General features: G+C 61.2%; 59 protein-coding genes and 2 tRNA genes (1 of these 61 cut by a window edge). 33 read left to right on the top strand and 28 right to left on the bottom strand.

Annotated features, from left to right (window positions below; genetic code table 11):
• From WA237_RS17745 to WA237_RS17735, 3 genes are all read left to right on the top strand, one after another.
• A protein-coding gene (locus WA237_RS17745) for a hypothetical protein (RefSeq protein WP_336099250.1) crosses the window boundary here: on the top strand, positions 1 to 302 show its 3' end. The gene continues 442 nt to the left of window position 1, outside the view; 302 of the gene's 744 nt are visible here — the last part of the coding sequence; the start codon falls outside the window, past its left edge; its stop codon occupies positions 300 to 302.
• A gap of 117 nt (positions 303 to 419) precedes the next feature.
• The gene (gene msrA / locus WA237_RS17740) at positions 420 to 917 is read left to right on the top strand and encodes a peptide-methionine (S)-S-oxide reductase MsrA (protein ID WP_336099247.1); all 498 of its coding nucleotides are present in this window, start codon (positions 420 to 422) and stop codon (positions 915 to 917) included.
• A gap of 114 nt (positions 918 to 1031) precedes the next feature.
• Positions 1032 to 1961: a DMT family transporter gene (locus WA237_RS17735; protein ID WP_216016040.1), complete on the top strand. Its 930-nt coding sequence runs from the start codon at positions 1032 to 1034 to the stop codon at positions 1959 to 1961.
• Positions 1962 to 1967: 6 nt separating this feature from the next.
• Here the strand turns inward: WA237_RS17735 and WA237_RS17730 are convergent, their stop codons facing one another.
• The 5 genes from WA237_RS17730 to WA237_RS17710 form a co-directional block, all read right to left on the bottom strand.
• Positions 1968 to 3293, bottom strand: coding sequence for an NAD(P)/FAD-dependent oxidoreductase (locus tag WA237_RS17730; protein WP_336099244.1), 1326 nt, complete (start codon positions 3291 to 3293; stop codon positions 1968 to 1970).
• Positions 3290 to 4105, bottom strand: a complete 816-nt coding sequence (locus WA237_RS17725; protein WP_009813593.1) for an ABC transporter permease — start codon at positions 4103 to 4105, stop codon at positions 3290 to 3292. Before WA237_RS17725 ends, WA237_RS17730 begins: the two co-directional genes overlap by 4 nt.
• Entirely contained in the window at positions 4102 to 4989 is an 888-nt protein-coding gene (locus WA237_RS17720) for an ABC transporter permease subunit (RefSeq protein WP_336099295.1), read from the bottom strand. Before WA237_RS17720 ends, WA237_RS17725 begins: the two co-directional genes overlap by 4 nt.
• Before the next feature lie 168 nt (positions 4990 to 5157).
• Positions 5158 to 6282, bottom strand: a complete 1125-nt coding sequence (locus WA237_RS17715; RefSeq protein WP_216016044.1) for an ABC transporter ATP-binding protein — start codon at positions 6280 to 6282, stop codon at positions 5158 to 5160.
• 73 nt (positions 6283 to 6355) lie between these two features.
• The gene (locus WA237_RS17710; RefSeq protein ID WP_336099243.1) at positions 6356 to 7441 is read right to left on the bottom strand and encodes a polyamine ABC transporter substrate-binding protein; all 1086 of its coding nucleotides are present in this window, start codon (positions 7439 to 7441) and stop codon (positions 6356 to 6358) included.
• Positions 7442 to 7588: 147 nt separating this feature from the next.
• Here WA237_RS17710 and WA237_RS17705 point away from each other — a divergent pair, with 147 nt between their 5' ends.
• Positions 7589 to 8284 (top strand): GntR family transcriptional regulator, encoded by a 696-nt coding sequence (locus tag WA237_RS17705; RefSeq protein WP_009813597.1) that lies wholly within the window; start codon positions 7589 to 7591, stop codon positions 8282 to 8284.
• Between the two features lie 116 nt (positions 8285 to 8400).
• Positions 8401 to 9795, top strand: a complete 1395-nt coding sequence (locus WA237_RS17700; RefSeq protein WP_336099241.1) for an aspartate aminotransferase family protein — start codon at positions 8401 to 8403, stop codon at positions 9793 to 9795.
• Between the two features lie 196 nt (positions 9796 to 9991).
• Here the strand turns inward: WA237_RS17700 and WA237_RS17695 are convergent, their stop codons facing one another.
• Entirely contained in the window at positions 9992 to 11173 is a 1182-nt protein-coding gene (locus tag WA237_RS17695; RefSeq protein ID WP_009813599.1) for a M24 family metallopeptidase, read from the bottom strand.
• A 259-nt stretch (positions 11174 to 11432) separates the two neighbouring features.
• On the opposite strand from WA237_RS17695, the gene WA237_RS17690 reads away from it, so the two are divergent.
• From WA237_RS17690 to WA237_RS17670, 5 genes are all read left to right on the top strand, one after another.
• Positions 11433 to 12533: an ABC transporter ATP-binding protein gene (locus tag WA237_RS17690; protein ID WP_009813600.1), complete on the top strand. Its 1101-nt coding sequence runs from the start codon at positions 11433 to 11435 to the stop codon at positions 12531 to 12533.
• 111 nt (positions 12534 to 12644) lie between these two features.
• On the top strand, positions 12645 to 13736 hold the full coding sequence (locus tag WA237_RS17685) for an extracellular solute-binding protein (RefSeq protein ID WP_336099239.1): 1092 nt from the start codon (positions 12645 to 12647) through the stop codon (positions 13734 to 13736).
• Between the two features lie 100 nt (positions 13737 to 13836).
• Positions 13837 to 14124, top strand: a complete 288-nt coding sequence (locus WA237_RS17680) for a DUF1330 domain-containing protein (RefSeq protein ID WP_336099238.1) — start codon at positions 13837 to 13839, stop codon at positions 14122 to 14124.
• A gap of 1 nt (position 14125) precedes the next feature.
• Positions 14126 to 15841 carry an ABC transporter permease gene (locus WA237_RS17675; protein ID WP_336099237.1) on the top strand — a complete coding sequence of 572 codons (1716 nt, stop codon included), beginning with the start codon at positions 14126 to 14128 and terminating at the stop codon, positions 15839 to 15841.
• 5 nt (positions 15842 to 15846) lie between these two features.
• Entirely contained in the window at positions 15847 to 17052 is a 1206-nt protein-coding gene (locus WA237_RS17670) for an ABC transporter permease (protein WP_336099236.1), read from the top strand.
• 91 nt (positions 17053 to 17143) lie between these two features.
• On the opposite strand, the gene WA237_RS17665 is transcribed toward WA237_RS17670, so the two are convergent.
• Positions 17144 to 18694: an alkaline phosphatase D family protein gene (locus WA237_RS17665; RefSeq protein WP_336099234.1), complete on the bottom strand. Its 1551-nt coding sequence runs from the start codon at positions 18692 to 18694 to the stop codon at positions 17144 to 17146.
• Positions 18695 to 18898: 204 nt separating this feature from the next.
• Positions 18899 to 19765, bottom strand: a complete 867-nt coding sequence (locus tag WA237_RS17660; protein ID WP_009813606.1) for a branched-chain amino acid aminotransferase — start codon at positions 19763 to 19765, stop codon at positions 18899 to 18901.
• Between the two features lie 160 nt (positions 19766 to 19925).
• Between WA237_RS17660 and WA237_RS17655 the strand changes: the two genes are divergently transcribed.
• The 6 genes from WA237_RS17655 to WA237_RS17630 all read left to right on the top strand — a co-directional run bounded on the left by WA237_RS17655 (position 19926) and on the right by WA237_RS17630 (position 25719).
• Complete coding sequence (locus tag WA237_RS17655) at positions 19926 to 20423, top strand: MarR family winged helix-turn-helix transcriptional regulator (protein WP_216016053.1); 498 nt, start codon at positions 19926 to 19928, stop codon at positions 20421 to 20423.
• Positions 20420 to 21121: a response regulator gene (locus WA237_RS17650; RefSeq protein WP_216016054.1), complete on the top strand. Its 702-nt coding sequence runs from the start codon at positions 20420 to 20422 to the stop codon at positions 21119 to 21121. The genes WA237_RS17655 and WA237_RS17650 overlap by 4 nt, the downstream gene beginning before the upstream one ends.
• A gap of 264 nt (positions 21122 to 21385) precedes the next feature.
• Positions 21386 to 22792, top strand: a complete 1407-nt coding sequence (gene leuC, locus WA237_RS17645) for a 3-isopropylmalate dehydratase large subunit (protein ID WP_336099229.1) — start codon at positions 21386 to 21388, stop codon at positions 22790 to 22792.
• Entirely contained in the window at positions 22792 to 23397 is a 606-nt protein-coding gene (gene leuD / locus WA237_RS17640) for a 3-isopropylmalate dehydratase small subunit (protein WP_336099227.1), read from the top strand. The genes leuC and leuD overlap by 1 nt, the downstream gene beginning before the upstream one ends.
• 469 nt (positions 23398 to 23866) lie before the next feature.
• On the top strand, positions 23867 to 24667 hold the full coding sequence (locus WA237_RS17635; RefSeq protein WP_336099226.1) for a hypothetical protein: 801 nt from the start codon (positions 23867 to 23869) through the stop codon (positions 24665 to 24667).
• Between the two features lie 26 nt (positions 24668 to 24693).
• Entirely contained in the window at positions 24694 to 25719 is a 1026-nt protein-coding gene (locus WA237_RS17630) for an endonuclease/exonuclease/phosphatase family protein (RefSeq protein WP_336099224.1), read from the top strand.
• Between the two features lie 12 nt (positions 25720 to 25731).
• Here WA237_RS17630 and hemF read toward each other — a convergent pair whose 3' ends face one another.
• From hemF to clpS, 4 genes are read right to left on the bottom strand one after another with little or no spacing between them, the layout of a single operon-like run.
• Positions 25732 to 26622 carry an oxygen-dependent coproporphyrinogen oxidase gene (gene hemF, locus WA237_RS17625; RefSeq protein ID WP_336099223.1) on the bottom strand — a complete coding sequence of 297 codons (891 nt, stop codon included), beginning with the start codon at positions 26620 to 26622 and terminating at the stop codon, positions 25732 to 25734.
• Between the two features lie 6 nt (positions 26623 to 26628).
• Entirely contained in the window at positions 26629 to 27432 is an 804-nt protein-coding gene (locus WA237_RS17620) for an SDR family NAD(P)-dependent oxidoreductase (protein WP_009813614.1), read from the bottom strand.
• Between the two features lie 47 nt (positions 27433 to 27479).
• Complete coding sequence (locus WA237_RS17615) at positions 27480 to 28469, bottom strand: class I SAM-dependent methyltransferase (protein ID WP_336099221.1); 990 nt, start codon at positions 28467 to 28469, stop codon at positions 27480 to 27482.
• A 4-nt stretch (positions 28470 to 28473) separates the two neighbouring features.
• A complete protein-coding gene (clpS, locus tag WA237_RS17610; protein WP_009813616.1) occupies positions 28474 to 28818 on the bottom strand; it encodes an ATP-dependent Clp protease adapter ClpS in 345 nt (114 codons plus the stop codon).
• Positions 28819 to 28917: 99 nt separating this feature from the next.
• Here clpS and WA237_RS17605 point away from each other — a divergent pair, with 99 nt between their 5' ends.
• On the top strand, positions 28918 to 29622 hold the full coding sequence (locus WA237_RS17605; protein ID WP_336099219.1) for an HAD family hydrolase: 705 nt from the start codon (positions 28918 to 28920) through the stop codon (positions 29620 to 29622).
• On the opposite strand, the gene zapE is transcribed toward WA237_RS17605, so the two are convergent.
• Complete coding sequence (gene zapE / locus WA237_RS17600) at positions 29623 to 30681, bottom strand: cell division protein ZapE (protein ID WP_009813618.1); 1059 nt, start codon at positions 30679 to 30681, stop codon at positions 29623 to 29625.
• A 42-nt stretch (positions 30682 to 30723) separates the two neighbouring features.
• Positions 30724 to 31170 (bottom strand): Lrp/AsnC family transcriptional regulator, encoded by a 447-nt coding sequence (locus tag WA237_RS17595; RefSeq protein ID WP_040617952.1) that lies wholly within the window; start codon positions 31168 to 31170, stop codon positions 30724 to 30726.
• 104 nt (positions 31171 to 31274) lie between these two features.
• Between WA237_RS17595 and WA237_RS17590 the strand changes: the two genes are divergently transcribed.
• From WA237_RS17590 to WA237_RS17580, 3 genes are read left to right on the top strand one after another with little or no spacing between them, the layout of a single operon-like run.
• Complete coding sequence (locus tag WA237_RS17590) at positions 31275 to 31874, top strand: LysE family translocator (RefSeq protein ID WP_216016063.1); 600 nt, start codon at positions 31275 to 31277, stop codon at positions 31872 to 31874.
• A gap of 24 nt (positions 31875 to 31898) precedes the next feature.
• Positions 31899 to 32528 (top strand): hypothetical protein, encoded by a 630-nt coding sequence (locus WA237_RS17585; protein ID WP_336099217.1) that lies wholly within the window; start codon positions 31899 to 31901, stop codon positions 32526 to 32528.
• Positions 32529 to 32584: 56 nt separating this feature from the next.
• Complete coding sequence (locus WA237_RS17580) at positions 32585 to 33547, top strand: acetyl-CoA carboxylase carboxyltransferase subunit alpha (protein WP_336099215.1); 963 nt, start codon at positions 32585 to 32587, stop codon at positions 33545 to 33547.
• Between the two features lie 9 nt (positions 33548 to 33556).
• Here the strand turns inward: WA237_RS17580 and WA237_RS17575 are convergent, their stop codons facing one another.
• Positions 33557 to 34204 carry a GntR family transcriptional regulator gene (locus WA237_RS17575; protein ID WP_009813623.1) on the bottom strand — a complete coding sequence of 216 codons (648 nt, stop codon included), beginning with the start codon at positions 34202 to 34204 and terminating at the stop codon, positions 33557 to 33559.
• 16 nt (positions 34205 to 34220) lie between these two features.
• Positions 34221 to 34931 carry a M48 family metallopeptidase gene (locus WA237_RS17570; protein ID WP_336099213.1) on the bottom strand — a complete coding sequence of 237 codons (711 nt, stop codon included), beginning with the start codon at positions 34929 to 34931 and terminating at the stop codon, positions 34221 to 34223.
• A 112-nt stretch (positions 34932 to 35043) separates the two neighbouring features.
• Here WA237_RS17570 and WA237_RS17565 point away from each other — a divergent pair, with 112 nt between their 5' ends.
• Together WA237_RS17565 and WA237_RS17560 are read left to right on the top strand one after the other, a co-directional pair.
• Positions 35044 to 35379: a TIGR02300 family protein gene (locus WA237_RS17565; RefSeq protein WP_336099211.1), complete on the top strand. Its 336-nt coding sequence runs from the start codon at positions 35044 to 35046 to the stop codon at positions 35377 to 35379.
• A gap of 85 nt (positions 35380 to 35464) precedes the next feature.
• Positions 35465 to 35540: transfer RNA gene (locus WA237_RS17560), tRNA-Ala, on the top strand.
• Positions 35541 to 35655: 115 nt separating this feature from the next.
• On the opposite strand, the gene WA237_RS17555 is transcribed toward WA237_RS17560, so the two are convergent.
• The gene (locus tag WA237_RS17555; RefSeq protein WP_336099208.1) at positions 35656 to 36381 is read right to left on the bottom strand and encodes an NAD(P)H-dependent oxidoreductase; all 726 of its coding nucleotides are present in this window, start codon (positions 36379 to 36381) and stop codon (positions 35656 to 35658) included.
• Positions 36382 to 36475: 94 nt separating this feature from the next.
• On the opposite strand from WA237_RS17555, the gene WA237_RS17550 reads away from it, so the two are divergent.
• Both WA237_RS17550 and WA237_RS17545 read left to right on the top strand, forming a co-directional pair.
• Complete coding sequence (locus WA237_RS17550; protein WP_336099207.1) at positions 36476 to 37375, top strand: LysR family transcriptional regulator; 900 nt, start codon at positions 36476 to 36478, stop codon at positions 37373 to 37375.
• A gap of 220 nt (positions 37376 to 37595) precedes the next feature.
• Positions 37596 to 38639: a fatty acid desaturase gene (locus WA237_RS17545; protein WP_009813628.1), complete on the top strand. Its 1044-nt coding sequence runs from the start codon at positions 37596 to 37598 to the stop codon at positions 38637 to 38639.
• 4 nt (positions 38640 to 38643) lie between these two features.
• On the opposite strand, the gene WA237_RS17540 is transcribed toward WA237_RS17545, so the two are convergent.
• Entirely contained in the window at positions 38644 to 39276 is a 633-nt protein-coding gene (locus tag WA237_RS17540; protein ID WP_336099206.1) for a TetR/AcrR family transcriptional regulator, read from the bottom strand.
• A 123-nt stretch (positions 39277 to 39399) separates the two neighbouring features.
• Between WA237_RS17540 and WA237_RS17535 the strand changes: the two genes are divergently transcribed.
• The 4 genes from WA237_RS17535 to WA237_RS17520 are packed head-to-tail and all read left to right on the top strand — an operon-like array spanning position 39400 to position 43254.
• Positions 39400 to 40479, top strand: coding sequence for an ABC transporter ATP-binding protein (locus tag WA237_RS17535; protein ID WP_336099204.1), 1080 nt, complete (start codon positions 39400 to 39402; stop codon positions 40477 to 40479).
• 3 nt (positions 40480 to 40482) lie between these two features.
• Entirely contained in the window at positions 40483 to 41394 is a 912-nt protein-coding gene (locus WA237_RS17530) for an ABC transporter permease (RefSeq protein ID WP_336099202.1), read from the top strand.
• Positions 41387 to 42193, top strand: a complete 807-nt coding sequence (locus WA237_RS17525; protein ID WP_040618392.1) for an ABC transporter permease — start codon at positions 41387 to 41389, stop codon at positions 42191 to 42193. The genes WA237_RS17530 and WA237_RS17525 overlap by 8 nt, the downstream gene beginning before the upstream one ends.
• Before the next feature lie 29 nt (positions 42194 to 42222).
• Entirely contained in the window at positions 42223 to 43254 is a 1032-nt protein-coding gene (locus tag WA237_RS17520; protein WP_336099201.1) for an ABC transporter substrate-binding protein, read from the top strand.
• Positions 43255 to 43338: 84 nt separating this feature from the next.
• On the opposite strand, the gene WA237_RS17515 is transcribed toward WA237_RS17520, so the two are convergent.
• Positions 43339 to 43803, bottom strand: a complete 465-nt coding sequence (locus WA237_RS17515) for a DUF411 domain-containing protein (RefSeq protein WP_336099198.1) — start codon at positions 43801 to 43803, stop codon at positions 43339 to 43341.
• Positions 43804 to 43838: 35 nt separating this feature from the next.
• A complete protein-coding gene (locus tag WA237_RS17510) occupies positions 43839 to 44141 on the bottom strand; it encodes a hypothetical protein (RefSeq protein WP_336099196.1) in 303 nt (100 codons plus the stop codon).
• Between the two features lie 119 nt (positions 44142 to 44260).
• Here WA237_RS17510 and WA237_RS17505 point away from each other — a divergent pair.
• The 3 genes from WA237_RS17505 (at position 44261) to WA237_RS17495 (ending at position 46396) form a co-directional block, all read left to right on the top strand.
• Positions 44261 to 44336: transfer RNA gene (locus WA237_RS17505), tRNA-Thr, on the top strand.
• A gap of 759 nt (positions 44337 to 45095) precedes the next feature.
• Positions 45096 to 45626, top strand: a complete 531-nt coding sequence (locus tag WA237_RS17500) for a hypothetical protein (protein ID WP_336099194.1) — start codon at positions 45096 to 45098, stop codon at positions 45624 to 45626.
• A gap of 17 nt (positions 45627 to 45643) precedes the next feature.
• Positions 45644 to 46396: a hypothetical protein gene (locus WA237_RS17495; RefSeq protein ID WP_336099193.1), complete on the top strand. Its 753-nt coding sequence runs from the start codon at positions 45644 to 45646 to the stop codon at positions 46394 to 46396.
• Positions 46397 to 46662: 266 nt separating this feature from the next.
• Here WA237_RS17495 and WA237_RS17490 read toward each other — a convergent pair whose 3' ends face one another.
• From WA237_RS17490 to WA237_RS17475, 4 genes are all read right to left on the bottom strand, one after another.
• On the bottom strand, positions 46663 to 47151 hold the full coding sequence (locus WA237_RS17490) for a hypothetical protein (RefSeq protein ID WP_009813637.1): 489 nt from the start codon (positions 47149 to 47151) through the stop codon (positions 46663 to 46665).
• 77 nt (positions 47152 to 47228) lie between these two features.
• Positions 47229 to 47462, bottom strand: coding sequence for a hypothetical protein (locus tag WA237_RS17485; protein ID WP_009813638.1), 234 nt, complete (start codon positions 47460 to 47462; stop codon positions 47229 to 47231).
• A 2-nt stretch (positions 47463 to 47464) separates the two neighbouring features.
• Positions 47465 to 48202 carry a hypothetical protein gene (locus tag WA237_RS17480; protein ID WP_336099191.1) on the bottom strand — a complete coding sequence of 246 codons (738 nt, stop codon included), beginning with the start codon at positions 48200 to 48202 and terminating at the stop codon, positions 47465 to 47467.
• 27 nt (positions 48203 to 48229) lie between these two features.
• The gene (locus WA237_RS17475) at positions 48230 to 48847 is read right to left on the bottom strand and encodes a hypothetical protein (protein WP_336099190.1); all 618 of its coding nucleotides are present in this window, start codon (positions 48845 to 48847) and stop codon (positions 48230 to 48232) included.
• A gap of 96 nt (positions 48848 to 48943) precedes the next feature.
• Between WA237_RS17475 and WA237_RS17470 the strand changes: the two genes are divergently transcribed.
• The gene (locus tag WA237_RS17470; protein WP_009813641.1) at positions 48944 to 49177 is read left to right on the top strand and encodes a hypothetical protein; all 234 of its coding nucleotides are present in this window, start codon (positions 48944 to 48946) and stop codon (positions 49175 to 49177) included.
• 14 nt (positions 49178 to 49191) lie between these two features.
• Entirely contained in the window at positions 49192 to 49689 is a 498-nt protein-coding gene (locus WA237_RS17465; RefSeq protein ID WP_254655667.1) for a thermonuclease family protein, read from the top strand.
• A gap of 658 nt (positions 49690 to 50347) precedes the next feature.
• On the opposite strand, the gene WA237_RS17460 is transcribed toward WA237_RS17465, so the two are convergent.
• The 4 genes from WA237_RS17460 to istA all read right to left on the bottom strand — a co-directional run bounded on the left by WA237_RS17460 (position 50348) and on the right by istA (position 54825).
• Positions 50348 to 52144 (bottom strand): hypothetical protein, encoded by a 1797-nt coding sequence (locus WA237_RS17460; protein WP_336099188.1) that lies wholly within the window; start codon positions 52142 to 52144, stop codon positions 50348 to 50350.
• On the bottom strand, positions 52131 to 52427 hold the full coding sequence (locus WA237_RS17455; protein ID WP_336099186.1) for a hypothetical protein: 297 nt from the start codon (positions 52425 to 52427) through the stop codon (positions 52131 to 52133). Before WA237_RS17455 ends, WA237_RS17460 begins: the two co-directional genes overlap by 14 nt.
• 171 nt (positions 52428 to 52598) lie before the next feature.
• Positions 52599 to 53327 carry an IS21-like element ISPkr1 family helper ATPase IstB gene (istB, locus tag WA237_RS17450; protein WP_027244506.1) on the bottom strand — a complete coding sequence of 243 codons (729 nt, stop codon included), beginning with the start codon at positions 53325 to 53327 and terminating at the stop codon, positions 52599 to 52601.
• A complete protein-coding gene (gene istA / locus WA237_RS17445) occupies positions 53257 to 54825 on the bottom strand; it encodes an IS21 family transposase (protein WP_336099183.1) in 1569 nt (522 codons plus the stop codon). Before istA ends, istB begins: the two co-directional genes overlap by 71 nt.
• Between the last annotated feature and the right edge of the window lie 112 nt (positions 54826 to 54937).

Genomic DNA, 54937 nt, shown 5'->3' with positions numbered 1-54937 from the left:
TCGCCGGGCAAACCCGGTCTCCGGTCGGCTATTTCGCCTTTGAAGACGGCCCCACAGACTGCCCCAAGGCCTGGCCCACGCTGCGCTGGGATGTCCGCCCGCTGCAGCCCTACTGGGCCAATTATACCATCGAGCCCGAGCGCACGCGCCATCTCCTCACCACCTTGGCCGACGACAGCCGGGTCGGGAAAATCCTGCTCGAACCGCATCTCAAATCCGCGCTCGCCCTGACTTCCGAGAAAATCCGATTTCAGGGATGCCGTGCCGCGCGCCACGACGATCACATCCATCTGCAGCTCTGATCGCCCCGCCAGTCAGCGGCTCGAACCGGGCCTCCTGTGACAGGCCTGCGAAATTTTCCTTTGAAATGGCTCCTTTACGGTTTCTAATGACGCTGGGTCAGGGGAGGGGCCCAGGGGATGGAAGAACGGGCATTGCTCGCAGGAGGAAGCTTTTGGGGGCTTCAACATCTCCTGCGTGATCTCGACGGGGTGCTCTCGTCGCGCGCGGGCTATACCGGCGGCGATAGCGCGCGCCCGACCTATCGCGACCACGGCACTCATGCCGAGGCGGTCGAGATCCGGTTTGACCCGCGGGTGCTCGGCTATCGGGCGCTGCTCGAATATTTCTTTCGCATCCACGACCCGACCACCCCCGACCAACAGGGCCCGTTCATCGGGCTGAGCTACCGCTCGGCGATCTATTACATGAATGATCCCCAGAAATTCGAAGCGATCCGCACCATTGCCGATATCAACGGCTCGGGCGTCTGGCCCGCCAAGCTGGTGACCGAGGTGCTCCCGGCGGGCGAATTCTGGGAGGCCGAGCCAGAGCATCAGGACTATCTTCAGCGGGTGCCGGACGCGCTCTGCGCCCATCATCTGCGCCGCCATTGGGTCTTGCCGCGCAAACGCTGACGGGGCCGCGCGGGGCCGCTGTGGCGCAATGGGTATTTGCCACCAGAAAGAGCGCCCGGCGGCTCTTGACCTCTCCGGTCAAAGAGCGCAGCACTGGCGCCAGGAGGACCGCCCATGCACCCGGTCAAAGGCATCACCCTGAAACTCTGCGCCGTCATGATGTTCATAATCATGGCCTCGCTGATCAAGGCCACGGCGGATCATGTCCCGGCGGGCGAGGCGGTGTTCTTCCGGTCCTTCTTTGCGCTACCGATCATCCTCGGCTGGCTGGTGATGCGCGGCGATCTCTCGACCGGGCTCAAGGTGAACTCGCCCATGGGGCATTTCTGGCGCGGCTTTGTCGGCACCGCCGCCATGGGGCTGAGCTTTCTGGCGCTGGGGCTGTTGCCGCTGCCCGAGGCCACCGCGCTCGGCTATGCCGCGCCGCTACTGACGGTGATTTTCGCCGCCATGTTTCTCGATGAAAAGGTCGGCATGTTCCGCATCGGCGCGGTGCTTTTGGGGCTCGCCGGGGTGATCATCGTGCTGAGCCCGCGGCTCTCCACCTTTGCCGGGGAATCGGTCGAGACGATGCAGGCGGTCGGCGCGCTCTGTGCGCTGATGGGGGCGACCTGCGCCGCGCTGGCCCAGATCTATATCCGCAAGATGGTCGCCACCGAACAGACCTCGGCCATCGTGTTCTACTTCACCGTGACCTCGACGCTGCTGTCGCTGATCACGCTGCCCTTTGGCTGGGTCATGCCGGAGCCGCGCGAGCTGGTGCTGTTGATTTCGGCCGGGCTTTTGGGTGGTATGGGGCAGATTTTCCTGACCTCGTCCTACCGTTTCGCCCATGCCTCGGTGGTGGCGCCCTTTGACTATGCCTCGATGATCTTTGCGCTGGGGATCGGCTATCTCGTCTTTGACGAGGTGCCGACCGGAACCATGCTCGCCGGCGCGGCGCTGGTCATTCTGGCCGGGATCATCATCATCCTGCGCGAACGGCAGCTCGGGTTGAAAGAGGGGCGGGCGCGCGCCCGTTCGATCCGTACGCCGCAGGGCTAAGCCGCGTCAATCGCCGCGCAGCGCCGCCCAGCCATAGAGCGGCCACATGAGCTTGCGCCGATAGGGGCCGAGCGGCATCCGCTCGGGCGGGCGTTTCATGATCTCGGGATGCAGATGGCCGCTCCGCCCGAGGATCTGATCGGCCAGAAGCGCCCCGGCATAGCTCCCCATCGCGACGCCATTGCCGTGATAGCTGATCGAACAAAACGCGTTCGTCATCCCCGGAATCGGCCCGGTATAGGGCGTGCGATCGCGCGCGATGCTCAGCAGCCCGTTCCAGTAATGCGCCACCTCGACCCGGGCCCAAGCCGGGAACATCCGGTCGAAATGGCCCTTGATCACCCGGCCCATCCGCGCATCCCCGCCGGGCGAACAGCGCAGCCCCGCCCGCATCCCGAAGAGCATCCGCCCATTCGGCATGAGCCGGAAGTAATGCAGGAAAAACCGGTCGTCATAGCACATCTGCCGGCTGGTCCAGCCCTGCGCCGCGAGCTCGTCCTGCGACATCTCTCGTGTCACGATCACGTTTGACTGGGTCGGCAGATACCGCCCGCGCAGCCACTCCGGCAGATCGTCCGAGCTATAGCCATTGGTCGCCACCACGATCCGCCGCGCCCGGATCTGCGCGTCTTCGGTGGCGAGCACATAGCCCCCCGCCTCGGCATCGATCCGGCGCACCGCGCTCTGCCCGAAAATCCGCACCCCCGCGTCCCAGGCCGCCTGCGCCAGACCGGTCACATATTTCGCCGGGTTGAGCGCCATGCCGATGGGCGTGGTCATCGCGCCGTAAAACGGCCCCGTCATGCCATGGGCCGCCAGGTCGCCTTCGCCGATCACCTGCGGTGTCACATCGTAATCGGCCTCGATCTGCCGGGCGCGCGCCTCGAACCCCTGCGCCGCCGCCCGGGTATGCGCCATGAGGGTCTCGCCCTCGGAATGGGCATCGACCTCCATCCCATGCCGCGCAATCAGCCCCCGCGCCAGATCGACCGCCGCGATCTCGGCCCGGCAGAACTCGCGCCGCGCCGCCTCGCCATAGCTGCGCCGCAACGCCTCTGCCGGGGCGGCCGATCCGCCGAGACAGCAAAACCCGCCATTGCGCCCCGAGGCACCCCAGCCGGGGCTCTCCGCGTCGAGCACCACCACATCGACGCCTGCCTCCGCCAGATGCAGCGCCGCCGACAGCCCGGTGAACCCGGCCCCGATCACCGCCACATCGGCGCGGATCTCTCCCCGCGCTTGCGGCGGGTGCATCATCTCGACGGTCTGCGGCCAATAGCACCCCGCTCGGGGCGCGGCGCTATAGGCATGGGCAGGGTAGATGCGCGTCATGTGCGGTCGGCGGCCCGTTCTTCGGCGCTCTGCCGCAGCATTGAGCGTTTCGAGATGAGCGAGGCGCTGATCACCCCCACCGTCACGATGCCGATCATGATGGTCGACAGCGCGTTGATCTCGGGCGACACACCCAGACGCACCGCCGAAAAGATCTTGATCGGCAGCGTCGTGGCCGAGGGCCCCGCGGTAAAGGACGCGATCACCAGATCGTCGAGCGACAGCGTAAACGCCAGAAGCCAGCCAGAGATCACCGCCGGCGCGATGATCGGCAAGGTGACGAGCCGGAACGCCTCGAACGGCGTACAGCCAAGATCGAGCGCCGCCTCCTCCAAGGACCGGTCAAAGCTCACCAGCCGCGACGACACCACCACCGAGACATAGCACATGGCGAATGTCGTATGCGCCAGCACGATGGTCATCACGCCCCGGTCCATGCCGATACCGATAAAGAGCAGCAGCAGCGACAGACCGGTGATCACCTCGGGCATCACCAGCGGCGCATAGATCATCCCCGAAAACAGCGTCCGCCCCGCGAACCGCCCCGCCCGGACCAGAACATAGGCCGCCATCGTCCCGAGGATCGTCGCCAGGGTCGAGGACATCACCGCCACCTTGACCGTCACCCAGGCCGCATCGAGAAACGCCTCGTTGCGCATGAGCTCGCCATACCAGCGGGTCGAAAACCCGCCCCAGACGGTGACCAGCTTCGACGCGTTGAAGCTATAGACCACCAGAATGACCATCGGCAGATAGAGAAAGGCAAAGCCAAGCGTCAGCGCCGTGGTGTTGAACCAGGTTAGCTTTCTCATCCTTCCGCCTCCCGCTGTTTCTGCTCGTTGCGCTGGAAGAGGATGATCGGCACGATCAGCAACAGCAGCAGGATCACCGCCACCGCGCTCGCCACCGGCCAGTCCCGGTTGTTGAAGAACTCTTCCCAGAGAACCTTGCCGATCATCAGCGTCTTGGACCCGCCAAGCAGCGAGGGGATCACAAACTCACCGAGCGCCGGGATAAAGACGAGGAACGATCCCGCGATCACCCCCGCCTTGGACAGCGGAAAGGTCACCAGCCAGAAGGCCGAGAACCGCGAACAGCCAAGGTCTTCGGCCGCCTCCAGAAGCGATCCGTCAAGCCGCTCGAGCGAGCTGTAGATCGGCAGGATCATGAAGGGCAGATAGGTGTAGACGATGCCGATATAGACCGCGACATTGGTGTTCAGAATGGTCAGCGGCTCGCCAATGATCCCGACACTGATCAAGAGCTGGTTGAGATAGCCCTCGGTCGACAGGATGCCCATCCAGGAATAGACCCGGATCAGGAACGAGGTCCAGAACGGCAAGATCACCAAAAGCAAGAGCGTCGGCCGCCAATGCTCGGGCGCCTTGGCCATGCCATAGGCAATCGGATAGCCCACCAGCAGCGTCAAAAAGGTCGAGATGGCCGCGATCTGGAGCGACGAGAGATAGGCCCGCCAGTAGAGATCGTCACTGGCCAGAAACTCGAAGTTTTCGAAATCGAGCCCCGCCAGAAACTCTTTCACCCCGGCCCAGCCCTCGCGCAGGTCGAGCTCGGGCGTATAGGGCGGAATGGCCAGCGCCGTGTCGCTGAGGCTGATCTTCACCACGATGAGGAACGGCACGAGAAACAGCGCCAGCAGCCACAGATAGGGCACGGCGACAAGCGCGACGCGCATGACGCGTTCGCGCAACCCCGCGCCAATCGCGACCCAGCCCCCGACAACCAGTCCCGCCGCGATGAACGCATAGAGCGCCCCCTTCGTGACGGCGAGGCCAACGATGAAGAGAGTGCTCAGCGCAAAGAACAGAAAAAGAGAAAAATTGAAGGCCCGTGCAAACATCGCCTAGCCCTCCAACAAGACGGCGGCGGTGTCCGTCCAGCCGAGCCACACCTCGTCTTCCCAGGTGAACGGCCGGTTCGACAGCCGTCGCGTGTTGGCGGTCTGGCTCTTGATGATCTGCCCGTTCGGCAGCCGCACGTGATAGGTCGACAGATTGCCAAGATAGGCAATGTCGAGGATCTTGCCGCGCACCACATTGGGCAGGTCATCGGGCCGCTCGGTCGAAATCCGCACCTTTTCCGGCCGGATCGCGAGATAGGCGGTCGATCCCGCCTGCAATTTCTTGTCGCTCTTGGCATGCAGCGCCGGTTCGCCCTCGGCAAAGGCAATGTCATAGCCATCGCCCATGGGCGTCGCGCGGCCTTCGATGATGTTCACATCGCCGATGAAATCCGCCACATAGACCGATCCGGGCATCTCATAGATCCGCGCCGGCGTGTCGGCCTGAATGATCTTGCCGTGATCCATCACCGCGACACGGCTCGCCACGGTCATCGCCTCTTCTTGGTCATGGGTCACGATCACGAATGTCGTGCCGGTCTTTTCCTGAATATCCATCAGCTCGAACTGCGTGTCCTGCCGCAGCTTGGCGTCGAGCGCGCCGAGCGGCTCGTCGAGCAGCAAGAGCTTCGGCGCCTTGGCGAGGCTCCGCGCCAGCGCCACCCGCTGCCGCTGCCCGCCGGAACATTGATGCGGCTTGCGGCGCGCGAATTTCTCGAGCCGGGTGAGCTTGAGCATCTCCTCGACCCGTGCCGCGATCTGCTCCTTGGGCAGCCCGTCACGCTTGAGACCAAAGGCGATGTTTTCCCAGATCGACAGATGCGGAAACAGCGCATAGCTCTGGAACATCATGTTCACCGCCCGCTTGTTCGGCGGGATCGGCGCGATGTCCTGACCGCCCAGAAGGATCGTGCCCTCGCTCGGCGCCTCGAACCCGGCGAGCATCCGCATCATCGTCGTCTTGCCACAGCCCGACGGCCCCAGCAGCGCGAAAAACTCGCGCTCATAGATGTCGAATGTCTGATTGTCGATCGCCGTAAACTCGCCGAAACGCTTGGTTACATTTTTGAACTGAATGAGCGGCGTCTCATTCGGGTCAGTCCACGGCGCAAACACTTTCTCGCCCATCACGGCCCCCTGCTTGTCTTGAAAAAAGCCCGCACGACAATGCCGTGCGGGCCAACCTATGAGGTTCCGGGTCTTAGGTGCCCGATTTGATCTTGGTCCAGAGCCGCGTCACCACACGCTGCACCTTCGAATCGTAGGGCCGGGTGGTGTAGAGGTTCTGCAGGGTCTCTTCATCCGGATAGACCGCCGGATCGCCGATCACATCCTCGATGAGATGCTCCTGGCTCGTCTTGTTGCCATTGGCATAGTAGACATAGTTCGAGGCCGCCGCGATATTCTCGGGGTCCATGATGAAGTTGAGGAACTTATGCGCGCCCTCGGGGTTCGGCGCATCCACCGGAATCGCCATCTGGTCGAACCACATCAGCGCGCCTTCCTTCGGCGCGAAATAGGCGATCTCATTGCCATTGTCGGCCTCTGCCGCGCGGTCGCGCGCCTGCAGCATGTCGCCGGACCAGCCGAACGCCACGCAAATATCGCCATTGGCCAGCGCGTTGATATATTCCGAGCTGTGGAATTTCTGCACATAGGGCCGCACGCGCGCCAGAATCTCTTCGGTCTTGGCGATCACGTCCGGGTCATGGCTGTCGGGGTCTTCCCCGATATAGGCGAGCGCGGCCGGGATCATCTCCACCGGCGCATCGAGGAAATGCACACCGCAGCTTGCCAGCTTTTCCATGTTCTCCGGCTCAAAGATCAGCGCCAGCGAGCCCATCGGCGCGTCTTCACCCAGAACTTCTTTCACCTTGCCGACATTCACGCCAAGCCCGGTGGTGCCCCACATGTAGTTGATCGAATATTCATTGCCGGGGTCGTATTTCTCGGTCCGCTCGGCGATCTGATCCCACATATGCTCGAGATTGGGCAGCTTGTCCTTGTCGAGCTTCTGGAACGCGCCGGCCACGATCTGACGCTGCAGGAACGTGCCCGAGGGCACCACCACGTCATAGCCCGACCCACCGGCCAGCATCTTGGTCTCGAGCAGCTCGTTGCTGTCGAACACGTCATAGATCAGGTCGATCCCGGTCTCGCTCTCGAATTTCTCGATCAGCGATTCGTCGATGTAATCGGACCAGTTGTAGACGCGCACCTCTTCGGCCTGAGCGCTGAGCGCGCCAAGCGCCACGGCGGCGGTGCTGGTCAGAATGAGCTTCTTCATGATATTCTCCCGTTGGGCGGCATGTTGGTCTGCCATGGTCGAGGATTTGATCAAAAAATTCCCCGCATGGCAATATGGTAATGTTTCCACGGGCCAGCTAAACTCGCAATAGATGCCGCGATCTAGGATTAAAAACAGTCCGTGACCATGCAAGACCTCGCAGATTTCCCAGGCCAGGCGACGCCCTCCAAGGGCAACCTCCCGGCGCATGAACTCGTCTATCGCAAACTGCGTGCGATGGTGCTCTTTGGCGATCTCGCGCCGGGGCAGGCGGTGACCATCCAAGGCCTCATCGACGAGCTCGACGTCGGCATGACCCCGGTGCGCGAGGCGATCCGCCGTCTCGTGCCACAAGGCGCGCTTGAATCGCGCGGCAACCGCCGGGTCAGCGTGCCGCTGCTCGAAGCCTCCAGCATTTCACAGATAATCGTGGCCCGCCAATGGCTTGACCCCCATCTCGCCATCAAGGCCTGCGAACGCGCAACCGATGCCAGCGTGGCCCAGCTCGCCGCCATCGACAGCCAGCTCGACGCCGCCATCCTGGCCGGGGATCACCGCGGTTACCTGCAGCTCAACTACCTCTTCCACCGCCGTATCTACGACATGGCCGAGGCCCCGATCCTCGCCGAAATGGCCGAAGGTCTGTGGCTCCGCTTCGGCCCCTCCATGCGGGTCGTCTGTGGCCGGGTCGGCACCCAGAACCTGCCCGACCGGCACAAGGAAACCGTCGAGGCCATGCGCGCCCGCGATGCCGAGGCCGCCGCCCACGCGATCCGCGAGGATGTGCTGCAAGGGATGGAGCAACTGCGCATCGCTTTCGAGGGCTCGGGCGGGTTAACCTGATTCGGTTGACATAAAATAATTTGATCATATTCTGCGCGGACCGGCCCGAAATTGAGGCAGGCTGTTAACATTCGCACCGCCCCTCGCCGGGCGACCGCAGAGGAAAGGCCCCGCGCATGAACATGATCACCAACCATATGCCGACCGCAGAGCTTCAGGCGCTGGATGCCGCTCACCATATGCACCCGTTCACCTCGGGCACCGAACTGGCCGCCAAGGGCGCGCGCGTCATCACCCGTGCCAGCGGCGTCACCCTGACCGACAGCGAAGGCAATGAAATGCTCGACGCCATGGCCGGTCTGTGGTGCGTCAACCTCGGCTATGGCCGTGACGAACTGGCCGAGGCCGCCGCCCGCCAGATGAAGGAACTGCCTTATTACAACACCTTCTTCCAGACGACCCATGTGCCCGCCATCGCGCTCTCGTCGAAACTGGCGGAACTGACGCCGCATGATCTCAACAATGTCTTCTTCGCGGGCTCCGGCTCCGAGGCAAATGACACCAACATCCGTCTCGTGCGCACCTATTGGGCCGAAAAGGGCCAGCCCGAGAAAAAGATCATCATCAGCCGCAAGAACGCCTATCACGGCTCTTCCGTCGGCAGCGCCTCGCTCGGCGGCATGCAACCGATGCACGCCCATGGCGGTCTGCCGATCGAGGACATCCACCATATTGACGAACCGAACTGGTACGCCCAGGGCGGCGACATGTCGCCCGAGGAATTCGGTCTCGAACGCGCGCGTCAGCTTGAGGTCGCCATCGAGGAATATGGCGCCCACCGCGTCGCGGCTTTCATCGGCGAGCCGATCCAAGGCGCCGGCGGCGTCATCATCCCGCCCGAAACCTACTGGCCCGAGATCCAGCGCATCTGCGACAAGCACAACATCCTGTTGATCGCCGACGAGGTCATCACCGGCTTTGGCCGCACCGGCAAATGGTTCGGCTGCGAAACCCTCGGCATCCGCCCGCATATCATGACCATTGCCAAGGGGCTGAGCTCGGGCTACGCGCCGATCGGCGGCTCGCTGCTCTGCGACGAGGTGGCTCAGGTGATGAATGATTGCGACTTCGCCCATGGCTACACCTATTCCGGTCACCCGGTGGCCTGTGCCGTGGCGCTGGAAAACCTGCGCATCCTGCAAGAAGAGAAAATCGTCGATCGCGCCGGGTCCGAGGTCGCGCCCTATCTCAAGGAGAAATGGGACACGCTGAACGATCACCCGCTGGTCGGCGAAACCGCGCTCTGCGGTCTGATGGGCTCGCTCGCGCTCTCGCCCGATCCGTCCTCGCGCGCCATGTTCGCCGCCGACAAGGGCACCGCCGGTCTGATCTGCCGCGAACATTGCTTCGCCAACGGTCTGGTGATGCGTCATGTCGGCGACCGCATGGTGATCTCGCCGCCGCTGGTTATCACCCATGCCGAGATCGACACGCTGGTCGAACGCGCCCGCAAGGCGCTCGACCTGACCCACGCCGAACTCAAGGACAAGGGGCTGATGGTCGCGGCCTGATCGGCAAAACCGGCCAGCTGCAAACCGAACAGCCTATCCCAAAAACAATGCGCGCGCCGTTACCCCGGCGCGCGCTGTCTTTTCAAACGGGGCTTTGCTCAAATTTCGGGCAAATCCAGACTGTCGCAATACCGACGTAATACCGACGCGATGCCGAACCCCCGGACATCCGCCAAACCCCTAATTCTTAACGCGCTCACTTCACAAAGAGCTTGCGCGGCCGGTCACAGAAACATTCCGCCGGCCCTTCCTCCTTGATGAGGATGGATTCGGTGATCTCGAGCCCCCATTCGCTCATCCACAGGCCGGGCATGAAATGAAAGGTCATCCCCGGTTCAAGAACGGTCTCATCCTCAGAGCGCAGCGAAATCGTCCGCTCGCCCCAATCCGGCGGATAGCTGAGCCCGATCGGATAGCCACAGCGCGCCCCGCGCTCGATCCCCGCCCGCTCCAGCGGCGCCGCCAGCGCATTGGCGATGTCGCAGGCCCGGTTTCCCGCCCGCGCCATCTCGAGCCCGGCCTCCAGCCCTTCGACCAGCGCCGCCTCGGCGCGCAGGATCGTATCATCCGGTTTTCCAAGGAACAGCGTGCGGCAGAACGGCGCGTGATAACGCCGGTAACAGCCTGAGATTTCAAAGAAAGTCGCCTCACCTTCGGCAAAGGGCCGGCCATCCCAGGTGAGATGCGGCGCCGCCGCGTCACTGCCCGAGGGCAACAGCGGCACAATCGCCGGGTAATCGCCCCAGGCATCCGGCGTGCCATGGATTGCATCGCGGTAAATCTCGGCGACGATCTCGTTCTTGGGGATGCCCGGCTCGACCCGTTCCATCACCCCATCGACGATCTTTTCGGAAATTTTTGCCGCCTTGCGGATGAATTCCAACTCCACATCCGACTTGATCGCCCGCTGCCAATTGACCAGCGCCGTGGCATCGGCAAACCGCGCATTCGGCAGCTCGGCCTTGAGCACCTCATAGGCCTTGGCCGAGAAATAGTAATTGTCCATCTCGACCCCGATCCGCGCCGATCCGCGCCCCAGATCGTCGAGAAACGCCGCCAGATCCTGCATCGGATGGCGCACCGTAGATTGCACGAAATGGTCCGCATAGCCGCGCACCTTGCTGTCATCCATCCACACCGTGCGCAGCGCCCCATTGGCGTCCTGCCGCCGTCCCCACCAGATCGGATCATGATCCGGCAGCACGATAACCCCTTGATGCACATAGAAAGACCAGCCGTCATACCCGGTGAGCCAATGCTGGTTCGACGGGTCCGTCACGAACAGGATATCCAGCCCCGCATCTTCCATCGCGGCCCGCGTCTTGGCGAGGCGGCGGTCATATTCATCCAAGGCGAAGGGGACGGATTTTCGAATCATGGGATTTGGCTCCGGGCAGGTGGTCTTTGCCCGGATGCTGGCCGAAACCCCGGCTCAGGCCTAGCGTTTTTTCTCTGCTGCCAAACCGTGCGATTGCAATCTGGGCGCTAGTTTTCTGCGCCTGCACAGCCTCTTGGCGGGTGGCGTGTCGCAACTTCCCAGATTTTCGTCGCACTCCGCTTGCATCCTAGCCCCATTCGCGTTTTAGTTTCATTTGAACACAGAGAAACTGTGACTGATAAAAAACAGGGAGCCAGATTTGGCCGATAGTACAACGGGTGAGGCATTCGTCGAATTCGAACGGGTGCAGAAAAGTTATGATGGGGAAAATCTGGTCGTCAAAGACCTGAACCTCTCCATGCCGAAAGGCGAGTTTCTGACAATGCTGGGGCCCTCCGGGTCGGGCAAAACCACCTGCCTGATGATGCTTGCCGGGTTCGAAACCGCGACCCATGGCGACATCCGTCTCGGTGGCACGTCGATCAACAACATCCCGCCGCACAAACGCGGCATCGGCATGGTGTTTCAGAACTACGCCCTGTTCCCGCATATGACCATTGCCGAGAACCTGAGCTTCCCGCTCGAGGTCCGCAAAATTGGCAAGTCAGAACGCGAGAAAAAAGTTCAACATGCGCTGGATATGGTCGAAATGGGCGCCTTTGGCGGCCGTCGCCCGGCCCAGCTCTCCGGCGGCCAGCAACAGCGAATCGCTCTGGCCCGCGCCCTGGTGTTTGAACCCGAACTGGTCCTCATGGACGAACCTCTCGGCGCGCTGGACAAGCAGCTGCGCGAGAAGATGCAGTTCGAAATCACCGACCTCGCGCACCGTCTCGGCATCACCACGGTCTATGTGACCCATGACCAGACCGAGGCGCTCACCATGTCCGACCGCGTCGCCGTTTTCGACGATGGCCGCATTCAGCAGCTGGCCCCGCCAGACCTGCTCTATGAAGAGCCGGAAAACAGCTTCGTTGCGCAATTTATCGGTGAAAACAACACGATGCTCGGCGTCGTCAAGGAGATCCGCGGCGAAGAGGCGCTGGTTCAGCTTGACGGTGGCGAGCTGATCGACTGCAAGCCGGTGAACGTCACCGCAGTGGGCGATCGCACCCGCGTCTCGATCCGTCCCGAGCGCGTCGAATACAACCCCGAACGGCTCAAGCCGGGGGCGCATACGCTCAAGGCCGAGGTGCTCGAATTCATCTACATGGGCGACATCTTCCGCACGCGTCTGCGTGTGGCGGGCAATGATGAATTTATCATCAAGACCCGCAACGCCCCCGACCAGCGCCGCCTCTCGCCCGGCGAACAGATCGAAATCGGCTGGCTGCCGCAGGATTGTCGCGCTCTGGACGCATGATCAAAGGCTTTCCCGCACTCCGCCCGGGGTGTGGCGAAACAGGGGATTTGGGTCGAAACCCGTGACCAGGATCCCTGAAAAAAACAACGGGTAGACTTAGGGAGAATTTGAATGACTTTGACCAAAACTCTTCTGACGACGACGGCCCTGACCGTTGCCGCAGGGGCCGCTTCGGCTCAGGAAATGACCATCGTGTCTTGGGGTGGGGCCTACTCCAAATCGCAGCAAAACGCCTATCACGAACCCTATATGGAAAAGACCGGCGTCAAGATCATCAACGATGACAGCTCGAACGAAGCCGTGGCCAAGCTGCGCGCCATGAACGAAGCCGGCAACATCACCTGGGATGTGGTCGACGTTGTCGCCGCCGACGCGCTGCGCCTGTGCGACGAAGGTCTGGCGATGGAAATCGACCCGGACGAGCATCTCGCCGCCGCCCCCGATGGCACCCCGGCCTCCGAGGATTTCGGCGACCTGCTGGTGGGCGATTGCTTCATCCCGCAGATCGTCTACTCGACCACCTTCGGCTATCGCACCGATATGGTCGGCGACACGCCCCCGGATGACATCTGCGACGTGTTCGACCTGGAAGCCTATCCCGGCAAGCGCAGCCTCGAGAAACGCCCGATCAACAACATGGAATGGGCGCTGCTCTGCGACGGCGTGGCCAAGGATGACGTCTATGACGTTCTCGCCACCGACGAAGGTCAGGATCAGGCCCTCGCCAAGCTCGACACCATCAAGGACAGCGTCATCTGGTGGTCCGCCGGTGCCGACACGCCGCAGCTTCTCGCCGATGGCGAAGTTGTCATGGGCTCGACCTATAACGGCCGTCTGTTCAGCGTGATCGAAGAGCAGAAACAGCCCGTCGCCATGCTCTGGGACGCGCAGGTGTTCGATCTCGACGGCTGGATCATCCCCGCCGGCCTGAGCGAAGAGCGCAAACAGCAGGCGCTGGACTACATCATGTTCGCGACCGATACGCAGCGTCTCGCCGATCAGGCGAAATACATCTCCTACGGTCCGGCGCGTAAGTCCTCGGCACCGCTGGTGGGTCAGCACGCGGAGCTGGGCATCGACATGGCACCCCATATGCCGACCGATCCCAACAACGCCAAGAACACGTTCCTCTACAACTACGAGTTCTGGGCTGACTATCGCGACGACATCGACGCCAAGTTCCAAGCCTGGCTCGCACAATAAGATAGGGTCGGGGGCGCGCCTGCCGCGCCCCCATCCACCACCCAAAAGAGCACGGGCTGCACGCATGGCCCGCGCCGCATGACAGGGACGACCGCAGACCATGCCCAAGGGCTATATTATCGGCCATATCACCGTGCACGATCCCGAGGCCTACCAAGAGTATGTCGACCGGGACACGCCAATCCTCCAAGGAATGGGGGGCCGGTTCATCGTCCGGGGCGGGGCCTCGGAAACGCCCGAAGGTCAGACCGAAGACCGTCATGTCGTGATCGAATTTCCAAGCTACGAGGCCGCGCGCGCCGCGTATAATGATCCCGCCTATCAACAGGTGGCCGAGATCCGCAAGCGCACCGCCACGAGCGTAATCACACTGGTCGAGGGGACCTGAGATGAGTGATGCAAGTGATGCCACCACCGCCAAGCGCGGCCCCACACCCGACGACGGGCTGAAGGTGGCCAAGAGCGGCCCGGTGCTGGCCGCCGACGGCACCCCGCTAAAGCGCAGCCTGGCCCGCGCCCTGCGCATGCAGAAGATGCGCGCGCTGATGCTGATCGCGCCGCTGCTGGTCTTTGTGCTGCTGTCCTTCATCGTGCCGATCGTGTCGATGCTGTTCCGCTCGGTCGAGAACGAGATCGTCGAAAACACGCTGCCCTATACCACCGAACAGCTCGCGCAGTGGGATGGCACCACCGACCAATTGCCCGGCGAACCGGTCTATCAGGCGCTCTATTTCGATATGTTCCTCGCCGCCGAGCTCAAGCGGCACACCCGCCTCGGCACACGGCTGAACTATGAAAGCACCGGCATGTCCTCGCTCTTCCGGCAGTCGGGGCGCAAGCTCGACGATCCGGGCAAGGACTATCGCAAGGCTTTTCAGGGCGTCGATGACGGCTGGACCGATTCCGCCACATGGCTGAGCCTGATGACAGGCGATCCCTCTGCCGACCGCGACACCGCTCTGGTCAAGGCGCAAAAGGCCCGTCTCGCCCGTCTCGACGACACCCGCCTTCCCGGCCTGCCGGAGTTCGCGCCAAGCACCGAGATTTCCGAACTGCTGCCGCTCACCGCGCGCACCTATACCGCCTTTGCGGTGATGACCGAACTGGTCGACGAAAAGGACATGGCCAAGGCCAAGCCGATTGAATCGGTCTATGTGGCGCTCGCCGCCGATCTCGCCGCAACGGATGTCACCGGCTATTCCGGCCCCGAGGCCGACCGGCTCAAGGCGCTGGCCGCGAGCGGCGCGGCAACCGCCCCCGATTTTGCCGCGATCTTCGCCGATATCGACAAGGACTGGGCCAATGTCGCCACATGGCGCACGATCCAGACCCATGCCGCGCCCTACACCAGCGGCTATTTCCTCAACGCGGTGGACATGCGCAAAACGCCCGAGGGCGCGCAGGCCCAGCCCGAGGACAAACGTATCCTGGTCAAGCTCTTCATCCGCACGCTGATCATGTCGCTGATCATCACCGGGTCCTGCATCCTGCTCGGCTATCCGGTGGCCTGGATCCTCGCCAACCTGCCGATGCGCTCGGCCAACCTGCTGATGATCCTCGTGCTCTTGCCCTTCTGGACCTCGCTTCTGGTGCGGACCTCGGCCTGGAAGGTGATGCTGCAACAACAGGGCGTCATCAACGAGGTGCTCGTCTGGCTCGGCATGGTAAACGACGCCGACCGGCTGGTGCTGATCAACAACCAGACCGGCACGATCATCGCCATGACGCATATCCTGCTGCCCTTCATGATCCTGCCGATGTATTCGGTGATGCAGACCATCCAGCCGAGCTATCTGCGCGCCGCCAAGAGCCTTGGCGCAACCAACTGGACGGCCTTCTGGCGGGTCTATTTCCCACAGACCGTGCCGGGCATCGGCGCGGGCTCGATCCTCGTCTTCATCCTGTCCATCGGCTATTACATCACGCCCGAGATCGTCGGCGGCACCAAGGGTGTCTTTATCTCGAACCGGATCGCCTACCACATCTCGAGCTCGCTCAACTGGGGCTTGGCGGCGGCGCTGGGGACGATCCTGCTGATCGTGGTGCTGCTGCTCTACTGGGCCTATGACAAGATTGTCGGCATCGACAACGTGAAGCTGGGGTAAGCGATATGAAACTGACAACCATTTCCCGCAAACCCCTCAGCTTCGTCGCCGCCACAACGGCGGCGGTGGGCGGGCTCCTCGGCCTCTTTGTCGGCACCGCCAATGGCTCTGGCGCCATCGGCATCCTCGCGGGTGGCGCGCTGCTCGCGGTGCTGGCGCTGATCCTGCCGCGCTTTGACAATGAGGCGCTGGCCCGCTGGCTGACCGTCGGTCTTTTCATCCTGCTCGGCTCGCTCTTTGGCGGGCTGCCCTTGATGCTCGTCGGCATCTTTGTCGGCTGGTTCTTCGGCTGGTTCATCTTCTGGCTCTATGAGGGCCGCTACCGGGCCAAGCTGCCGCCCTATGCCACCGCCAAACAGGTGCTCTGGCACTATACCTTCCGGGTGATCTGTGGCGCGATCTTCATCTTCCTGATCACGCCGATCATCGTGGTCATGCCGCTGAGCTTCAACGCCGAGGATTTCTTTACCTTCACCCCGGAAATGCTCCGCCTCGATCCCGATGGCTACAGCCTCAAACATTACCGCGACTTCTTCACCAACAATGAATGGCAGCGCAGCTTCAAGAACTCGCTGATCATCGCGCCCATCGCCACGATCATCTCGGTGAGCCTCGGCACCCTCGCCGCCATCGGCCTGAGCCAGAGCCATGTGCCCGGCCGTCGCGCCATCATGGCGATCCTGATCTCGCCGATGATCGTGCCGCTGATCATCTCGGCCACCGGCATGTTCTTCTTCTACTCCGACATCGGCAACTTCCTCGAAGGCACCGTCGGTCTCGGCAAGAACTTCGTGGGTTATGTCAAAGTGATCCTCGCCCATGCCGTTCTCGGCATTCCCTTCGTGATCATCACCGTGACCGCGACGCTGGTGGGCTTTGACCGCTCGCTGACCCGGGCCGCGGCCAATATGGGCGCGAACCCGGTGACCACCTTCTTCCGGGTGCAGATGCCGCTCATCCTGCCCGGCGTGATCTCGGGCGGCCTCTTTGCCTTCATCACCTCCTTTGATGAGGTGGTCGTGGTGCTCTTCGTCGGCTCGGCGAGCCAGAAGACCCTGCCGTGGCAAATGTTCACCGGTCTGCGCGAACAGATCAGCCCGACGATCCTTGCCGTGGCGACGATCCTCGTGGTGATTTCCATCGCGCTCCTGACCACCGTCGAACTGCTCCGCCGCCGCTCGGAACGGCTGCGCGGCATGTCGCCAGGCTGACAGTCGTCTTACCGTCGTAATACCGACGCGTTACCGACATGCAAAAAGGGCGGCCTCCGGGCCGCCCTTTCGCTGTCTGGGGGGGCGCTGATCAGAACGCGGCGACCTCGGGATCGAGCGTGATTTTCCAAAGCTCCTTGTCCGCCCGGTCCATCAACCGCACGGTCATCTGCTGCGTCTGGGCATCGAGATCGACCAGCCCAAAGAACTGCAACCCGGCCGACGGCGGCAGGTTCTGCCCCTGCTCCTCGCTCGGCGCGCTGATGAATTTCACCTCCGGCCCAAAGGTCATGTCGAGCGGGTTCGGCCCGAAGGTCCCCGCATGAAGCGGCCCCGACACGAACTCCCAGAACGGCGCAAACTCCTGAAATTGCGCACGATCCGGGCTATAGTGATGCGCGGCGGTGTAATGCACATCGGCGGTGAGCCAGACGGTGTTCTTCACATCGGCATTCTTGATGAAGCGCAGCAGATCCGCGATCTCGAGCTCCCGCCCCTTGGCCGCACCATCATCGCCATTGCCCACGGCCTCCTGGCCGCCACCGACAACAAGACCGATCGGCATGTCCGAGGCAATGACCTTCCATGTGGCGTTAGACCGGGTCAGCTCGCGCTTGAGCCAAGCCACCTGATCCACCCCGAGAATGCGCGTCTCATCCGACATCTCGGTCTGCAGATTGTCACTGTTCGGCCCCCGATAGCTCCGCATATCAAGGAAGAAAATATCAAGCATCGGACCATAAGAAACCTTGCGATACACGCGGTTAGGCTCTTCGGGGGTGATGCGCAGCGGGGTCATTTCGTGAAAGGCGCGGGTCGCCCGGGCCTGCAGGTTAAAGACCGATTTCTCGCTGTAACGGTCGTCTTCCATCAGGCTGCGCGACGACGACCAGTTGTTGACCACCTCGTGATCGTCCCACTGGTAATAGGTCGGCACCACGGCGTTCATCGCGCGCACATGCTCGTCCATCATGTTGTATTTCCACTGGCCGCGGAACTCGTCGAGGCTCTCGGCCACCTTGCGCTTGTCATCGGTCAGAACGGCGTTCTTCCAGATCACCTGACCGTCCTTCTCGACCTCGTCCTGCATCGGCCCATCGGCATAGATCGTGTCGCCGGAATGGATAAAGAAATCAGGGCGATGGCTCGCCATGGTCGCATAGGTGGCCATGCCCTGATCGTCGATGCCCCAGCCCTGACCGGCGGTGTCACCGGACCAGGCAAAGCGGATGTTGCGCCGCGCGGTGGGGGCGGTGCGGAACTGCCCGACCAGCGGCTCGCTCACCGCGTTGATGTCCGACAGATCATGGGCGGTGAAGCGGTAGAAAATATCCTGATCCGCTGGCAGCCCGTCCACCAGACGCTTGATCGTCAGGTCGCTCGACGGCAGCGCATCGAGCGAGGTCAGACGCCGCGCATTGGCAAAGCTCTCGGTGGTGGAGACCTCCATCATCACCCGGGCCGGCCGGTCGGTGCGCGTCCAGATCATGCCCGAGCTGGCATCGACATCGCCGGACTGAACACCATGGGTAAAGACGGGGCGCGCATTGGCGCGGCTGATCGACGGTGCGGCCAGCATGGCGGCAAAGGCGGTGCCAGAGGCCAATACGGCACGGCGGGTGGGGCGGATGAGCTTGGTCATGAGGTCCTCGCGAAAATCGGGTGAGTGGGTAGCGCGGACGATCGCGGCGCTTTGTAACCGCGGGCCAAATGGAAGTTGAAACTTTGGCAAAACTTCCGTGACAGTCGGGGGCGGCGGGGCAGAGACGCCCAGACAGGGAACCAGATACGCAAAAGGCCCGGTGTCTCCACCGGGCCTCGTTGGTTGTTCAGACGCGATGAGAGCTTAGCTGCGCACCAGCTTTTCATAGGCTTCCGCGATCTCGCGGGTGAGCGCGCCGACCTCGAACGTATAGTCGCCGATCTGCCCCACGGGTGTCACCTCGGCGGCGGTCCCGGTGAGCCAGCACTGCTCGAACCCTTCCATCTCTTCGGGCATGATGTGGCGCTCATGCACCTTGATCTGGCGATCCTTGAGCATGCCGATCACGGTCTGACGGGTCAGCCCGTTGAGGAAACAATCGGGTTTCGGCGTGTGCACCTCGCCATCCTTGACGAAGAAGATATTGGCGCCGGTCGCCTCGGCCACATAGCCGCGATAATCCATGAAGAGCGCATCCGAACAGCCCTTGGCCTCGGCCGCGTGTTTCGACGTGGTGCAGATCATGTAGAGACCTGCCGCCTTGGCATGGACCGGGATCGTCTCGGGGCTCGGGCGTTTCCATTTCGAGATGTCGAGCTTGGCGCCCTTCATCTTGGCATCGCCGTAATAGGCGCCCCATTCCCAGGCCGCGATGGCGAGATGCACCGGGTTGCGCGCCGAGGCGACACCCATGTCCTCGCCTGCGCCGCGCCAAGCCACCGCGCGCACATAGGCATCGGTAAAGCCGTTGGCCTCGAGAACGGCCTGTTTCGCGGCCTCAATTTCATCCACCGAATAGGGGATTTTGAAATCGAGCTCGCCCGCCGAGAAATGCAGACGCTCGGAATGTTCGCGGCTTTTGAAGATCTTGCCATTATAGGCGCGTTCGCCCTCGAATACCGAGCTGGCATAATGCAATGCGTGGGTCAGGATATGGACATTGGCCCCACGCCAATCGGTGAGTTCACCATCCATCCAGATTTTGCCGTCGCGGTCATCATAGCCAGCCATTGTTTCGATCCCTTCAGCCGATCTTTGCGATTGTTGCGCTAAATATGTCCGTATCGGGCATAAAGTTGCGCGGAAACTGCGAATCGCTACCAGTTTGCTCTTGGAGTGTCAACAAAGCTGACTTAACCTGTAAAAGGTAATGACGGGGTGAGGGGCTGTGATGGCAGAGGTGAAGGGCGGCGAAGCGCTGCTGTTTTTGACGGATGAGCAATTGCGTCAGGGGATCGAGGCAATGTTCTTTGCGTATCGCGGCTTCACCGCGGACCCCGACCGCATTCTCGAAACCTTGGCCTATGGCCGCGCCCATCACCGTGCGATCCATTTCATTGCGCGCAGCCCGGGCACCACGGTCAACAATCTGCTGGCGATTCTCGGCGTGACCAAACAGTCGCTCAACCGGGTGCTGCGCACCTTGATCGAGGATGGTCTAGTCGAGAGCCGCGTCGGCACCCGCGACAAACGCGAACGTCATCTTTATCTCACCGAGGAGGGCGAGACGCTCGAGCGCAAGCTCAGCGATGCCCAGCGCGCCCGGATGCGCGCCGCCTTTCGCGCCGCCGGGCCCGACGCCGTCACCGGCTTTCGTCAGGTGCTCGAGGCGATGATGGACAGCGACATGCGCCGCCGCTACCACGCGATCCGCGAGGCCGGCACATGAGCGATCCCGCCCCCCATCTTCTCATCGTCGATGATGACGAACGTATCCGCGAACTTCTGCGCAAGTTTCTCATGCGGCACGGGTTTCTGGTCTCGGCCGCCCGCGACGCCGCCCATGCCCGCCGGGTTCTGGCCGGGTTGGAATTTGATCTCATCGTCATGGATGTGATGATGCCCGGCGAAGACGGGGTGAGCCTGACCCGCGATCTGCGCACCACGCTGGCCACGCCGATCCTGCTGCTCACCGCCAAGGGCGAGACCAGCGACCGGATTGCCGGGCTCGAGGCGGGGGCGGATGATTATCTCGCCAAACCCTTTGAGCCGCGCGAGCTCTTGCTGCGGATCAACGCCATTCTGCGCCGCATGCCCGAGCCGGAACCCGATGCGGTGCTGCCGAAGATCCTCAATCTCGGGGCGGCGCGCTATGACATCGAGCGATCCGAGCTTCTGCGCGGGGAAGAGCTCATCCGGCTGACCGCGACCGAAACCCAGCTCATGCGGATTTTTACCGACAACCTGCGCCAGCCGGTGAGCCGCGCCAAGCTTGTCGAGGATCTGGGCCGCGACAAGGGCCAGGCGCAGGAACGCGCGGTGGATGTCCAGATCACCCGGCTGCGGCGCAAGATCGAAACCGACCCGAAACAGCCGCGATACCTACAGACCGTGCGTGGTGAGGGCTATATGCTCTCGCCGGATTGAGCGGGCAGGCGGGCGCCGGGGCTCTGCCCCGGACCCCGGGATATTTTGCGCCAGAAGAAACAGGGGCGCGGGGCAGCGGCTGGCTCTTGATAGACTCGGGCCGAGACTGTATCTGATCTGTCATGACACGGATTTTCGACATGGATGATCGCGCGCGCCTGCCTTGGCGGTTTTTTGGTGCGACCCTGACGATTCTAGCCAGCCTATAAGGCGGGCCGAGACAGATTACGCAAGTTTTCCATCCAAAATACGGGGAGAGGACGCATGTCCCCCAAAACGCTCTACGACAAAATCTGGGATGCCCATGTGGCGCATGAAGCCGATGATGGCACCTGCCTTCTTTATATCGACCGCCATCTCGTTCACGAGGTGACGAGCCCGCAGGCCTTTGAAGGGCTGCGCATGGCGGGCCGCAGCGTGCGCGCACCGGACAAGACCATTGCCGTGCCGGATCACAACGTGCCGACCACGCTCGACCGGGCCAACGCGGCCACCATGACCGAGGACAGCCGCATTCAGGTCGAGGCGCTCGACAAGAACGCCAAGGATTTCGGCATCCACTACTACCCGGTCAGCGACATCCGTCAGGGTATCGTGCATATCGTCGGCCCCGAGCAGGGCTGGACCCTGCCGGGCATGACCGTGGTCTGTGGTGACAGCCACACCGCGACCCATGGCGCCTTTGGTGCGCTGGCCCATGGCATCGGCACCTCGGAGGTCGAGCATGTGCTCGCCACCCAGACGCTGATCCAGAAGAAATCCAAGAACATGAAGGTCGAGATCACTGGCAAGCTGCGCCCCGGTGTGACCGCCAAGGACATCACCCTGTCAGTGATCGGCGAAACCGGCACCGCCGGCGGCACTGGCTATGTCATCGAATATTGCGGCGAAGCGATCCGCGATCTGTCGATGGAAGGTCGCATGACCGTCTGCAACATGGCGATCGAAGGCGGTGCGCGCGCCGGTCTCATCGCGCCGGATGAAAAGACCTATGACTATGTCATGGGTCGCCCCCATGCGCCGAAAGGGGCTGCCTGGGAGGCGGCGCTGGCCTGGTGGAAGACGCTCTATTCCGACGATGACGCCCATTGGGACAAGGTCGTGACCATCAAGGGCGAAGACATCGCGCCGGTCGTCACCTGGGGCACGTCGCCCGAGGATGTTCTGCCGATCACCGCCAATGTGCCGAGCGCCAGCGATTTCACTGGCGGCAAGGTCGGTGCGGCGCAGCGGTCGCTCGACTACATGGGGCTGACCCCGGGCATGCCGCTCAGCGAGGTCGAGATCGACACCGTCTTTATCGGCTCTTGCACCAATGGCCGGATCGAGGATCTGCGCGCCGCCGCCGCCGTGCTCAAGGGACGCAAGATCAAGGAAGGTCTGCGCGCCATGGTGGTGCCGGGCTCGGGCCTCGTGCGGGCACAGGCCGAGGAAGAGGGTCTTGCAGACATCTTCAAGGAGGCCGGGTTTGAATGGCGGCTTGCGGGCTGTTCCATGTGTCTTGCCATGAACCCCGATCAGCTCAGCGAGGGCGAACGCTGTGCCTCGACCTCGAACCGGAACTTCGAGGGGCGGCAGGGCTATAAGGGCCGGACCCATCTGATGAGCCCGGCGATGGCCGCCGCCGCTGCGGTGACCGGCAAGCTGACCGATGTGCGGGAGATGATGTAATGGAAAAGTTCGAAAAACTCACGGGCATCGCGGCGCCCATGCCGCTGGTCAATATCGACACCGATATGATCATCCCCAAGCAGTTCCTGAAGACGATCAAGCGGTCGGGTCTTGGTGTGAACCTCTTTGACGAGATGCGCTATGACCGTCAGGGCAATGAGAACCCCGACTTCGTGCTCAACCAGCCGGCCTATCGCGACGCGGAGATCCTCGTGGCGGGCGACAATTTCGGCTGTGGGTCGAGCCGCGAGCACGCGCCTTGGGCGATCAAGGATTTCGGCATTCGCTGCGTCATCGCGCCGAGCTTTGCCGATATCTTCTACAACAACTGCTTCAAGAACGGCATCCTGCCCATCGCCCTGCCGCAAGAGCAGGTGGATGTGTTGATGAAGGACGCGGAGAAAGGGGCGAATGCCCGGATGACCGTGGATCTCGAGGCGCAGACCGTGACCACGTCGGATGGCGAGAGCTTTGCTTTTGAGGTCGATTCGTTCAAAAAGCATTGTCTGATGGAAGGGCTCGATGACATCGGTCTGACCTTGGAAAAGGCCAATGCGATCGACAGCTTTGAGGCCACAATTGGGGCAGAGCGCCCCTGGGTCTGACCGGGCTATAAGGCAGGCCGCGACCTTGTTTGGCAGGGTCGCGGGCAGGCTTTCCGGCCTCTGAAGGGTCCTGAAGACAGCTTTAACGCGCATGTTTCGGTAGGGCCGGACAAAAAGATTAATCAGAAATTAAGGCCGCCCGTCACGTTCGGGTGGCCTTTTTGGTGGTCGCTCAGAGGCGCTTGCCTACATCTTGTGGTTGCTCCGCGCCTTGCCACATTTGCGAGCTTTGCGTGATGTAATCCCGCACCAGTTGCGCCCTTAAATAGCCGTAAAAATTGAATTTGTTTCTACCGAGTCTTGAGGCGTCTGCGGAAAGAAGGCAAGATTTGGACATAATTGAGGCATATCGCCGTCACAGGCGACATCAAGTTGGGACACCGGCGAGGCAATGCACCGCGCTGGGCCAGTTTGAAGGGAAATGGCAGTGTTAGCACGGCTGACTGGCGCTTTGACGCGCGCATTCTTGATGGTGTTGCTGGTTGCAATGCCCTCGCTGATCGTCCCCGGCGTGGCCGAGGACACATCGCAGATGGTCGTGGCCACCGCCTTTGTGGCGGCCATCATGGTCTTTATCGAATACAACGGCAGCTCGACCAGCATCCTCGAATTCCGCTTTGCGCCCCCTTACAACCGGCTGAAGTTCGGCTTTATCGCCGCCACGGTCCTGTTTTTGTCGCTCACCGCGCGCAGCCCGATAGAGGCCGCGCCGATCTCGGATCTGGCGGCGGGGCTCGGCCGTGTGATCGGCAACGCGCTCGACTTTCCCTATTCGCCCGTGCGCTCGATGACCAACCTGATGCCGGTGGGCGCGGATGCCAAATCGATCGACGCGGTGCGCAGCGCCGCCGGGGTGAGCTATGCCGCCGCGATGATGATGGCGCTGACTTTCCTGATGATGGTCCTGTTCTTTGGCTGGCCTGTGCGCAATGGCGCGTTCAACGTCTGCCTCAACCTGCCACTCTTTGACCCGACCGGCGGCGGCGATGTGGTGGACCGGCTGCAGCGCGATGCCGGGCTTAACGTTTCCTTAGGGTTTGTCCTGCCATTCTTGATCCCGGTCGGCCTCGTGCTGATCACGAATTTCGCGGAGAAAGTGGGATATCTGCTGCCTCTCAACCTGATCTGGATCACCTGCGCCTGGGCCTTTCTTCCGGCGAGCCTGATCATGCGCGGTGTGGCCATGTACCGGATTGCCGGGCTGATCAGTCAGAAACGCCAGCGCGCCTATGCCAAGGCCGAGGCCGAGCCCGAGCTGCAAATCGCCTAATCACTACCTTTGCCCTGTGGCTCAGTGTGCTCTTTTGGGCGGGCGGGGCAGGGGCTGACACGCTGCGTCTCGCCACATGGAATGTCGAACTCTCGCGCGCCGGGCCGGGGATCTTGCTCCGGGATCTGCGGCGCGGCGATGCGCAGGCAGATGCGGTGGCCGAGATCATCGCGGACCACGCCCCAGATATCCTCTTGCTGCAAGGTGTCGACCATGACGCCGATCATCTCGCGCTTCTGGCCCTGCAGAGCCGCATCGCGCGGGCGGGTCATAGCCTGCCCTATCGCTACGCTCCGCCACCCAATAGCGGCCTTGCCACTGGTCATGATCTCGATGGTGATGGCCGCTTGGGCGAGCCTGAGGATGCGCAGGGCTTTGGTCGGTTCCGGGGCGAGGGCGGCATGGCTCTCTTGTCCCGCTATCCGATTGCGGCGGCGCAAGACCTGAGCGGATTTCTCTGGGCCGATCTGCCCCATGCCCTGCTTACGGACAACACGGGCGCGCCGCTCTTTCCGGCCGCTGTGCTACGCGATCTGCGGCTTGCCTCTGTGGCGCAATGGCGGGTTGAGGTGACAGCGCCGCAAGGGCGGATCACCCTCTTTGCCTTTCACGCGGGACCGCCGGTATTTGACGGGCCCGAGGACCGGAACGGCCGCCGTAATCATGATCAGCTCATGTTTTGGCAACATGTTCTGGCCGGTGGGTTAGGGGACGGTCTCGGCCCGATGCCCGAGGGCCGCTTTGTGCTCATGGGCGATGCCAACCAAGACCCGCAGCGCGGCGAGGGGCGCAAGGCCGCGATCCGGACGCTTCTCGGTGATCCGCGCCTGCAAGACCCGAGGCCGTCTCATGGCGACGGCACTGAGATGACGACCGTCCACTGGCCCCAGACCGGACCGATGCGCGTCGATTACATCCTGCCGTCGCGCGATTGGGAGGTTGCCGGTTCAGGCGTGCATTGGCCCAAGACCGGGCCCAACACCGGGCCAGAGGCCGCGCGCGCAGAGGCCGCCAGCCGCCATCGGCTTGTCTGGGTTGATCTTACCTGGTGATGGGCGCGTGCGTCAGACCCACTTGGCCAGCGGCGGCAGTGACATCAGCACCGCATCCGGGTCGTGCCCGGTGGCCAGGCCGAATTTCGTGCCCCGGTCATAGACGAGGTTATATTCCGCATAGAGCCCGCGATGGACGAGCTGCGCCTCTTTGTCGGCCTCGGTCCAGGCCTGACCCCGGCGCCGTTCTACCAGCGGCAGATAGGCAGGCAAGAAGGCGCGGCCGATGTCTTGGGTGAGCGCGAAATCCGCCTCCCAATCACCGCTGTTTCGGTCATCCATGAAAACGCCGCCCACGCCCCGCGCCCGTCCACGATGGGGGATATAGAAATATTCATCCGCCCAGCGTTTGAGATCGGGGTAAAGCGCCGGATCATGCGGGTCGAGATGGGATTGCAGCGTGCCGTGGAAATGCGCCGTGTCCTCGTCATATTCGAGACAGGGGTTGAGGTCCGCCCCGCCGCCAAACCACCAAGCCCCGGGCGTCCAGAACATCCGCGTGTTCATATGGACCGCGGGCACATGCGGGTTCTGCATATGCGCCACCAGCGAAATCCCCGACGCCCAAAAGCTCGGGTTCTCCGCGATCCCCGGCACGCCACGCGCCGCCATGGATTTCTGCGCAGCCGGGCTCAGCGTGCCATGCACTTCCGAGACATTGACGCCCACTTTTTCGAACACCCGTCCGTTGCGCATCACGCTCATGAGGCCGCCACCCGCGTCCGACCCGTCCTCAGCCGTGCGTTTGGTGTCGCGCAGCTCGAACCGCCCCGCAGGCTGATCCGCGCGCGGTCCGTCCTCATGCCGGGTCTCCACCTCTTCGAAGGCATGGACGATCTCGTCGCGCAATGCGCGGAACCACGCGGCGGCGCGGGATTTTTCTTCGGGAAGATCTTGGGTCATCGTGTCTTAATGTGCCGGGGTTGAAACGGGGTCCAACAATGTGCGCCCGCCATCCAGCGTCACCACCTGACCGGTCATGAAGCTTGACGCATCGCTGGCCAGATATTGCACCGTTTCCGTGAGCTCGGTCGATGGGGCAATCCGTCCCACCGGGGTGTTGCTCTCGATCTCCTTGCGCGCCTCGGGGTTCTCCTTGAGCGCCTCCTGCAAGGACGCGCTCATCACCGAGCCAAAGGCCAGCGCGTTGACGCGAATGCGATGCGGGGCCAGCGTCACCGCCAGCGACCGGGTCATCTGATCCAGCGCGGCGGTCGAGATCGAATAGGCCATCAATCGCGGGTTGGCGTGACGCGCGGCAATCGACGACAGGTTCACGATTGCGCCCGCCGAGCCATTGCCCTCTTGGCCCTCGGATTGCTTGATCATCCGCTTGGCCACCATCTGCGACAGCCGCAGCGAGGTCATCAGGTTTTGTTGTAGCAGCATCTCGACGCCGTCATCATCGGGATCGAGCGGCTCGGATTCGACCACCTGACGCGAGGCATTGACTAGAATATCGACCGTCTCAAACGCATCCACCGTCGCCGAGAGCAGGTTTGCCAGCGTGAGCTTTTCGCGCAGATCGCCGGCGAAATAGCGCAGCGTGTCGCTCTCCTCGGGGCTGCCAAGCTCCTTGATCAGCCGCTCTTCGTCCATATCGGCGAGCATCACATTCGCGCCCTTGTTGGCAAAGTGCCGCCCGATGGCGAGCCCGATTCCATTGGCCCCGCCGGTGACGATCGCGGTCTTGCCGCTGAGTGAAAATGCCATGGAAAACGTCCCTCTTACGGTGCCTTCGCGGCGCAGCCTAGGTCAATTCATCCCGCTTGGCGAGATGGGCGGCGCGCGTGGAAAATCTTGAACCGATTGTCGCCGGTGACAAGCGTGACATCGCCGAAACAGCTGCCAAGCGTGGTCTCATAGGGCAGGTGGCGATTGGCCACCATCCAGAGCTGCCCCGACGGTTTGAGCAGCCGTGCCGCCGCCCGGATAAAGTCGCGGCCCAGCTCGGGCTCGGCCGTGCGGCCGGTGTGAAACGGCGGGTTCATCACTACGGCATCGAGCCGCGCCTCGGGCGTCCAATTGCGCGCGTCCTGCCAGTGGAATTGCGCGCGCGCATCGTCAAGATTGCGCCGGGCACAGGCAAGCGCATCATGCTCGGCCTCGACCAGATGCACCGTCTCGATTCCCTCGATCTGCAGGATGCGGGAGGACAAGTAACCCCAGCCCGCCCCGAGATCGGCCACGTCACGGCCGAGCTTGGCAGGCAATGCCTTGGCCAGTGCCTCGGACGCGGGATCGATCCCATCGGCGGAAAACACGCCCGGAAGCGTGGTCAGCCCCGGCGCCACTTCGCGCGGGCCTTGGGCGGCCCAATCGGCAAAGGCCGTCGCGTCACCCGCGAACCAGAAAAGCTTGCCATGCGCCTTGTTCACCGGGCCAGACAAATCGGCCCGCTTGCGGCAGTCGCGCAGCACCGCATCGACCCCATCCGTCTTGACCCCGTCCACGACCACCACGCCGCTTTGCGCACTGGCGCGGGCGATGGCGGCGCGGGTCTTGTCCTTGGCCCGCGACAGGCAAACCAGCGTCAGCGCGGCGGGCTCATCCCATTCAGTGACACAGCGGAACCCCTGCTGTTCGAAATGGGTAAAATCGGGCTGAAACCCGGTGACCACCACCGAGCGGTCGCGCGGCAGCGCCGACAGATCGGCCCCCTGCACGGGATTGCGGATCACGATCGCCCCGGCCTCGGGCAGGGACAGCCCGAACTCGTCGAGCGCAAGAGACAGTCGAAGACCCGTCACGCGGCTATTCTTTTTCCATGGTGCATTGCAGCGGATGCTGATGCTGGCGCGCGAAATCCATCACTTGCGCGACCTTGGTTTCGGCGATTTCATGGCTGAACACCCCGACCACCGCGACGCCCTTCTTGTGAACGGTCAGCATGATTTCGAAGGCTTCGGCATGGGTCATGCCAAAGAACCGTTCGAGCACATGCACGACGAATTCCATGGGCGTGTAATCGTCATTGAGCAGCAACACCTTGTAGAGCGGCGGCCGCTTGGTCTTGGGGCGCGTCGCGACGGCGACGGAGATATGACCATCTCCATCGTCCTGTCCGCTGGAATTGAGCTGAAAAACCTGTCGTGTCATACCAACAAAGATTGGTCCCGGGGCGCCTGTGTCAACGGGGTGTATATAGCCTCTTGCACGGGTATGAAAAGAGGCGCGTCACCTGACAGAGGGAAGAACATGCCAAAATTGCAGACAATCGGCGTCGATGCGGATGACACGCTTTGGCATAATGAGCGGTATTTTCGCCTCACCCATGACCGGTTTGCCGATCTGCTCGCGCCCTATTCCGATGCGCCAGACATGGTCGAACGGCTCAAATCGGCGGAAAAGCGCAATCTCGGCCTCTATGGATTTGGCGTCAAAGGTTTCGTTTTGTCCATGGTGGAAACCGCTGTCGAGGTGACCGATGGCGCGGTGCCCGGGCATGTGGTGTCCGAGCTGTTGCAGGCGGGTCAGGACATGTTGCGCTATCCGATCGAGCTCTTGCCCCATGCGCGCGACACGCTTCAGCAGATCGCGGCGGAGTATCACCTCGTGCTCATCACCAAGGGCGATCTTTGGGACCAGGAGCGCAAGCTCGCGCAATCGGGGCTCGGCGATCTCTTCGATGCGGTCGAGATCGTCAGCGACAAGACGCCCGAGATTTACACGCGGCTCTTCGCCCGTCACGGCCCTGGACCAGATCGCGCCGCTATGGTCGGCAATTCGCTGCGCTCGGATGTGGCGCCGATGATTGCGGCGGGCGGCTGGGGCATCCATGTGCCGCAAGAGCTCAGCTGGGACTACGAGGCCGAGGCCAGCCCGCAAACCGCCCCGAGGTTTCGTGAAATTGCCGATCTCTCGGCACTGCCGACACTTCTCGACGAGATCGCCCGCGCCTGATCAGCCTTGCGCCCAATCCTGCGACTGCATCTCGCGCAGCCGGCTTGCCGTGCGCTCGAATTCGAACGTGCCTTCGCCCTCGACATAGAGATATTCCGGGGCCGCCGCCGCCGAACAGATGAGCTTGACCCGCGCCTCGTAGAGCGCGTCGATCAGCGTGACGAACCGCTTGGCCTCGTTGAAATTCGACCGGCTGAGCTGCGGAATATTTTCCAGCACCAGCACCCGACAGGCCTCGGCCAGCGCCAGATAATCCGCCGGGCCAAGCGGCTTGCCGCAGAGATCATAAAAGCTCGCCCGCGCCACCCCGTTGTGAAAGGCCGGGATCAGCACCTCGCGCTTTTGCACGATCAGACTGTGCGGCTTGGCCGCACCGCCGGTCAGGCTCTGCCAGATGTCGTCGATCTTGGCGCGGCTTTCGGCATTCACCGGGGTGAAATAGGTCTGGCTCCCCGCGATCCGGTCCTGCCGGTAATCCTTGGGCGAGGCCAGCTCATGCACCACGAGATTTTGTTTGAGCTTGTCGATGAAGGGCAGGAACAGCTGCCGGTTAAGCCCGTCCTTGTAGAGATCATCCGGCACCCGGTTCGACGTGGTGACCACCACCACCCCGGCCGCAAACATTGCCTCAAAGAGCCGCCCGACAATCATCGCATCGGTGATATCGGTGATCTGCATCTCGTCCAGCGCCAAGAGCCGCAGCTCATCCGTCACCGATTTCGCCACCGGGGCCAGCGCATCCTCGATGCCCTTTTGGCGGGCCGCATGCATCCCGGCATGGATTTCCTGCATGAAGGCGTGGAAATGCACCCGGCGCGACGGCACATCGAGCGAGGCCACGAACATATCCATCAGCATGGATTTCCCACGCCCCACACCGCCCCAGAGATAGAGCCCCTTGGGCGGCTCTGGCGCCTTGCGGAACCAGCCCGTCTTCGCAGGCGTGTCGAGCGCGGCGCGAATGCGCTCGAACTCGGGCAGCGCAGCGAGCTGCGCGGGGTCGGGTGTCAACTCGCCCGAGGCGGTCAGGCGATCATAGAGTTGCGGCAGAGTTTCCATGGTCCAAGCCTTACCGCGCCACGTCCCGAGGGAAAAGTACCATCACGCCCGCGCATCCTTGGGCGAGCCCATGACCACATAGGAGGTGATGGCGTTGACCTGCGGCAAGGTGCCGATCACATCGGTATGAAACGCCTTGTATGCGGGCAGGTCGGCCACTTCGATGCGCAAGAGATATTCGACCGCGCCGGTGATGTTATGACACTCGACCACTTCGGGCGCGGCCTCCATCGCCCGCTCGAACGCTTGCTGCGCCGCCTTTGTATGCGCGTTGAGCCCAACGGTCGCATAGGCCACAAAGCCGATGCCCCGCGCGCCCCGGTCGATCCGGGCGCGATAGCCCGCAATCACGCCGCGCCGTTCGAGATCCTGCACCCGGCGCAGACAGGCTGAGGGCGAAAGCCCCACTTTCTCGGCCAGCTCGATATTGCTGATCCGGCCATTGCGCGAAAGCTCTTGCAATATGTGGTCTGAAATCTGGTCTATCATGCCTAATAATTGCAGAATGAATTGGCTGGCGCAACAATTCGCAACCCGCTTGCGCCGCATCCAGCATAAGATTGTGCCTCAACCTGACCTATCCCCGGTGCCCCATGACCTTTGAATTGCTGACCGCGCTCGCCACCTTTGCCTTCGTGACCGTCATCACACCGGGGCCGAACAACCTCATGCTGATGGCCTCGGGCGCGAATTTCGGCTTTCGCCGCACGGTGCCGCATATGCTTGGCATCACGATCGGTTTCCCGAGCATGGTGTTCCTCGTCGGGGTGGGGGTCATGCAGGTCTTTGACCTCTGGCCGCTTTCCTACACGCTGCTCAAGATCCTGAGTGTGGTCTACCTGCTCTATCTCGCGTGGAAGATCGCCAATGCCGCGCCCCCGGAACAGGCCGCGACCGAGGGGAAGCCGCTGAGCTTCCTGCAATCGGCGGCCTTTCAATGGGTCAACCCCAAGGCCTGGTCGATGTCGCTCTCGGCAATCATCCTCTATGCCACCGGCCGCAATCTCGAAGCGGTGCTCTGGGTCGCGGCGGTCTTTGTGGCGGTCTCGCTGATCTCGACGACAAGCTGGACAGTGATCGGTCAGGAAATGCGCCGCTTTCTCAAGAGCCCGCAGCGTCTGCGGATTTTCAACCGCGTGATGGCGGCCCTTCTGGTGGCGACGCTCATTCCCGTGCTATGGCCCGCGGGATAGAGCCAGAACAGAGGCACGCACGGAATGGCCCATACGATCCTGCACACCGCAGCCCTTCATCGCGACCGCTTCAAAGCGTTGCGCGATGCCATCGCGCCGGGCACGCCGCTGATCCATAAGGTGCGCCCTGATCTTCTCGCCACCGCGCTCGATCAGGGGCCAGAGGCCGTGCGCGCGGATCTGGCGCAGCTCATCGCGGCGGCGGACGGCCCGGTCATGTGCAGCTGCACGACGCTCGGCCCCTTGGCGGAAGAGCTGGGCGCGATGCGCATCGACGCGCCGATGATGGAACGCGCGGCGGTGCTGGCGGCAGAGAAAGAAGGCTCTATCCTCCTCGCCTATTGTCTCGACAGCACCCTCGCCCCGAGCGTTGAGCTGCTGGACCGGGCGCTCGCGGCACAGGACCGGAAGACACGGGTGCACACGCTCTCGCTTGCCCCGTTCTGGGCGCTCTTTGAGGCGGGCCAGCAAGAGGCTTTTGAGGCCGTCATCGCCACCCAACTGCGCGAAGCGGTCAAATCTGTCGATGATCTCGCCGTGGTCGTTCTGGCTCAGGCCTCCATGGCCGGGGCCGCACCTCGGCTCGCCGATCTCGCCACGCCGGTGCTCGCCTCGCCCGAAATCGGCTTGCGGGCCTTTCTCGATCTGGGATGATTGCAAAAGAATGACGTAACGGCCATATAGGCCAACGCATCAGGTGGAGCGTGTAAATGACCAATTATCTCGACTTTGAAAAACCCCTGGCCGAGATCGAAGGCAAGGCGGCAGAGCTGCGCGCCATGGCGCGGGCAGGCGAAGGCGTCGATGTCGAAGCCGAGGCCGGCGCGTTGGACAAGAAGGCGGCCGAGCTGCTCAAGGACATGTACCGTGACCTGAGCGCGTGGCGCAAATGTCAGGTGGCGCGCCATCCCGAGCGGCCGCATTGCCAAGATTACATCAAGGCGCTCTTCACCGAATACACGCCGCTCGCCGGTGACCGGAACTTTGCCGATGATCACGCCGTCATGGGCGGCCTGGCCCGTCTCGACGATCAGCCGGTCGTCGTCATCGGTCAGGAAAAAGGCAGCGACACCAAGAGCCGCATCGAACGCAATTTCGGCATGGCCCGCCCCGAAGGCTATCGCAAGGCGATCCGCCTGATGGAAATGGCCGACAAGTTCAACCTGCCGATCATCACGCTGGTCGACACCCCCGGTGCCTATCCCGGCAAAGGCGCCGAAGAGCGTGGCCAGTCCGAAGCCATCGCTCGTTCGACCGAGAAATGCCTGCAAGTGGGCGTGCCCCTTATCAGCGTCATCATCGGCGAAGGCGGATCGGGCGGGGCGGTGGCCTTTGCCACTGGCAACCGTGTCGCGATGCTCGAACATTCAGTCTATTCGGTGATCACCCCCGAAGGCTGTGCGTCGATCCTCTGGAAAGATGCCGAAAAGATGCGCGAAGCCGCCGAGGCGCTGCGACTCACGGCGCAGGATCTCAAACGTCTCGGCGTTGTGGATCACGTCATCGACGAGCCGATGGGCGGGGCGCATCGCGATGGTCGCGCGGCCATCAACGCCGTGGGTGTCACGCTGCGCAAATTGCTGGGCGAGCTGAAGGGCAAGGACCGTGGCGCGCTGATTCGCGATCGCCGCGAGAAATTCCTTGCCATGGGTGACAAGGGGCTGGCGGCCTGATCCGCCGGCCTAGCGCACCAGCATCCGCAGACCCTGCGTCACATCTGACCGCACGGCGAGCCGCAATGCCGGCTCGTCCCCAGCCTTGAGCGCGGCGATGATCGTGCGGTGATGCTGCGGCGCGGTTTTCCGGTAGAGCCGCCCATAGAGCGCCCGCATCGTCGGCCCCAATTGCAACCAGACGGTTTCCGCCATGGCCAGCATCGCAGGCGCCTGCGCCCGCAGATAGAGCGTGCGGTGAAATTCCAGATTGCGCCGGATATAGGCTACCGCATCCTGACGGGCGATTTCCTCGTTGATCCGTGCGTTGATCGACTGCAGCCGGTCGATGAGCGCGATATGGGCACGGGGCAGGGCGCGGCTGGCCAGCTCCACCTCCAGCAACGCCCGCAAGGCCGCGAGCTCTTCCATCCGCTCGGGGCTCAGCTCCGGCGTCGAGACCCGGCCCGAGGACGACATCGACAGCGCGCCCTCCGCCGACAGCCGCCGCACCGCTTCGCGGGCGGGCGTCATCGACACGCCAAACTCTTCGCCGACGCCGCGAATGGTCAGTGCCTGACCGGGCGCGATCTCGCCATGCATGATTCGCGACCGCAAGCCGCGATAAACGCGGTCATGGGCCGAAGGCGAGGGATCGGTGCGGGGTGTGAGCAACATATCGCGACCATGTGCCTCAGCGCGCGTCGGCGTCAATATCAAAGCGATACCTGTGCAATGCTGCGCCATGCGTCCGAAGCCATCTCCGCGAGGTTTCGAACTCGGGGTCGAGCTTTTCGACCAGGGCCCAGAATCGCGCCGAATGGTTCATCTCGCGTAGATGGGCCACCTCATGCGCTGCCACATAGTCGAGCACCTCGGCTGGCGCGAGAATCAGCCGCCAAGAATAGCTCAGCCCGCCGCGCGACGAACAGGACCCCCACCGCGACCGCGTATCGCGCAAACTGATCCCGCTGTACTGGGTGCCGAGCCTCGCCGCATAGCGGTCCGAAGCTTGCACCAACCGGTCGCGCGCCAGTGTTTTCAACCAGCTTTGCACCCGCCGCCCGACCTGTTCGGTCGGTCCGGGCACCCATATCTTCCCCTCCGCCACACGAATGGCACGGCCCGACGCGGCAGGCGCGATGGAGAGCATTTCTCCCGCCACCGGCAGATCCACCCCATGCGCCACCGTCACGAGATCGGGCCGCCCCGCCAGATGCCCGCGCAGCCAGTCGGCCTTTTCGCGGGCGAAATCCACGCCCTGCGCTTCGGAAATTCCGCGCGGCAATGTCATCGACACCGTCCCGTCGATCCCCGAAACCCGCAGCGAAATCCGCCGCGCCCGGGCCGAGCGTTTTATCACCACATCAATCGGGGGGTTGCCCGGAAGTGTCACTTGCCCCATATCGCCGAATGCCTCATGCTGCCTGCGGTGATCAAAGCCTTTGACACCTGTGCCTTGTTATGGCAGGTGGCGCGAACCGTCGACAAGACCTCAGAATTGAAAGGGATGACCCATGCCCAAGGAAGAATGGGGTGTAAAACGTGTTTGCCCGACCACCGGCAAGCGTTTCTACGACCTGAACAAGGATCCGATCGTCAGCCCCTACACGGGCGAACTCGTTGAGCTGAACCTCGGCAAGAGCCGTTCGATCAGCGCCGACAGCGAGGATGCCGAGACCAAAAAGCTCAAAGAGGCGTCGCTCGATGGCGATGCAGAAGTGCTGGACGATGATGACGATCTCGACGTCGATGTCGATCTCGGCGATGACGTGCTCGAAGATGACGACGATGACGAAAACGTGTCGCTCGACGACATCGCGGATGTCGCGTCGGAAGACGAAGACAGCTGATATCTTCGGGGCGGGATTTTTCCGCTTGATCCCGCCCGAAGCTTTGCATAAGTAGCGGCGCACAGGCTGGTTAGCCTGACAAGATGGGGCCTTAGCTCAGCTGGGAGAGCGCTTGCATGGCATGCAAGAGGTCAGGGGTTCGATCCCCCTAGGCTCCACCAAATCCCATCCCGAAAACGCGAATATTCTGCCGCACTCGTCAGAACCGGTGCCTCTGGTCGCGCGATCTGTGTTAGGCGCAAGCCGGTCTAGGCGGTCAACCAATCGCCTTCACAACTACCCGACCGCACCGCCGGTCTCGTTCCAGTCGGACCAATCAGGGAATCGCAGCGGTTCGACCTCCTCCAGCGCTGCGAGATGCGAGGCCCATGCGCCGAGGTTTCCCTTCAACCGCTCTTCGACAATGCTTTGATCCTCGTAGCTGTAGCCATGTCCCTGCACGCCATAGGAGACAAAGGGCGGCAGAACCGAGAACCCCATGTAATGCAGCGAATAATGGATAGACCAGAGCATCGTTTCGAAATCGCCCCCTCGGCTGCCTGGGCCAAATGCGGCGCGGGGGGCACCTGTGGTCACTGAAACGAGGGCGCGGCGCCCTTTGAAGTAACCCGTGCCATAGCGCATCTGACTGGTGTAGAGCCCGCCGCTGACAAAGACGCGATCCATCCACCCTTTGAGGACCGCGGGCGCGCTGTGCCACCACAGTGGAAACTGCAGAATGACGAGGTCCGCCTGTTTAAGGTTGCGGATTTCCCTCAGGACATCCTTGGGCAAGCTGTCGGTGCGCCAAGCGTGGCGCTGCTCGGCGAGCGGAGCAAAGTGATCGCCTGCCACGCGGCTCGCGTAATGCCGACCACCCTCCACCGGGTCAAACGCGGGGTTGTATAGATCATTGATGGTGACGCTGCCGCCGTGTTGTATCAGCGCCTTTTCTGCGGCGCGCGTGAGAGCGCCATTGTAGGATTTCGGCTCGGGATGCGCGTGAACGATATGGGTGTGCATTTCGTCTCTTCTCAGGATTGGTTCGACTGGCCCTCACACTGCACGTTCATTTCTGATAAGTATTGAGAGAATTCAGAAGATCGGCCTTTCATATATGAACAGCAAACTCGACTGGAACGACTACCAGACGGTCCTTATGATCGCCGAGGCAGGCACGCTTTCCGGCGCCGCCCAGCGGAGTGGGTCAAGCCATCCGACCATGTTCCGCAGGATCAACGCAGTGGAGCAAAAGCTTGGCGTTCGTCTCTTCGAGAGGTTCCGCACAGGCTATCGGCTTACAAGCGCCGGGGAAGAGGTCGCCGCCACCGCACGCGAGATTGAAGAACTGACCAACGCCACCGAAAGACGCGTGGCGGGCCGCGACCTGCGGCCTTCCGGCATCGTGCATCTGGCAACGACGGATTCGCTTCTCTGGGGCTTGCTGGCCCCCGAGATCGCCCACCTACGACACGTAGAACCCGACATCGTGCTCGATGTGACTGTCTCGAACGAGATTTCCGATCTCTCCTTCCGCGAGGCAGATATCGCGATCCGCCCGGCTCGCGCACCCGAAGAGCATCTGATCGGTCGGCGTCTCGGCCGCATACGGCAGGCCGTCTATGCCGCGCGGTCTCTGGATCTCAGCGAGGACGACCACAATAACTGGGCGGGCCTTCCCTGGATCGGGCCGAGCGCCTCCATGTCCTATCCTCAGTTGCACGCTTGGATGCGTGCATCCGGCGTCGACGACCGCTGCGTGGCCAAATCAGACAGTGTGCTGAGCATGCTGGCCGCCGTCCGCACGGGCATCGGTGTTGCAATCCTCCCCTGCTATCTGGCCGACCCTGATCCCGATCTGCGCCGTTTAGGGGTCGAGATTGAAGACCTCGGCGTGGACCTTTGGATGCTCACCCATCCCGATCTGCGCCACACCGCACGCGTTCGCGCCGTGCTGGACTTCTTCGGCGGCCTCGGGTGGTCCATGTTGAAAACGGACATGTCACGGCCCAAGTAACTCAGGACAGGGTGAACCGTGTCTAACTCTTCGCCGCCGGTTGCCGCGCGTTTCGTGAAAATATCTCTGCGCAGCCACTGCAGCGCAGAAACGTCACCGAACTATGCTCCCCCAGCCTCACATTTGCTGGCGCTGCGAGTTCTCCCGCTCATCCTGCCACGCTCTGCTTGCATATGTTCCACGATGCTCTATGCAGCACTCCAGTCACCAAGGCGGGCCTATGAACGAACATTCCACCTCATCCGGCCCTTCGCCCGCACCGCGCGCCGCGAAGGATTGGGTCAAGATTCTCTCGCAATATCGCGAAGCGGACATCCGCCGCAGCTATTTCGAGCTCATCGTCACCCTTGGTCCCTTTGTTGCGCTCTGGGCGCTGGCCTGGTGGTCGCTCTCCTATAGCTATTGGCTGACCTTCGCGATTTCGCTGTGCAACGCGGGCTTTCTGCTGCGCCTCTTCGCGATTCAGCATGATTGCGGCCATGGTGCCTTTTTCAACAACCGTTTGCTGAGCGACTGGCTTGGCCGCGTCTTGGGCGTGCTGACCCTGACCCCCTATGACGTCTGGCGTCGCTCGCATTCGATCCACCACAGCGCCTCGGGCAATCTCGACCGGCGCGGCATTGGTGACATCCATACGCTGACGGTCAATGAATACCATGCCATGTCCCGATTCAGCCGGCTCATGTATCGCCTCTACCGCCATCCGATCGTGCTCTTCGGGTTCGGCCCGGGCTATCTCTTCCTGTTTCAGAATCGCCTGCCGCTCGGCTTTACCGACAAGGCGAAATACTGGATCAGCGCCATGGGAACCAATGCCGCGATCCTGATCTGGCTCGCCCTTGTCATGTGGTTCGGCGGGCTGATGCCGGTGCTGCTGATCTTCCTGCCGAGCACGCTCTTGGCCGCCACGGCAGGCGTCTGGCTCTTCTATGTGCAGCATCAGTTCGAGACGACCCATTGGGAGTCCGAGGAAGACTGGCAGCTACATGACGCCGCCCTGCACGGCAGTTCGCATTACATCCTGCCCGGCTGGCTGCAATGGCTCAGCGCCAATATCGGCATCCACCATGTGCACCATGTCCACAGCCGCATTCCCTTTTACCGGCTGCCCGAGGTGCTGCGCGACCATGCTGATCTGGCTGACGGCAACCGTATGACCATCCGCGAAAGCCTGAGCAACGCGCGGCTGCATCTTTGGGACGAACAATCCCGGCGGCTCTTGTCCTTTGCCCAGGCGCGGCGTCTGGTGGCGCAACGGGGCTAGCCGATCAGGCCGACACCATCGCGCCGAGCTCCTGCATATCCTGACAGAGCTGCGCCTTGTGGGTCTCAAGGCGCATGTCCTCGTCGCGGATGAAATCGAGAAACCGCGCATTCCAGGTACTATAGGCCACCCGCGCCAGAAGGGCGCTGCGGCTGCGCGATAACCCGTGCTGCCCGGACGTCCGGTGCAGGATCTCGGCGATATCGCCGTGATGGGTCTTTTCGATCTGCGCATAGAGCTGCACCATCGGGCTGTCGGGGTTGCGGATATTCGTGGCCTCGGCATAGCGCCAGACCCGTTTGCCCGCATAGCTCATGGTGAGATCGGCATAGATGCTGAAAATCTGGCCGAGAATATCGCCAAGCCCGGCCCCTTCCGGGGGGGTCCAGCTCTGCATATATTCTTGCCCCGCCTCATGCGCCTCGAGAACCATGGCCACGACGAGCTGATCCTTGCTGCCGAAATAGTTGAACACGGTGGGCGCCGATACATCGGCCGCCCCGGCAATCTTGGCCATGGTGGTGGCGGCATAACCTTCGGTTTCGATCAGGCGACGCGCAGCCGCGAGGATATCCCGCCGGCGGCGTGATTTTTGCCTGTCGCGCAGGCCGGGGGAGGAAGATTCAACGGCTGCCATTTTTTTCACCTTATCCCAAGAGAGTGCGAAGTAAATAATTTTATCCGACTAAAAATTTATTGACGGCATGAGAAACACTATTAGGGTTGGCGGTTATGAACGCAAGGACAGGTGGGGCGGCCAATGATAGAAATTGACAGTGTTTCCAAGGTGTTTGGCTCTGGCGCGACGGCGTTTACCGCGCTCAATGACGTGAGCGTCACGATCCGGGAAAACGAATTCTTCACGCTGCTTGGCCCCTCTGGTTGTGGCAAGACCACGCTCCTGCGCACCATCGCAGGCTTTAACGCGCCAAGCTCTGGCTCGGTCCGGCTCGATGGCGAGGACCTCGTGGCGCTGCCCCCCTACAAGCGCACTGTAAACACCGTTTTTCAGAATTACGCGCTCTTTCCACACATGACCGTGGCCGAAAATATTGGCTTTGGTCTCGACATGCTCAACCGTCCAAAATCCGAGATCAAGGCCACCGTGGCCGAGATGCTCGAGCTGGTGCAGATGACCCCGATGGCCGACCGCCGCACGTCGGAGATCTCGGGTGGTCAGCAACAGCGTGTCGCGCTCGCCCGCGCCCTCGCGCCGCGTCCCAAGGTGCTCTTGCTGGATGAGCCGCTCTCGGCGCTCGACTACAAACTGCGCAAGGGGATGCAGGTCGAACTCAAACGCCTGCAGAACGAGACCGGCATCACCTTCGTCTTCGTCACCCATGATCAGGAAGAGGCTCTGTCGATGTCCGACCGGATCGCGGTGATGAGCAATTCGCGCATCCTGCAGGTCGGCTCGCCGCATGACATCTATGACCATCCCGCAGAACGGTTCGTCGCCGAATTCATCGGCGAGACGAATTTTCTCACCGGCAAGATTGCGGGGCAAGAAGGCGAGACGCTGCGCGTGGCCCTCGATGTGGGGGGCGAGATCATCGCCCGTCAACCGCCGGGCGACCCCGCCGGTCAGGCCGTGACCGTCGCCGTGCGCCCCGAACATGCCCATTTCTGCGCACCGGACAGCGCCGAGGCCACCGTCACCGGCGAGGTGAGCAATGTGGTCTATCTCGGCACCGACACCCATTTCCATCTCGTGCTGAGCGATGGCACGCCCTTCGCGTTGCGCCTGCAGAACACGCCCGAACGCGCCGCCGATGCCAAGCTCGGCGATCGTGTCGGCATCCGCGTCGCCCCCGGCGTGGCCCAGGTCCTGAGGGACTGAGCCATGGCCAACGCAACCCACCGTCCAAGTTTCACCGAACGCCATTCGCAATGGGTTCTCCTCGCGCCGGCCCTGACGCTGCTCTGCGTCGCGGCCTTTGGCCCGCTCTTCATCGTGGCGGTCTACAGCTTTCTCACCCCCGGCGATTACGGCGGCGTGGTGTGGAAATTCTCGACAGAGGCCTGGTTCAACGTCTTTGCCGAGCGGGACATTTTCGACGAAACCATCGGCTTTGCCGACGCCCATCTGGCGATCTTCTGGCGCTCGCTCCGGTTGGCCCTGATCACCACCGTCGTCGCCTTCCTCTTCGGCTTCCCCACGGCCTATTTCATCGCCACCCGCCCCGCCCATCAGCGCAATCTGTGGATGCTGCTGATCATGGTGCCGTTCTGGACCAACCTGCTGATCCGCACCTTCGCGATCATGGAGCTGATCCGAAACGAAGGGGTGGTGAACACCCTGCTCATGGGGCTTGGGATCATCAACGAGCCGATACAGATGCTCTACACCGATTTCGCGATCATGGTGGGGATGCTCTATGTCTACCTGCCGCTCATGGTGCTGCCGATCTATGCCTCGCTCGAACGGTTCGATTTCTCGCTCGTCGAGGCCGGCTATGATCTCTATGCCAACCGGCTCAAGGTGCTGCGCAAGGTCATCCTGCCGGTCACCCGGCCCGGCATCGTGGCGGGCTCGATCCTCGTGTTGATCCCGGCGCTCGGCGCCTATGTGACGCCAAGGGTGCTCGGCGGGGGCAAGCGGATGATGCTGGGCAACCTGATCGAATTGCAATTCGGGCAGGGGCGCAACTGGCCGCTTGGTGCGGCCTTGGCGATGCTGCTTTTGCTGATCGTGATGGCGACAATGGTTTTCTATGTGCGTGCCGCCGGGCGCGAAGGGGGCGGTCATGGCTGAACCAAAGGGTTTTAACGTCAAGAAACAGCACGGCTTCACCACCATCGCGGTGCTCTGCTTTCTGCTGCTCTACACGCCGATCATCCTGCTCGTGCTCTATTCCTTCAACGCCGGGACTTCGATCGCCATCTGGGAAGGCTTCTCCTGGCGCTGGTACATCTCGACCTGGGGCAATGAACAGGTCAAGGAGGCGGCACTCCTGTCGCTCTGGCTTGCCATCGTCTCTTCGGCCGTGGCCACCTCGGTCGCGGTGCTGGCAGCCCTCGCCACCACTCGGCGCGCCCCCTACAAGGGTCAGACCGTGGTCTTTGCGATCATCAACCAACCGCTGATGGTGCCCGAGATCGTGACCGCCGTAGCGCTTTTGATCTTCTTCGCGCTGATCAAGAATTACACAGGCTACACCGGTGGCGCCTATCTCTTCATCGCGCATTCGGCCTTCTGCGTGCCCTTCGCCTATATGCCGATCCGCGCCCGGCTTCAGGGCATGGACCTGACGCTCGAACAGGCGGCCTCTGACCTCTACGGCACGCCGCTGCGGGTGTTTCGCAAGGTGACCCTGCCGCTTCTGTGGCCCGGTATCCTCGCCGGGGCGATGCTGGCCTTTGTCATCTCGCTCGACGATGTGGTGATTACAGAGTTTGTAAAAGCCGCCGGTCAGGATACGCTTCCCACCTATATGCTGGGTCAGCTCCGCCGAGTCGTCACCCCCGAGGTCAACGCGATTTCGACGGTCCTGCTCGCCATCTCGGTGACTATGGTGATCGTGTATTTCATCCTCAATCAGCGCAAGAACTGATGCCATTCCAACCCAACTCAGGAGGTCCCATGACCGCTCTTAAATCCGTCACAGCTCTGGCCACCGCGGCCATGCTCGCCAGCCCGGCTCTGGCCGAAGGTGAATTGAACATCTTCAACTGGGGCAACTACACCAGCCCCGATCTGATCGAGAAATTCGAGAAAGAATACGACATCGACGTCACGATCACCGATTACGACAGCAACGACACCGCGCTCGCCAAAGTGCGCGCCGGCGGTCATGGCTTCGACATCGTCGTGCCCTCGGCCACCTATATCCCGATCTGGATTTCCGAAGGCCTCCTCCTCGAGAGCCGCCCAGACGAGATGGAGAATTTCAAGAATGTCGCCAAGCGCTGGGCCGAGGTCGATTTCGATCCGGGCCGTCGCTACACGGTGCCATGGCAATGGGGCACGGTCGGTCTGACCGTCAACACCTCGATCTATGATGGCGAAATCAACACCTCGGCGATCTTCCTCGATCCGCCCGAAGAGCTGCGCGGCAAGATCAACGTCGTGCCCGAAATGAACGACGTCATGCATCTCGCGATCCGCTACATGGGCGGCGAGCAGTGCACCACCGACAAGGATGTGCTGCGCAAGGTCCGCGACAAGCTGGTCGAGGCCAAGCCGCACTGGATCTCGCTCGATTACGGCACGGTCGAAAAATATGCCAAGGGCGACCTCGGCGCCGGCGTCAACTGGAACGGCTCGTCCTACCGCTCGCGCCTGCAAAACCCCGACATCGCCTTCGGCTATCCCAAGGAAGGCTTTCCGATCTGGATGGACAACGTTGCCATCCTCGCGGACGCCCAGAATGTCGACAATGCCAAGCTTTTCCTGAACTTCATCATGGCCCCTGAAAACGCCGCGATGATCTCGGAATTCGCGCGCTACGCCAATGGCATCGACGGCTCCGAGGAATTCATGCCCGAGGACATGAGCACCGCCCCCGAGGTGGTCATTCCCGCCGAGCTCGCCGATGCCGGTGTTGTCTCCAAGACCTGCCCGCCCGAAGCCACCAAGATCTACACCCAGATCTGGCTCGAACTGCAGAAATAAGCCAATCGCTTGTATGCGGCTGAAACGTCAATGGGCGGTCCCAATGGCCGCCCATCTTTGTTGTCACGAGGCTGTAGTCGGGGCTTACTCGACCCCGGCCTTGTAATAGACCTCGCCTTCTTTCGCATCGCCGCCAAAGGCCATCACGTCGAACTTGGCCTTGGGATCATCGCCCATGCCGGGCGATCCGGCGGGCATCCCGGGCACGGCAATACCGCTGATCGCGGGCTTGTCGCGCAGCATACGTTTCACCGCTTCGAGCGGCACATGCCCTTCGACCACATAATCGCCGACCTTGACCGAATGGCACGAGGCCAGATCGTTCGGCACCCCGTGATCCGCCTTCATTCCGGCATAATCATAGGTCTCGATCACCTCGACCGTGTGGCCCTCGGCCCGCGCGAGATCGGCCCAGGCATCGCAACAGCCACAGCCGGGCGTCTTTGTCATCACCATCGCCGCCGGCTCCGTCAGCGATTGCGCGTGGGCCGCCGGGGCAAGGCTCAGCATCGGCGCGGCCACGAGGGCATAAATCATGGATTTCTTCATTGGATTGACTCCGTTTTCCGTAAGATTGGGTAAGTTCAGGAAAACAGCACCCCACGCGGTGGCCTGAGCGGGGGCAGGGGGCTGCGCCCATCCTGCACAAGCCGCGCAGCAAAGAACTCAAACCGGCGCTCCTCACCAAACCGCGCCGCGTGCCAATCCGCGGGCAGGACGAGACAGGCGGCACAGACCGACGGCCCCGCACCCATTTCACTCGCGCCACAGCACTCATGCGGCTCCGACATCGACATGGCGTCTACGGCCGGTTGCTCCTGTGCCACCACAGGCGCCGACATGAGGCCGGTCATCACAATCAGGGCAAGGATCAAGAGGCTACGCATGTTTTATAGCTAGGCGGCGCGCCCCCCGGTCTCAAGAGGCAATCCGCCGCAACCCTCCCCGATCGGCGGCATTCCGTCTCTTGCACCAGATCAAAACCCGGTTTAAACGGTGTCTCGCCGCCTCAATAGCTCAGCTGGTAGAGCAGGTCCTTCGTAAGGACAAGGTCGGGGGTTCGAGTCCCTCTTGAGGCACCATTTTCCCCCATTAATGTATTGATTTTAAAAGAAATATTTACCGCTGCGTAAAGTCAATCCACCCCACGATCCACCTTTCAATCTCTCATGACGTGGCTTCGTGGTCACCTAAGCCGCAAACCGAAGCTGGTGGGGATTCTTGAACGCCCGGCAAGTTGCGAGGCCCTGCGTCGAGGCTTTGGAAGTAAGCGCGGGCGCGGTGCGTCAAGCCGTATTTCTCGACATACTCCAGCAATGCAGCCTCAGCGGCAGACAATCTCAGTATGCTCGCGGTCATTCTGCTCTCCTCGTCCCCTAAAATCGATGTCAATGCGTCAGTCTCGGACAGCAGCGTTAACAAAACCTTAACAGAGCCTTGGTCCAATGGGGGAAACAGTTCGGAGTTTTCCCCATGTATGAGAAATTCAATCGCGAAGAAGAGCGTTACGCCACAGTTGTAAAGCTTTCCGGGGCTTGAAAGGCGGAACGTGAAAAGCTGATCAGCGAGTATCAGAAGCGCTCGGCAAACGCCTTCGCACCACAGACCCTACGGAATTACCAGAACATCATCTCGAAGTTCCAAGAATGGTGCGACGAAACCGGGCGGAGCGCGGAGCCGCCGGTCGCGCCTCAGGTCATCGTAGACTACATCGATGCGATGGGCGGCCGCCTCAGGGCGACACCAATCGAAACTCGGCTTTGAGATAGAGATTCAACTCAGGCGCAAGTTTGACTCGCCATTTACGTTAATCCTAGATAGGAATTATTCCTGCGCAAAAGATGGATAACTTTTTTGGATTTCATTTGGTTACGCTAAGCGACCTTGTCACCCCGTGGAAGTCTTTTTCAGAGCCGATAGCCTGGGCTGAGGATGGGGAAAGCTGGAAGACCGCCCGGGTTAAATTGGAAGTTGATGCGGGTGATTTCTTTGGCTTGTTCTTACGCTTGAAAAGCCCCGCTCTCAGAAATGGACATGGGTTTCTCCTCCAAACTGAGTTTCAACCAGACGAAAAAGTTAAAAGCGTAATCGCGCTAGAGCGCGTCGAATGGAAGGTAGGCCATACGAATTCTGCAATTGGGCCGCGAGAATATCACTTTCTGGATATACCAAGCTCGCACATCCACAAATTTGAAATTAACTACATAGAGGGCGAGAACCGAATGAGACAGCGGAACCTACCGCTAGCCGTTCCTCTTGACCCCGATCCCGGGGCGCTCGAAGATTTTCTTGATTGCGCTGAAAAATTGCTTAGAATCAAAGGGGTATCAGGAATTGGCCGTCCCGGCTTTCAGGGGAGGTTAGTGTCTTGATAAGTATGGGAAAACACATGAATGACGGTGCCTTCATAAATGCCGTTGAGCACGTTGCAAGCGGGATGGCTCGGTTCGAGCGCGAGAACGACGGCTATATTTTCACCACGGGGGCTGTGTATCCAAGCGGCTCCCCCGTCCGTGTTCGCGTGTCTTTTGACGGTAATACCTGTTTTGTGTCGGATATGGGTGTCGGATTAAATGAAGCTGAGATGATTGGCGCAACGCCGCGTCAGTTTGCGCACCATGCCCGTGCGACGGCGAGCCAGCTTGGCGTTGGGTTCGACAGTCACAGTTTCTTTGTTCTCCAGATCAGCATTGATCGCATTGCTGGTGCCGTGAAGATGGTGTCAGCAGCGTCCCATCGAGCGACCGTGCTTACGGAAGCAACGATTACCGAGCAATCGGCCAAAAGCGAGCGCGACATGCTCGTCGACAGGCTGATTGACGTCTACGGGAAATCCCGTGTCGAACGCGATGTGGAAATGGTTGGTATGTCAGGACATGTCTGGCCTGTAGCGGGTAGGGTTCAAGATGGTAGAATTGTCGCTTTCGATATTGCGACGCCATTTCATTCGTCTGTGTTTAGTGCGCATACAAAGTTCAGTGACCTCAAGCTTCTTGGTGACAGCGCCCCGAAGGGTGTCGTGGCGGTCGAAAATCGCAGCGATTTCAAGCCCGATTACATTACACTGCTAAAGCAGTCCGCATCAGTGATTGAGATTTCGGCCGCAAATGACAACTACAAAGCCCTACTGGATGCTGCATAACGCCAGCCGCCTCTCAGGGCTCCATGCGGGATGGCCTGGGAGGTCTATTTCACAAGATGTAGTAAGCGCCCTAGCTCGATAGGCGCATCCGAAAATCCCATCTTGAGGCCGTTACCCAACTCAACATTTCTGTTACCTAACTCAACATTCGCGTTACCCGTAGTATGGAGTAACAGGGGGAGAAGACGCTTTACTCAAACCCGTTTTGCAGGCCCTCCCAACAACTCGGCCTTCGCATTCCAAGTCCTTGCACCAGTCAGAAAGCTTCAGGAGCTGGCGACGACCAAGGGCGGATCAGAGGGAAAGCTGCGCACATCAAACCACGTGAACTGTGTTCCATCTGCGTTTGATTTCCGCCCCCAGCTGAGGCCACTGGACCCTTTGCGGATCAACCCAGCGCGGAAGGCTCTCAGATCAATCAGCTTCCACGACTCCAGTCCTGTCTGAGCCGCGTTCGAATGGCCGTAAAACATCCAGTCGCCATTGCCGTTCACTATCTTGGAAAGCTCGGTCTGCGCCCCCGATGAAACCTGTGACCGGATGGTAAACTGGTAGGGATACCGCTGCGCATATCCAGGACGCCTCACCCGCGCAGCCACCCGCATATCTCTAGCTTCGAGCATCATGAGGTCGGTTGCCTGAAAGTGGTCGTAAGGATCCGGAGCAGCCTCAATAAGATATCCGCCGATCAGCCGCTTGACCTCAGGCAAGAAGCGATCAGACCATCGGCGATTGAGGTCATAATGGTAGGTCATGCGAAGTGTCCGTAGATCCCATGAGGAAGGACGCCCCCGTAAGTCCCGAGGCGTCCTCGTTGTTTGAGGTCAGCAGATCAGTGCTTACCCTCCTGCGCTTCACAGCGGCCAGCTTCCAGGTGTTCCACCAAATCGATCAGTTGACCGAACATCTCAGAGGCCATCTTAAGCGTTTGCTCGATCCCACGCCGATCATGGGGAACTGCTGTGTTCTCGTTCTCGTGAGCGAACAAACAGACATCGATCAATGATGCCAATTGATAAGCCAAAGAACTCGCGCGATCATTTTCAATCATGTTCTCTGTTTTCATGTTTATGCCTCCGCTTGATCAATAATCGTGGTGGCGAAGCTTTCCGCCCAGCGCCGCCCTTCCGGGTTAACGTCCTTGTCGAAAACATCGACGTGTGACCATGCCACGAGTGCTTGCGCCTTTATGAGCACGCCTTCCATCGTGGCGGCTTCGGCCTTGATGATTTCGCTTACATGTTGCCGAAGCTTTTCGAGCGCCTCACTTTGGCGTTCTCTGGCAGCCGCATAGCCTGACTGTTCCCGCAGCTGCGCAATTTGGGCGACATACTTCCGCGAGAGAGGAAGCGCCTCTTTTGACCGCTGGAGCCAACGCTTCTCGAACTCAAGCCCGCGCTTGCTCTTGGTGGTCCGGATGTGGGCAATGCGAGACTTGTGGTATTTAATCGCGTTCTCAAAGTACTCAGGTGTCCCGTATCTCCAGACCTGTTCGAAATCACCGCGTTCATCAACGATTCGACTGATGCTTGCTCCGGTCAGGTCACTTTCAGGAACGCTGCCGCTTCCGAAGGCGAGAATTGGTTCCGGAGCGAGAGGCCACTTAAAGGCATACTCGTCGACGATCCTTTTGCATTCAGCCCGTGCGGCCAAATAGCTTTCCTGTAGGGACAGAGTTTCATTGCCAATGGCCACCAATTTGGGGTTCTCACGAATGAGCCGTTCGCCCGCGTGTGTTCCGGTTGCAGCCGCTGTGCTTGCTGCCGCAAGGCCGAGCAGCATTTTTCGGCGAATGATGTTGTTCATAGTTACATCTCCATTTGGAAGGTTTGGTTACGCGGTGAAGCGATGCACCTGCCCGCCAACCGCGATGCGGGTGATGGTAGCGAGGTTCACAGAGCGCGGCGCAGAGGCTTTTGCATCCCAAACCGGCAGTAGGTGTGGATGGCGGGCTTTGCGGGTCTGTGTGGCCCGTTTTGCCGCGTCTGAGGCCGCATCGCCTTTGACATGGTAGCGGAGGGCTGCGGGCTGAACTTGCATCGTCCGCTCACTGCCATCGGCTTTGATGAAGGTGACCGCACAGAAGCGCCCACCAGAGGATGCGATAAGGTCGCGCTTGGCCGTGTAATCATCAGAAACGGTTTCCCGGCTCTGTGCGACCTGCAGGGCGGCGCGAAGAGCGCTCATCCGGGTATGATCCGACTGTTGCCAGTGGTCCTTGTTCTCCAGACCCATGATCTCCCGCTGCAGGTCTTCTACCGAACGGGATGCAAGAGCCTCATTTGCCTTCATCTTATGCTCGACAGCCTGAGCTACCGATACACGCTCTCGCGCCTTCCCCCATGCGAATTTCAGAGCGCGGGACATCAACGCACGGAACGGCTCACCATTCCCAAGAAAGCGGTGCACGATGGCCCAGGCGGATTTCATGATTTCGGCGCGGTCAAACATTGCGAACCCTTTCGTGTGCTGATAGCATAAATATGGGGCTGGCAGCATGTGCTGTCAATACACAAAATATGCTACTAGCACACAATGAGGGCGCGAATGACATCGGAGCAGTTTAAAATGGCGAAGGCCGCGCTGGGGTTGAGCAATCCTGAACTGGCTGAAATCACAGGGTTGCATCGCAATACGCTCAACAAAATTGACAAAGGCGAAGGCAAGGACTCCACTATCAAGCTTGTGCAGTTGACGCTTGAAGGTCGGGGAATCCAATTTCTTGACGACGGTCAAGTGGCCTCTGGACCGGGGGTCGCTCTGAAGTCTGAAGCCGAATGAACTAAGGACAACCAATGTTCCAAAGAAGCTCGAAACCTAAGCCCATTGATCGGTCAAGTTCCGCTTTGCGGCCCGTGAAAACATGCAAGGCAACAGGAGCAATTTTCTTCTGTGCCCTTGCGCTTATCGCCTCGACCAATGACGCTCTTGCGGGGCAGTGGATTGAAGGCCGAGTGACACATGTCCGAGATATAGACACCATCGAGGTTCAAAATCTGCCTGTCCGATTGAATGGCGTTGATGGTCCCGAGCTGGACGAGAAAGGCGGGCGGGATGGCAAGCGATGGATGCAAAAGCTCGTCCTCCACAAACCCGTGAAATGCTGGCTGAATGGCGACAAGACTTATGATCGCTGGGTCGGCACATGCTATGGGGCATCTGGCGAGGACATCGGCGCTCTGGCTATTGGCGCGGGAATGGCTCGCGACTGTCCAAGGTTCTCCGGTGGCAAATATCGCCAGTATGAAACGGCGGCGAGCCGAAAGCTGCCCTTCCATAGCTATTGTCGTTAGATTTTAGTTGGCTACCTCAGCCAAACTTCAACATTTCTGATCATTGTAGGGGGGAGGCCTATGTCGTCAGATCCATTCGAACTAGTTGCCGCCATTAAGCGGGTCGAGCGGGAGCGAGACGTTGTTACATTTTGCGGACCGGTTTTGTACGCGCTGGTTGCATGGTGGAACTTGTCAAAGCTATCGACGGGCGAAAGCTTGATCTTAGCCGCAATAGCTTTCATCGGCATTCTCGTGATACGGGAGACTAAAGCGGCGCAGTTGCAAAGCTTACGTGTGAGCCTGAGGCACATAGAGTTGATGCGCGACCCAGCGCTTGCCAGCAATGACAGCGCCGAACTCAGTCACCCAAGCTCGTGATCAACGCAACTTAGGACCCTTGAGCCTAGCCGCTTCGAACGCTCGCCGCGAAACGGGCTCAGCCTCACTGAGCCCAGCTTCAATTTCGCTGATCATTGTGTCCGGCCACAATGCGGACAATGCCTGAAACATACTCCAGGTCACCCACGCTTGATAGGCTGCGTAACTCTCGGATTGCTTCGAAACTTCGACGCCTTTAGGGTCTACGGCGAGACCTTCTGCCGCTTCCTTAATTAACTGGATGCGACTAGGTCTCATAGGCCGGTCAAATGGTTGCTTCCCATCGTGTCTCATCGGCTCACCTCTCCAGCAGAGCCCGCACGACTGCATTCGTGGCCTCATTGCCTCTTTCAGCCGGACTTGCCATTTGCTGTGCGACCAGAGCCGCGATGACATTGTTTTCCAAATCGCTTGCAGCCTTCTTAGGCAATGGTTTCCCATTCCGGATAAGCTCTCCCAAGCCAGAAATAGCCTTTCTGGTGCTACGCTCACCGAGCATCTTCGCACCTTGGCCAATAACCGAAGGGGCCAGCAGAAGGGGGTTCCCGGTCGCGCCCACGCCAGCGGCAGCGCCTGCAAAGCCGCCCAGAGGCAGCCCGCCAGAAGTCGGAGCCAGACGCCCCAGTAGTCGCAAGGCGTTTTGAGTGGGTGTGCCATCCGCGATTTCTCGCATGGCTTTCAGTTCGCTCTCGCTGAATCCTCTGCGCAACTTTGGATTTTCCAGCACCCGTCGGACATTTTGGCGAATGGCATTAATTTCATTCCCGCCCGTCCCTGTTGTCGCCGCGCGCCTTAGACCCTTTGCGATTGCTCCCGTATCCTCGGCTTCGAAAAGCTGCGACTTGTGGACCCGATGCGCTTTCTCCCTTGCACCTTGCAAAGTCGAAACGACCTCATGTGCACGATTTGTTCCCGAAACATCACTCGGAGTGAGAGTATCTAGATGGTTGTCTATGGCATTCTTCATTTGAACACCGATTGCCCGCTCCCCCGCCTCGTTGGAGCCCGCAACATTCTTGCCCACCCACTGGCGCACCTGATCCACTTCCGCGATTGTTGGCGGTGCGCTTCGCAGATCCTTACTCAAGGCGTCGGCAGCTATAGCGGCCCTGGGGTTGAGCTTGCGAGTGGCCGCTCTTTCACCAAGTGTTCCAGAAATTCTACCTGCTAGCGCATCCGCAGATGCTGGCGATAAGGTCGCGCCCGAGTTCCTCACTTCCTCATATGCCGCGTCAGCCTCTGCTTTGAGCATTTCTACAGAGGGGGCCTTAGGAGACGGGCGAAGGGCGCGAGAGGCGGCTACCGGTGACAAACCACCTGCCAGAGAGGCAATAGTGTCAACTGTAGCATTGCCCGGCGCGATTTCTTGGGAGGTTTGGCCTGCCACGCCGGAGCCAACCGCGCTTACAGTCTCCATCGCCCCCAGCGCCAATGGTGCCTTTGCATTGCGTAACATGGCCCCACCAGGAACCGACATAGCCCCCACTTCCTGCCCGATACGCCGACCATACCTCTGAGCGGTATTTTGTGGCTGAACGTTTGAGATGGTTGGAGCAAGAAGGTCTTCGAATGTACCGCTGCCCCCGAACGCGTCAGTTATCGGCGGGAGATCAGTCCCGAATAGAGAGTTTACCCCTCGGCTGCCGTAATTGATAACGCCCGTCATGATGTCGACAGGTGCGCCAAGAATACCCGCGATGCCCTCGTTAACGCCGCTCATGGATTGCTCAAGCATGCTGGTTTCTGGTTGCTCACCCACGCGTTTTTTCTTTGCCGCAGCAGCGAGAGCCAACATATCGAGCATTTCTTGAATGGATGGATCATCTTGTGAAGGTCGCGCTGTCTCCAAGCTTTTATCAGGGGCTGATGACCCTTGGATTAGATCCAGCATCTGCTGAATCGAAAGATCATCGTCGGCGATTGGTGCCTCTTCCCACCATCGGTCAGGTACGCTGGAGCCCTCGGCTATCGGAGCTTCTTCCCACCATCTGTCCCCTTCCACGGCCCTCTTTAGCGCACTGGCAGCATCTTCCTTGCTCGGCGCGTCGACCTCGTAGATGGCCCCATTCGGGCCTTGAACTTCATAGATTGCCATACTGCTTTTCCTCGCTAGCCGCCGCTCCGGCCTTTTGTTTTAGCTTATCACATTCCGCTTCAAGCCCCAATGAAATAAGGGCGAAATAGCGTTCTTCGCGCCGCTGCCGTGCCGCTTTTTTTCGGCAGCTTTCTCGGCAAAAACGAGCATCAGCCCGCTTGTCAAAACTAAGCTCTCCGCCACACCAGCCACAGAACCAAGAGCCCTCAATCAAGCGCCGACCTATCGCTCTTACACGCCTGAGCCGGTTGCCCTTGTTTCCCGTCCAAAAGTACACTTGCATTTGAGCCGTGTATCCTTTGCCGTCTCGCTCAAGCCATATGGTGTCAATCGGCACGCAATCTTGACCCTCTATCGGCGTGCAAAAATGACCCCCTGCTGTGCCCTCGGGTAGCTGGCCCGATGCGGTGTAGCCACCACACAGCGCAGCCGTATCGGGCCAGCGGGGCTTGGATTATTCCCTGGTCTTGAAGCGCCAGCTCTCATTGCCGGTTTCGACGATCTCACAATGGTGGGTAAGGCGGTCGAGGAGCGCAGTGGTCATCTTGGCGTCGCCAAAGACGGAGGGCCATTCACCGAAGTCGAGATTGGTAGTCACGATGACCGAGGTGCGCTCGTAGAGGCGACTGATGAGGTGGAACAGCAACTGGCCGCCGGTCTGCGCGAAAGGAAGGTAGCCAAGCTCGTCAAGGATTAAGAAGTCGAGGCGGCACAGCAGGTCAGCCGTGCGCCCCTGCCGATCAGCACGAGCTTCGGCATCAAGCTTGTTCACCAAGTCCACGGCGTTGAAGAACCGTCCTCGTTTGCCTCGCCGGATGCACGCCCGAGCGATGCTCACAGCAAGGTGGGATTTGCCGGTCCCGGTGCCGCCGATGAGCACAACATTGCGCTGCTGTTCAAGGAAATCCCCGGCGGCCAGGTCGCGCACCAGCGTCTCGTTGACAGGCGTGCCCTCGAAGCTGAACTCGTCGATCTCTTTCGCCAGAGGCAGCTTGGCGATGGTCATCTGGTATTTGATCGAGCGCGCCTGCTTCTCGCTGATCTCGGCGTTCAGCAGGTCACCGACGATCTGCTGCGGTTCATGCTGCCTCTTCACCGCAGCGGTGATGATCTCATCGTAGGCGGCCTTCATGCCGTAGAGTTTTAGCTGGCTCATCGCGTCCAGTACCTGCGATCTTTCCATGGTTGGGTCTCCTGAGGCTGTCGTAACGTTGGCAATCGGCCACGGGCTGGCAGGTCAGTCGCAACGCGTCCGGCGTATCAATGGTCAACGGCGGCGGCGGTTCACGATGCCGGGCCAAGATGTTGATGACGACTGAGGCGGCGGGGGCCCCTTCGTTCAGGGCTTCGGCACAGGCAGCATCCACGGCATCCAGCCCGTCGGTTGGGATCATGCTCAGGATCTGAACCATCTGGCGGTCACCATTCGGCACCTTGCCAAGCTTGCGCTGCACGCGCCTGATCGCGGGCGGCAACTCCCAGTCCTTGAACGGCGCTCCGTTCCTGAGGGCACCGGGTTTGCGGGCCAGCACCGGAATGTAGTGCAGCGGGTCGTAGATGGCCTTGTCGCGACCAAAGGACCGGGCATGTTGCCCCACGATCTTGCCGTCCTGCCAGAACTCGACCCGCCCGGCATAGGCGCGGATCTCGACAGGGCGACCAACAGCGCGGCCATCCACAGAGTAGCGGTTCTTGTCGAAGCGAACGAGACAGGTCTTCGACACGGACGCCGGCACGGCATGGAAGCCGTCGAAAGGCCCGACATAGGGCACCAGGCTCGCGCGCTCTTCCTCGAATAATTCCCAGATTGTCCGGTCACGCAGTTCCGGATGCGGATGGGACTTGGCCCAAGCCACACAGCGGTCTTCGAGCCAGGCGTTGAGCTCGGCATAGCTCTTGAACTTTGGCCTGGGCACGAAGAACCGTCGCCTGACAACCCCGACCTGGTTCTCGACTTGTCCCTTCTCCCAGCCAGAGGCAGGTGTGCAGGCGACCGGGTCGACCAAATAGTGCCCGCACATCTGCTGGAACCGGCGGTTGTAGGCGCGCTCGCGGCCGACGAAGATCGTGTCCACCGCGGTCTTCATGTTGTCGTAGATGCCCCGCGCGCAGGCTCCGCCGAAGAAGGCGAAGGCCTTGTCGTGGGCGTCGAAGACCATCTCCTGCGTCTCGCGCGGGTAGGCCCGGACGAACAACATCCGGCTGTGGCAAAGCCGGACATGCGCCACCTTCACGGTTGTCGTCGCCCCATCGATCACCACAACCTCGTGGCTCCAGTCGAACTGGTAGGCCTCGCCTGGGTCGAAGATCAGCGGGACATAGGCGGCCGCGGAGGCCTCTTGTTCTTCCTTGGACCACGTGGCCGCGTATCGCCGGACAGCGTCATAGCCGCCGTCATATCCAAGGGCTCTCAGTTCTTCGAATATCCGGATGCGGGTTAACCGCTCGCGCTTTGGCTTCCTCGCATTCGCCGCCAACATCTCTTCGAGCTTGTCTTTCCATGGCCCGATCTTTGGCAGAGGCTGAACGCTGCGTTCGTAGGTTGCTTCCGTCACACCAGACCGGATCACCTTCCGCACCGTATTCCGCGAAACCCGCAGTTCCCGGCAGATTTGCTTGATCGGCTTCCTGTCCTGAAAATACGCCCGCCGGATCTTTGCTATCGTCTCCACGACCAACATCCCACTCTGTGCTCCCCGATAACCTCGGGGGCATCATCCACATCAGTGTAAGGGGGTCATTTTTGGACGCCGATCACCCCGCTACGGGGTCAATTTTGCACGCCTGTTCACA

This window comes from Roseovarius sp. CH_XMU1461 (assembly GCF_037027165.1).
Classification (GTDB): domain Bacteria; phylum Pseudomonadota; class Alphaproteobacteria; order Rhodobacterales; family Rhodobacteraceae; genus Roseovarius; species Roseovarius nubinhibens.
The sequence above is the reverse complement of the archived record's forward strand: the minus strand, read 5'-3'. Positions and strand labels throughout refer to the sequence as shown.

Excerpts from the sequence above, each read along its gene's own strand:
- WA237_RS17710 (WP_336099243.1), bottom strand. The coding sequence starts at position 7,441 with ATGAAGAAGCTCATTCTGACCAGCACCGCCGCCGTGGCGCTTGGCGCG.
- WA237_RS17735 (WP_216016040.1), top strand. The coding sequence starts at position 1,032 with ATGCACCCGGTCAAAGGCATCACCCTGAAACTCTGCGCCGTCATGATG.
- WA237_RS17595 (WP_040617952.1), bottom strand. The coding sequence starts at position 31,170 with ATGATAGACCAGATTTCAGACCACATATTGCAAGAGCTTTCGCGCAAT.
- WA237_RS17590 (WP_216016063.1), top strand. The coding sequence starts at position 31,275 with ATGACCTTTGAATTGCTGACCGCGCTCGCCACCTTTGCCTTCGTGACC.
- WA237_RS17570 (WP_336099213.1), bottom strand. The coding sequence starts at position 34,931 with ATGGGGCAAGTGACACTTCCGGGCAACCCCCCGATTGATGTGGTGATA.
- leuD (WP_336099227.1), top strand. The coding sequence starts at position 22,792 with ATGGAAAAGTTCGAAAAACTCACGGGCATCGCGGCGCCCATGCCGCTG.
- WA237_RS17475 (WP_336099190.1), bottom strand. The coding sequence starts at position 48,847 with ATGTTTGACCGCGCCGAAATCATGAAATCCGCCTGGGCCATCGTGCAC.
- WA237_RS17675 (WP_336099237.1), top strand. The coding sequence starts at position 14,126 with ATGAGTGATGCAAGTGATGCCACCACCGCCAAGCGCGGCCCCACACCC.
- WA237_RS17635 (WP_336099226.1), top strand. The coding sequence starts at position 23,867 with ATGGTGTTGCTGGTTGCAATGCCCTCGCTGATCGTCCCCGGCGTGGCC.
- WA237_RS17680 (WP_336099238.1), top strand. The coding sequence starts at position 13,837 with ATGCCCAAGGGCTATATTATCGGCCATATCACCGTGCACGATCCCGAG.
- WA237_RS17650 (WP_216016054.1), top strand. The coding sequence starts at position 20,420 with ATGAGCGATCCCGCCCCCCATCTTCTCATCGTCGATGATGACGAACGT.
- WA237_RS17495 (WP_336099193.1), top strand. The coding sequence starts at position 45,644 with ATGAATGACGGTGCCTTCATAAATGCCGTTGAGCACGTTGCAAGCGGG.
- WA237_RS17605 (WP_336099219.1), top strand. The coding sequence starts at position 28,918 with ATGCCAAAATTGCAGACAATCGGCGTCGATGCGGATGACACGCTTTGG.
- WA237_RS17520 (WP_336099201.1), top strand. The coding sequence starts at position 42,223 with ATGACCGCTCTTAAATCCGTCACAGCTCTGGCCACCGCGGCCATGCTC.
- WA237_RS17700 (WP_336099241.1), top strand. The coding sequence starts at position 8,401 with ATGAACATGATCACCAACCATATGCCGACCGCAGAGCTTCAGGCGCTG.
- WA237_RS17500 (WP_336099194.1), top strand. The coding sequence starts at position 45,096 with ATGGATAACTTTTTTGGATTTCATTTGGTTACGCTAAGCGACCTTGTC.
- leuC (WP_336099229.1), top strand. The coding sequence starts at position 21,386 with ATGTCCCCCAAAACGCTCTACGACAAAATCTGGGATGCCCATGTGGCG.
- istB (WP_027244506.1), bottom strand. The coding sequence starts at position 53,327 with ATGGAAAGATCGCAGGTACTGGACGCGATGAGCCAGCTAAAACTCTAC.
- WA237_RS17705 (WP_009813597.1), top strand. The coding sequence starts at position 7,589 with ATGCAAGACCTCGCAGATTTCCCAGGCCAGGCGACGCCCTCCAAGGGC.
- clpS (WP_009813616.1), bottom strand. The coding sequence starts at position 28,818 with ATGACACGACAGGTTTTTCAGCTCAATTCCAGCGGACAGGACGATGGA.
- WA237_RS17655 (WP_216016053.1), top strand. The coding sequence starts at position 19,926 with ATGGCAGAGGTGAAGGGCGGCGAAGCGCTGCTGTTTTTGACGGATGAG.
- WA237_RS17460 (WP_336099188.1), bottom strand. The coding sequence starts at position 52,144 with ATGGCAATCTATGAAGTTCAAGGCCCGAATGGGGCCATCTACGAGGTC.
- WA237_RS17455 (WP_336099186.1), bottom strand. The coding sequence starts at position 52,427 with ATGCAAGTGTACTTTTGGACGGGAAACAAGGGCAACCGGCTCAGGCGT.
- WA237_RS17730 (WP_336099244.1), bottom strand. The coding sequence starts at position 3,293 with ATGACGCGCATCTACCCTGCCCATGCCTATAGCGCCGCGCCCCGAGCG.
- WA237_RS17580 (WP_336099215.1), top strand. The coding sequence starts at position 32,585 with ATGACCAATTATCTCGACTTTGAAAAACCCCTGGCCGAGATCGAAGGC.
- WA237_RS17510 (WP_336099196.1), bottom strand. The coding sequence starts at position 44,141 with ATGCGTAGCCTCTTGATCCTTGCCCTGATTGTGATGACCGGCCTCATG.
- WA237_RS17695 (WP_009813599.1), bottom strand. The coding sequence starts at position 11,173 with ATGATTCGAAAATCCGTCCCCTTCGCCTTGGATGAATATGACCGCCGC.
- WA237_RS17715 (WP_216016044.1), bottom strand. The coding sequence starts at position 6,282 with ATGGGCGAGAAAGTGTTTGCGCCGTGGACTGACCCGAATGAGACGCCG.
- WA237_RS17670 (WP_336099236.1), top strand. The coding sequence starts at position 15,847 with ATGAAACTGACAACCATTTCCCGCAAACCCCTCAGCTTCGTCGCCGCC.
- WA237_RS17665 (WP_336099234.1), bottom strand. The coding sequence starts at position 18,694 with ATGACCAAGCTCATCCGCCCCACCCGCCGTGCCGTATTGGCCTCTGGC.
- WA237_RS17490 (WP_009813637.1), bottom strand. The coding sequence starts at position 47,151 with ATGACCTACCATTATGACCTCAATCGCCGATGGTCTGATCGCTTCTTG.
- WA237_RS17565 (WP_336099211.1), top strand. The coding sequence starts at position 35,044 with ATGCCCAAGGAAGAATGGGGTGTAAAACGTGTTTGCCCGACCACCGGC.
- hemF (WP_336099223.1), bottom strand. The coding sequence starts at position 26,622 with ATGACCCAAGATCTTCCCGAAGAAAAATCCCGCGCCGCCGCGTGGTTC.
- WA237_RS17540 (WP_336099206.1), bottom strand. The coding sequence starts at position 39,276 with ATGGCAGCCGTTGAATCTTCCTCCCCCGGCCTGCGCGACAGGCAAAAA.
- WA237_RS17620 (WP_009813614.1), bottom strand. The coding sequence starts at position 27,432 with ATGGCATTTTCACTCAGCGGCAAGACCGCGATCGTCACCGGCGGGGCC.
- WA237_RS17525 (WP_040618392.1), top strand. The coding sequence starts at position 41,387 with ATGGCTGAACCAAAGGGTTTTAACGTCAAGAAACAGCACGGCTTCACC.
- WA237_RS17575 (WP_009813623.1), bottom strand. The coding sequence starts at position 34,204 with ATGTTGCTCACACCCCGCACCGATCCCTCGCCTTCGGCCCATGACCGC.
- WA237_RS17515 (WP_336099198.1), bottom strand. The coding sequence starts at position 43,803 with ATGAAGAAATCCATGATTTATGCCCTCGTGGCCGCGCCGATGCTGAGC.
- WA237_RS17530 (WP_336099202.1), top strand. The coding sequence starts at position 40,483 with ATGGCCAACGCAACCCACCGTCCAAGTTTCACCGAACGCCATTCGCAA.
- WA237_RS17660 (WP_009813606.1), bottom strand. The coding sequence starts at position 19,765 with ATGGCTGGCTATGATGACCGCGACGGCAAAATCTGGATGGATGGTGAA.
- WA237_RS17485 (WP_009813638.1), bottom strand. The coding sequence starts at position 47,462 with ATGAAAACAGAGAACATGATTGAAAATGATCGCGCGAGTTCTTTGGCT.
- WA237_RS17535 (WP_336099204.1), top strand. The coding sequence starts at position 39,400 with ATGATAGAAATTGACAGTGTTTCCAAGGTGTTTGGCTCTGGCGCGACG.
- WA237_RS17555 (WP_336099208.1), bottom strand. The coding sequence starts at position 36,381 with ATGCACACCCATATCGTTCACGCGCATCCCGAGCCGAAATCCTACAAT.
- WA237_RS17480 (WP_336099191.1), bottom strand. The coding sequence starts at position 48,202 with ATGAACAACATCATTCGCCGAAAAATGCTGCTCGGCCTTGCGGCAGCA.
- WA237_RS17465 (WP_254655667.1), top strand. The coding sequence starts at position 49,192 with ATGTTCCAAAGAAGCTCGAAACCTAAGCCCATTGATCGGTCAAGTTCC.
- WA237_RS17720 (WP_336099295.1), bottom strand. The coding sequence starts at position 4,989 with ATGCGCGTCGCGCTTGTCGCCGTGCCCTATCTGTGGCTGCTGGCGCTG.
- WA237_RS17725 (WP_009813593.1), bottom strand. The coding sequence starts at position 4,105 with ATGAGAAAGCTAACCTGGTTCAACACCACGGCGCTGACGCTTGGCTTT.
- WA237_RS17685 (WP_336099239.1), top strand. The coding sequence starts at position 12,645 with ATGACTTTGACCAAAACTCTTCTGACGACGACGGCCCTGACCGTTGCC.
- zapE (WP_009813618.1), bottom strand. The coding sequence starts at position 30,681 with ATGGAAACTCTGCCGCAACTCTATGATCGCCTGACCGCCTCGGGCGAG.
- WA237_RS17585 (WP_336099217.1), top strand. The coding sequence starts at position 31,899 with ATGGCCCATACGATCCTGCACACCGCAGCCCTTCATCGCGACCGCTTC.
- istA (WP_336099183.1), bottom strand. The coding sequence starts at position 54,825 with ATGTTGGTCGTGGAGACGATAGCAAAGATCCGGCGGGCGTATTTTCAG.
- WA237_RS17470 (WP_009813641.1), top strand. The coding sequence starts at position 48,944 with ATGACATCGGAGCAGTTTAAAATGGCGAAGGCCGCGCTGGGGTTGAGC.
- WA237_RS17550 (WP_336099207.1), top strand. The coding sequence starts at position 36,476 with ATGAACAGCAAACTCGACTGGAACGACTACCAGACGGTCCTTATGATC.
- msrA (WP_336099247.1), top strand. The coding sequence starts at position 420 with ATGGAAGAACGGGCATTGCTCGCAGGAGGAAGCTTTTGGGGGCTTCAA.
- WA237_RS17545 (WP_009813628.1), top strand. The coding sequence starts at position 37,596 with ATGAACGAACATTCCACCTCATCCGGCCCTTCGCCCGCACCGCGCGCC.